General features: G+C 43.6%; 31 protein-coding genes. 16 read left to right on the forward strand and 15 right to left on the reverse strand.

All coding sequences use genetic code 11. The annotated features are described in order from the left end of the window. Window positions 1-2217, reverse strand: a 2217-nt coding sequence (locus AC6RV6_RS24365) for a hypothetical protein (RefSeq protein WP_500243484.1), incomplete at its 3' end; no start/stop codon positions are given. Window positions 2218-2342: 125 nt separating this feature from the next. On the opposite strand from AC6RV6_RS24365, the gene AC6RV6_RS24370 reads away from it, so the two are divergent. The 6 genes from AC6RV6_RS24370 to AC6RV6_RS24395 all read left to right on the forward strand — a co-directional run bounded on the left by AC6RV6_RS24370 (window position 2343) and on the right by AC6RV6_RS24395 (window position 7534). Then, window positions 2343-3479, forward strand: coding sequence for a CIA30 family protein (locus AC6RV6_RS24370; RefSeq protein ID WP_500243485.1), 1137 nt, complete (start codon window positions 2343-2345; stop codon window positions 3477-3479). 74 nt (window positions 3480-3553) lie between these two features. Beyond that, entirely contained in the window at window positions 3554-4540 is a 987-nt protein-coding gene (locus AC6RV6_RS24375) for an SDR family oxidoreductase (protein WP_500243486.1), read from the forward strand. 65 nt (window positions 4541-4605) lie between these two features. Beyond that, window positions 4606-5523, forward strand: a complete 918-nt coding sequence (locus AC6RV6_RS24380; protein ID WP_500243487.1) for an NAD(+) kinase — start codon at window positions 4606-4608, stop codon at window positions 5521-5523. Window positions 5524-5643: 120 nt separating this feature from the next. Next, complete coding sequence (gene nblR / locus AC6RV6_RS24385; RefSeq protein WP_500243488.1) at window positions 5644-6339, forward strand: response regulator transcription factor NblR; 696 nt, start codon at window positions 5644-5646, stop codon at window positions 6337-6339. A 27-nt stretch (window positions 6340-6366) separates the two neighbouring features. Beyond that, complete coding sequence (locus AC6RV6_RS24390) at window positions 6367-6864, forward strand: DUF192 domain-containing protein (RefSeq protein WP_500243489.1); 498 nt, start codon at window positions 6367-6369, stop codon at window positions 6862-6864. 457 nt (window positions 6865-7321) lie between these two features. Beyond that, complete coding sequence (locus AC6RV6_RS24395) at window positions 7322-7534, forward strand: DUF2949 domain-containing protein (RefSeq protein ID WP_500243490.1); 213 nt, start codon at window positions 7322-7324, stop codon at window positions 7532-7534. A gap of 78 nt (window positions 7535-7612) precedes the next feature. On the opposite strand, the gene AC6RV6_RS24400 is transcribed toward AC6RV6_RS24395, so the two are convergent. Next, the gene (locus AC6RV6_RS24400) at window positions 7613-8236 is read right to left on the reverse strand and encodes an ImmA/IrrE family metallo-endopeptidase (RefSeq protein WP_500243491.1); all 624 of its coding nucleotides are present in this window, start codon (window positions 8234-8236) and stop codon (window positions 7613-7615) included. After that, on the reverse strand, window positions 8237-8581 hold the full coding sequence (locus AC6RV6_RS24405) for a helix-turn-helix domain-containing protein (RefSeq protein ID WP_500243492.1): 345 nt from the start codon (window positions 8579-8581) through the stop codon (window positions 8237-8239). It lies immediately after the preceding gene. 221 nt (window positions 8582-8802) lie between these two features. Between AC6RV6_RS24405 and AC6RV6_RS24410 the strand changes: the two genes are divergently transcribed. The 3 genes from AC6RV6_RS24410 to AC6RV6_RS24420 all read left to right on the forward strand — a co-directional run bounded on the left by AC6RV6_RS24410 (window position 8803) and on the right by AC6RV6_RS24420 (window position 12089). After that, window positions 8803-9795 (forward strand): hypothetical protein, encoded by a 993-nt coding sequence (locus AC6RV6_RS24410; protein ID WP_500243493.1) that lies wholly within the window; start codon window positions 8803-8805, stop codon window positions 9793-9795. A 74-nt stretch (window positions 9796-9869) separates the two neighbouring features. Next, on the forward strand, window positions 9870-10979 hold the full coding sequence (locus AC6RV6_RS24415; RefSeq protein ID WP_500243494.1) for a hypothetical protein: 1110 nt from the start codon (window positions 9870-9872) through the stop codon (window positions 10977-10979). 327 nt (window positions 10980-11306) lie between these two features. Next, on the forward strand, window positions 11307-12089 hold the full coding sequence (locus tag AC6RV6_RS24420; protein WP_500243495.1) for a hypothetical protein: 783 nt from the start codon (window positions 11307-11309) through the stop codon (window positions 12087-12089). A 1-nt stretch (window position 12090) separates the two neighbouring features. On the opposite strand, the gene AC6RV6_RS24425 is transcribed toward AC6RV6_RS24420, so the two are convergent. Continuing rightward, the gene (locus tag AC6RV6_RS24425; protein ID WP_500243496.1) at window positions 12091-13617 is read right to left on the reverse strand and encodes a phosphomannomutase/phosphoglucomutase; all 1527 of its coding nucleotides are present in this window, start codon (window positions 13615-13617) and stop codon (window positions 12091-12093) included. A gap of 197 nt (window positions 13618-13814) precedes the next feature. Here AC6RV6_RS24425 and hydA point away from each other — a divergent pair, with 197 nt between their 5' ends. Continuing rightward, window positions 13815-15227 (forward strand): dihydropyrimidinase, encoded by a 1413-nt coding sequence (gene hydA, locus AC6RV6_RS24430; protein ID WP_500243497.1) that lies wholly within the window; start codon window positions 13815-13817, stop codon window positions 15225-15227. Here the strand turns inward: hydA and AC6RV6_RS24435 are convergent. The 7 genes from AC6RV6_RS24435 to AC6RV6_RS24465 all read right to left on the reverse strand — a co-directional run bounded on the left by AC6RV6_RS24435 (window position 15224) and on the right by AC6RV6_RS24465 (window position 29424). Next, window positions 15224-15514: a DUF2288 domain-containing protein gene (locus tag AC6RV6_RS24435; RefSeq protein ID WP_500243498.1), complete on the reverse strand. Its 291-nt coding sequence runs from the start codon at window positions 15512-15514 to the stop codon at window positions 15224-15226. The genes hydA and AC6RV6_RS24435 overlap by 4 nt on opposite strands. Before the next feature lie 251 nt (window positions 15515-15765). Continuing rightward, entirely contained in the window at window positions 15766-17055 is a 1290-nt protein-coding gene (locus tag AC6RV6_RS24440) for a dihydrolipoamide acetyltransferase family protein (protein WP_500243499.1), read from the reverse strand. 180 nt (window positions 17056-17235) lie between these two features. Further along, window positions 17236-18999, reverse strand: a complete 1764-nt coding sequence (locus AC6RV6_RS24445; RefSeq protein ID WP_500243500.1) for an AAA-like domain-containing protein — start codon at window positions 18997-18999, stop codon at window positions 17236-17238. A gap of 127 nt (window positions 19000-19126) precedes the next feature. Next, complete coding sequence (locus AC6RV6_RS24450; RefSeq protein WP_500243501.1) at window positions 19127-20692, reverse strand: AAA-like domain-containing protein; 1566 nt, start codon at window positions 20690-20692, stop codon at window positions 19127-19129. Window positions 20693-20862: 170 nt separating this feature from the next. Then, entirely contained in the window at window positions 20863-24357 is a 3495-nt protein-coding gene (locus AC6RV6_RS24455) for an AAA-like domain-containing protein (RefSeq protein ID WP_500243502.1), read from the reverse strand. Between the two features lie 15 nt (window positions 24358-24372). After that, a complete protein-coding gene (locus AC6RV6_RS24460; protein WP_500243503.1) occupies window positions 24373-27867 on the reverse strand; it encodes an AAA-like domain-containing protein in 3495 nt (1164 codons plus the stop codon). A gap of 357 nt (window positions 27868-28224) precedes the next feature. After that, a complete protein-coding gene (locus AC6RV6_RS24465) occupies window positions 28225-29424 on the reverse strand; it encodes a 1-acyl-sn-glycerol-3-phosphate acyltransferase (RefSeq protein WP_500243504.1) in 1200 nt (399 codons plus the stop codon). Between the two features lie 105 nt (window positions 29425-29529). Between AC6RV6_RS24465 and ribD the strand changes: the two genes are divergently transcribed. The 3 genes from ribD (at window position 29530) to AC6RV6_RS24480 (ending at window position 33788) form a co-directional block, all read left to right on the forward strand. Further along, window positions 29530-30642 (forward strand): bifunctional diaminohydroxyphosphoribosylaminopyrimidine deaminase/5-amino-6-(5-phosphoribosylamino)uracil reductase RibD, encoded by a 1113-nt coding sequence (gene ribD, locus AC6RV6_RS24470; protein ID WP_500243505.1) that lies wholly within the window; start codon window positions 29530-29532, stop codon window positions 30640-30642. Continuing rightward, a complete protein-coding gene (locus tag AC6RV6_RS24475) occupies window positions 30639-31982 on the forward strand; it encodes an AAA-like domain-containing protein (RefSeq protein WP_500243506.1) in 1344 nt (447 codons plus the stop codon). The genes ribD and AC6RV6_RS24475 overlap by 4 nt, the downstream gene beginning before the upstream one ends. A gap of 180 nt (window positions 31983-32162) precedes the next feature. Next, window positions 32163-33788, forward strand: a complete 1626-nt coding sequence (locus AC6RV6_RS24480; RefSeq protein WP_500243507.1) for a hypothetical protein — start codon at window positions 32163-32165, stop codon at window positions 33786-33788. A gap of 762 nt (window positions 33789-34550) precedes the next feature. On the opposite strand, the gene AC6RV6_RS24485 is transcribed toward AC6RV6_RS24480, so the two are convergent. After that, entirely contained in the window at window positions 34551-34964 is a 414-nt protein-coding gene (locus AC6RV6_RS24485; RefSeq protein ID WP_500243508.1) for a YHS domain-containing (seleno)protein, read from the reverse strand. A gap of 385 nt (window positions 34965-35349) precedes the next feature. Here AC6RV6_RS24485 and AC6RV6_RS24490 point away from each other — a divergent pair, with 385 nt between their 5' ends. Then, window positions 35350-36606 (forward strand): M20 metallopeptidase family protein, encoded by a 1257-nt coding sequence (locus AC6RV6_RS24490; RefSeq protein WP_500243509.1) that lies wholly within the window; start codon window positions 35350-35352, stop codon window positions 36604-36606. 3 nt (window positions 36607-36609) lie between these two features. On the opposite strand, the gene AC6RV6_RS24495 is transcribed toward AC6RV6_RS24490, so the two are convergent. The 3 genes from AC6RV6_RS24495 to AC6RV6_RS24505 form a co-directional block, all read right to left on the reverse strand. Next, a complete protein-coding gene (locus tag AC6RV6_RS24495; RefSeq protein ID WP_500243510.1) occupies window positions 36610-37668 on the reverse strand; it encodes a GGDEF domain-containing protein in 1059 nt (352 codons plus the stop codon). A 277-nt stretch (window positions 37669-37945) separates the two neighbouring features. Continuing rightward, complete coding sequence (locus tag AC6RV6_RS24500) at window positions 37946-38143, reverse strand: heavy-metal-associated domain-containing protein (protein ID WP_500243511.1); 198 nt, start codon at window positions 38141-38143, stop codon at window positions 37946-37948. Between the two features lie 226 nt (window positions 38144-38369). Continuing rightward, window positions 38370-38627 (reverse strand): NDH complex assembly factor CRR9, encoded by a 258-nt coding sequence (locus tag AC6RV6_RS24505; RefSeq protein WP_500243512.1) that lies wholly within the window; start codon window positions 38625-38627, stop codon window positions 38370-38372. Window positions 38628-38772: 145 nt separating this feature from the next. Between AC6RV6_RS24505 and AC6RV6_RS24510 the strand changes: the two genes are divergently transcribed. Both AC6RV6_RS24510 and AC6RV6_RS24515 read left to right on the forward strand, forming a co-directional pair. Next, window positions 38773-39132 (forward strand): VOC family protein, encoded by a 360-nt coding sequence (locus tag AC6RV6_RS24510; RefSeq protein WP_500243513.1) that lies wholly within the window; start codon window positions 38773-38775, stop codon window positions 39130-39132. 308 nt (window positions 39133-39440) lie between these two features. Beyond that, complete coding sequence (locus AC6RV6_RS24515) at window positions 39441-44867, forward strand: trifunctional serine/threonine-protein kinase/ATP-binding protein/sensor histidine kinase (protein WP_500243514.1); 5427 nt, start codon at window positions 39441-39443, stop codon at window positions 44865-44867. Window positions 44868-45142: the final 275 nt, after the last annotated feature.

Raw genomic sequence — 45142 nt, forward strand, 5'->3', positions numbered from 1 at the left:
ACTGGTGACTGGTGACTGGTGACTGGTGACTGGTGACTGGTGACTGGTGACTGGGTAACTGGTGACTGGGTAACTGGAAAATTCTTCTTGTAAGACTGTCGGATCGATACCGCGTAATGCTCGAGAACTGCCGACAATCAAAATATCTGGCGCTCCCCATCGCTTCACTCGCTCTCGATATAGAGCAAGTTTTTCATCCAAAAGCGTATTGTTAAAAGATAAACTTGCTGGTAGTCTCGCTACGGCAAGCATGGCCGCTTTTTGTGCTTCTTTTTCTTGCCATACATCTGTTTCTGCCTCTGTTTGACTCTCTGCTTCGAAGTCGGTTTGGTTTTCCTCCTGCCAAATTTCAGTTGTGAGGGATAAATCGCGATCGCCTGCGATTTCCAGATTACCGGTTAACTCAGAAATTGTTTCTTGTCCTGCCAACCATCGCGTTAAACTGCCATCAACTTGTACGGTGAGAAAACACCCGATCGCCAGCCAGATCGCAGCAGCAGGGAAGGATATACGAGACTGTTGGAGATGAGATGATGAGTTTTGAGGGAGGGAAGTTGTTTGTTTTCGGGGGGAAATTGGGGTAAAAAGTTGCGTTACTTTTAAAAGTGTTTGCAAGCGTTGTTGCCATACCGGCCATGTTTGCGGCACAGTGGCAGCATGAGGAGAGAGATCGGCAGAGACGGAAGAGAGATCGGCAGCCGGAGAGATGGGAAAAAATAATTTTGGTTTTTCTGGGTCTGGCGATCGCTTTTGCTCGCTTAATTGGGCATTGCCCTCGAAATCGATGCCGTAACTCCACAACGGAGAAGATTGACCCGATCTCCGTCCGTAAATTCTCGCTCCAGCGAGATCCTCAATCTGTAACTCATTCAACAAGTTCTCAATTTTTTTGGCCACCAGAGTTTGACGGGGACAAACTACGGCTTCAGTCATCACGTGAAGTAAGCGATCTTTAACGCAGAGTTTGACGCGAATGCCTCCCGTGGCCAAGCGTCCTTCCATATCGGGATTGAGCAAGCGTTGCAGGAGAAAGGTCAAGGCTTCAGAATGCTTTTGACGGGCAAGAGTAAAGACGGAGAGAGCTAAGTTTGCATCTCGGGCGGCGGGCAATTCTAACTCATGTACCCATATGGGTGTCGGTTGAGCCTGGTCAAAAGTGCGATCGCCGAGTTGCTCTAATGCCGAGGAGAATCCGCCGAGTGCCAGCATTTCGGACTCTGTTTTCAGCCCATAAATTTTTGCCGTTGCGATCCCTTGAGGGGCTAGATCGTTCAGAATGGGTGCGATCGCGCCGACGACTTCTTCTCGCGAGGGGGCTGGGTTGCGATGGCGATCGATATCGGTTTCTAAGGTCAGGCTTTCTTCGTGCCAACTGGCAAAAATATGTAAAGTTTTGTCTTTAAGAGCCGTTTCGAGCTTAATATTTCGCTGTTTGAAACCGCTTTCCAGCAAGCACTGAATCGATTTTACATCTCCCCATCGTCCCCACTCTCGCAGCATCACCGAGCGACGAGTGAGATCGACTTGCAACATCCAATCGGGGGTTTCTTCTCCTCGAACTTGAGCGCGAATAATTGCTTCTTTAAAGCCCTCTAGTTCTAAATCTCGCAACTGTTGAGCGATGGGTTCGGCGATCAAAGAAGCATCGGGGCTGTAATGACAGCTACAAATGACCCAAAGGCGCTTGAGAGGCAAGCGATCGTCACGATCGGGGAGTTTTTGGATTAAGACCTTAACGGCAACCCCCAGATGAGACAAAGATTCGCTCAAATAACGCGCGATCGCTTCGGGAGTCCCAGTGCGAGCTAAGTTTTCATTGGAAATAGGTAACGCGGGGGGTTGAGGGTTGGCGGTTGAGTTTTGAGGAGCAGTATCGAGGGGAGGTGGAGGAGTTTGCACCCGATCTAACACAATGGACTCGATCCAATCCGGGCGCTGTTTGCCCATTGTTCGACCGTAGAGAATAATTTTATAGATAGGATCTTCTGTATTGCGGAAAAAACGCTGAAAGCTGACGGCTTTGGTTTTCAGGGCGCTGACGAGGCGAGGGAGCAAGCGATCGATTTCTGGGGTTTGGGAGCCTTCGCACAGGACGTGAAGATTATTTCCGCGCAGTCGAATCCGCAAACGAACCCCCGGCTCTTGAATTGCTTGATAGAGCCACTGGGAAAGGGAGGAAGGTTGTGATGTACTTTGGCCCCGTTCGATGTCGAGCATTGGCAAAGGAGAGATGGAGAAAGAGAAAAGTTGAAAGCGGAAATCCTGCGAATCTTATAATCCTGATCATCACGATCGCTAAACGATTGTTACGATAACAAAAAATGGGAAATGGAGGAAGAGAGATGGGTCAGAGAGAAAGTTGGGATTTTGGTCGGTTTGTGCAAACGATCGCTTACTTTGATGCTATACCTTTTCTTGATTGTTTTCCGTGGCTGAGAAATAAGCTCTTGAATATGGATTCTGCTCCCGTTTCCCCCGCTATTGACGATCGCCTTCCTCCCATTCTCATTATGGGTGCAAAAGAAAGCCTGGCAAGACATCTCGTCGATCGCTTGCTCTCGGGAAATTATCCCGTGCGGGTATTGGTGGAAGATATTTCTCGCACCAAATTTTCAAATCGAGAGCGGGCGATCGTGTTGAGCGATCGCATCACTCCAGAATTATTGGCTGGAGTCGGGACGATCGTGGGGTGTTGGGATAAAGAGGGGTGCGATCGTTCTTGGCCAGAAAAATTACAGGCAGTAATGGCACTAATAACAGAAAGAGAGGGCGAACAAACAAAAACTTTATTTGATTTTAGCCAACCTTCTGAGGATTTGCGAGCAAGTTGGGGGGCGGTGGATGATGTGGTCATGGGAGGAGTGAGTGAAAGTGGTATTGCTCTCGGAAATAGCTTTGCGGTCTTTTCCGGAACGGTTTCTACGGCGAATTCTGGTGGTTTTGCTTCTGTGCGCCATCGCAATTTTCAGCCCCCATTAGATTTATCTTCTTACGAGGGCATTCAACTACAGGTTAAAGGGGACGGGAAGCGCTATAAATTTATTGCCCGTTGCGAAGGGAATTGGGATGGGGTGAGTTATTGCTATTCTTTCGATACCGTTGCTAATGAATGGATCTCTCCGCGCATTCCCTTTAATGACCTCATTCCCGTATTTCGCGCCAAAACCTTAAAAGATGCGGGTTCTTTCGATCCGAGTCGGACTTACTCTGTGCAGTTAATGTTGAGTAAATTTGAGTACGATCGCGCTCTCAATCCGACTTTTACCCCCGGTGCATTTTCCCTACAAGTGTGCAAAATTGAGGCTTATGGCGGCCAAAATCTCCCGCAACTCATTTGGATCGGTTCGGAAACACCCGCAAATTCTCTCTCTACCGTCCACATCGATCCCACTCAATTTGCCGAAGATGAGAAAGCGATCGCTCATCACTGTTTCACCCGCCTCCAAATATTTCTAGGCGGATTGACTCATAGCAAATAGCAAATAACCTGCAACAAATGACCACATTCTGATAAAATCTTATAGAAACTTTACAAAAGCGTTTAATATTTTAAATGGAAGTACTGGTGGTCGGTGCCACGGGCACCCTAGGAAGGCAAGTCGCTCGTCGCGCCCTTGATGCAGGTCATCAGGTTCGTTGCTTAGTGAGAAAACCGAGAAAAGCGGCATTTTTGAAAGAATGGGGAGCAGAACTCATTCAAGGGGATATTTGCCAGCCGGAAACTTTAGAGGAAGCCCTAGAAGGAATTGAAATTGTCATTGATGCAGCAACCGCAAAAGCGACAGATTCTTTAAGTATTAAACAAGTAGACTGGGACGGAAAAATCGCTTTAATTCAAGCCGCGAAAAAAGCAAAAATCAAACGTTACATCTTCTTTTCAATTTTAGATTCCGAAAAGTTTCCTCGCGTTCCTTTGATGGAAATTAAGCATTGTACGGAATTATTTTTAGCGGAGTCCGGACTTAATTATACAATTTTCAAGCCCTGCGGTTTTATGCAGGGATTAATTGGGCAGTTTGCCATTCCCATTCTTGATAATCAAGTGGTTTGGATAACGGGAAAAGGTGCAGCGATCGCTTACTTGGATACCCTCGATATTGCTAAATTTACCATTCGCGCCCTCGAAGTTCCCGAAACGGAAAATCGCACCTTTCCTCTCGTTGGTACCCGTGCGTGGGGAACTGACGAAATTATCCAATTGTGTGAGCGCCTATCGGGAAAGGTGGCAAAAACCTCTAAACTAGAGTTGCCTGTTTTGCGCTTCATTCGTCGCATTCTCCGATTTTTCCAGTGGGGTGGGAATATTGCCGATCGCCTGACTTTTGCGGAAGTGCTGGCCAGCGATCGTCCTCTGGATGCGTCAATGGATGAAGTTTATGCTACCCTCAGACTCGATCCTCAAGAAACCACCACCCTTGAAGAATATCTGCAAGAGTATTTTGCACGAATTATGAAAAAATTAAAAGAAATTGGCTACGAAAAAGAAAAAGAAAAGGAGCGCAAAAAGAAAAAACGTTCTCCGTTTAAAAACAAATCATAATGCTTGCGATCGTCTTTAATGGTTCTCGTGTTAAAAACTGTTGTTAAAAAACTGGATTGTTGACCGTGCCAAAAGTAGGCATTCTTTATAACGATATCAAACCCACTGCTTGTCGTATTGCCAGTGAAATTCACGATCGCTTGCGCGATCGCGGTTGCGAAGTCATCTTGACTTCGAGTTATGGCGGCATTCTCGGCTTTTCTAAAGTCGATAGTCCCCAATGTCATACTCCCATCGAACATTTAGTCCCGCCAGAGTTCGACGAGAGTGTTGATTTTGGCATTGTTTTTGGAGGAGATGGCACCGTCTTGGCAGCATTTCGTCAAGTTGCCCCTTTAGGCATTCCTTTACTAGGGGTTAATACCGGACATATGGGATTTCTCACAGAAACCTATACCAATCAACTCTCCCAAGCGATCGAAAAAGCGATCGTGGGAGAGTATGAAATTGAAGAGCGCACCATGCTAGCCGTGCGAATCTTCAGAAAAGAGAGTCTCCTCTGGGAAGCCTTATGCTTGAATGAAATGGTTCTGCACCGAGAACCCCTAACCAGTATGTGTCATTTCGAGATCCAAATCGGCCGTCACGCCCCTATTGATATTGCTGCGGATGGGATCATTGTTTCGACTCCCACGGGATCGACGGCTTATTCTCTCAGTGCAGGAGGTCCAGTCGTTGCTCCCGGTCTGCCTGCACTCCAACTGATTCCGATTTGTCCCCATTCTCTAGCCTCTCGCGCCCTCGTTTTTTCCAATCAAGAGGTTGTGAAAATTTTTCCAGCCAATCCTAACCCAATGGTCATGGTTGTTGATGGTAATGGCGGTTGCGCTATTTTACCGCAAGATCGGGTACAGATTGAAAAATCTCAATACTCAGCCAAATTTATGCGCCTGCAACCCCCAGAGTTTTTCCGCATTCTCCGAGAAAAACTCGGTTGGGGACTTCCTCACATTGCGAAGCCGACATCGGTAGAACTGCCGTAATCAGTTAATATTCACCAGTTAAGAGGGAATGGGGAACAAATAACTAGAAATTACCAACCAATAACTGATAAGCATGTTATAAATGGGAAAATTGATAAGCATTTATACTCAAAGTTTTTTATGGTAACAGCAGTTTTAACGCATTCTCCTTGTATTCTCTTGGTTAGACCGGAAGAAGATTTTACACGACAGATCTATCGAGATTTGACAGAGGCGGGTTATGATATCGCGATCTCTTCGGATGTCGATCGCTCTCTTCAACAAGCTAACGATCTACAGCCGGCAATGGTACTGGTCGATCGCACTCAAGCAGGAGAGGCCGGATTTCAATTTTGCCGCCAACTGCGAGAGATTGGGAGTCGAACTCCCGTACTGATGTTGATGTCTACGGATACTGTCAGCGATCGCATTGCCTGTTTGGAAGCCGGGGCAGATGATTACATTCTCAAACCCTATCGCCCGGAAACCTTGTTACAATTGGTCAGTCTCTATCTAGAGGTGCCAAAGAATAGCTCCGAACAATTGCGCTTTGGGGATTTAATTTTAGATTTAACCACCCGTCGGGCAATTCGCAAGGGTCGGGAATTCGATCTGACGATGAAAGAATACGAACTCCTGAAATATTTAATGTCCCATCCTCGCGAGGTGGTGACCCGGGAACAAATTCTCGAAAATGTTTGGGGTTACGATTTTATGGGTGCCTCGAATGTGATTGAGGTTTATATTCGCTATTTACGCTTGAAAATCGAGGATGAAGGCGAAAAACGACTCATTCAAACCGTGCGCGGTGTTGGCTATGTTTTGCGCGAACCCTAAGAAAAGATGAAGGAGAAAAGATGAAACATGAAAAGTTTTAAACTGGGTTGGGTTTTTTTGTTCTGTCTATTTTTTCTCGGCTGTTCTCCGGCCGCGACTTCAGAGGATACCCATTCGATCGCTGGGGAAAGTTTGGGTCAAATGTTACCAATTCGCGCAACGGCTGTGATGGGAGGAAAAGTCATTCAACTCGAAGTGACGGAAACTCCCGAACAACAGGCTATCGGTCTGATGTTTCGCGATCGCTTAGCCGACGATCGCGGCATGCTATTTTCTTTCGATCCTCCTCGTCCCGTCGGTTTTTGGATGAAAAATGTCCGCATTTCCCTCGATATGATATTTTTACGAGATGGCGAAATTCTCTCGATCGCTGCGAATGTTCCTCCCTGTAATCAGCCGGCTGCTCAATGTCCGGCTTACGGACCTCCCGATGCGATCGATCGCGTGATTGAATTGCGAGGGGGACGTGCCGCAGAATTGGGACTCAAAGTGGGCGATCGCGTGACGATTGAATTTTTAAATTAAGATATTTCTTAATCAATTCTATTTTTAGCTTGCCATTGTCTAAATTTTTGTTATAATGTTTTTCTCTTGTCGGGTACTATGATTTAATTCAATTAAAATCAAGTTCAAAATTATTCTTTTCCGAACAATTGCAAAAACTGAGTATTCAATTATTTTTGGTGTGAGAATCTTTGTTCAGTCAAAACAATGCAGTATAGGGAATTTGTAAGCAAGAACTTTCAGAAAACTCTTTTAAGAGAATTGATTCCGTAACAGAAATCTGGTTCTAGTTGCTTGTAGCAGTCAGAATTAGCAGACAAAATAAAATATTGCTGTCCTCGATCGTGCGATTGCCAACGCAGTTTTATTTTTTCTAACAAGATCCTGTTTGATTTGTGACAGATTGATTTCTGTCTACTTTAATCTCATTTTAATAAACCTTGAAGGATAAAATCTTTTTTAATCAGGAGGTGGGGAAATGCAGCCCGTTACTTATGCTCGGTTTATTCGTTTTCTACAAGAAGAATTAGCGTTACCCAAAGAGGCGATCGCGATCGCTCAACGGTATTTTGAACGAGATTCTGGGTCTTTTCCCATGATTCTCTGGCAATACGGTCTGATTAGTCTCGAACAATTAGAACGCATTTTTGACTGGCTGGAAGAATCTCCTAATGAAACCGCCCCCAGTTAAACCAGAGTTCTCGAAAAATTTCCCCCAAAAGAAAGAGGTGTTAGAAGATTTCTAACACCTCTACAAGTTCTTAAAAACTTAACAGCGCACGAGTTCTTTTGAACCTTCTTTGAGATACACCCACCCCAAGTCCTTGAGACGGTGCAGCAAGTTGGAAATCGTGACCCCAAAATCTGCCGCGATCGCATACAAATCCGGCCATTGTGTTAGATCTCGACCTTGGATATATTCCTCTAACAAATGACGGGGCATTAACAGACAACTGGCAAAATACTGCGCCTGCCATTCGATCCCTTGGATTTGCGAATCATTGCGACAGAGTAAGGGATTCACTTGAACGCCAACCCCTTTTTGCCGCAATTTTAAAACGCGATCGACCGCCTGATGGTCGATATGCAATACCCAATGTCCTATCTCATGAGCAATAGTAGACTCACTAAAACCCTCTTTTAAATCCAAGATAGTCTCATTAATTTCGATCAGTCGTTCTAACGGTAAAATCCGCGCCGCAATTTCTCCTTCATCGTCCTCGGGTAGGACATCCCACACCACATCTAAGCCTAAAAATTCGGCGACACGGCTGGAATCAAGGGGAAATATCGGGGCATGGCGATCGCTTGCTCGCATTGCCTCTAAAACATCGAGGGCGCGACATTCGATTTCGTGCTTGTCAATAAAGCGAAAGGGTTTGAGGACGCTCATTTACTTTAGGGTGTCTTGACTGGCTTCTTGGAACACTTTTTCGGCAAATTCCGGGCTTTCCCGCAAGCGACGAAACAATGCAGGCAAAGATTTATGATGCTGTCTGAGCAGATCCTCTTCCTTTTGGGGAATGCGCCCCGCCATAAAGATTAACTCCTCCGCATCCAAATCCAATTCCCGCGCCAAGCCTCGGATCACGTCCTCTTTCGGGGCGTATTCGGCTCGGTTGTTCTCCAGTTTTGAGAGGTAGGTGAAATCCAGCCCGAGTAATTTGGCGAGATCTCGTTGACTGTAACTCTTTTCTTTCCGCGCTTGGCGGATAGTTTGTCCAAACTCTTTGTTCACGGTTCTTATCTCCTTACAAAATTTATTCTACATTGTCTTGACTTAGAATTCAACATAAGGTTATTATAGCTATAGAGTTGATTAGAAAGTCAATCCAAGATTTTCACCTCCCCAAATCATGTCTGCATCATACAGGCGAGATGAATAAATGAAACTTTATTCATCATAACGTTTCGTGCGAACGAACGATCTATTTTATTGTCTTTAATTGAGGATTTACCATGACTCAAACACCGCAACAGGACAACACCCCAAACAGCAAGGGGCAAATTTTATCAGCTTTTCGCCAACTGTTGGCGCAACGACAGGCGATCGCGTCAAAAGTGGCAACGAAAGAAGAGGAAGCGGAAAAAGCCAAAAATCAAGAATTGCTGGAGACGGCTGCAAGCTATACGGTTGACAGTATCGTTAACGGTATGGCTGCATTGCAATTAGATTTTAGCGGCATTGTCACCAATTTGGCAGAACGGCTGACGAATGAATCAGAAAAACTGGAAGAATTAAAACGCGCGATCGCCGTCGAACGGGACAATTTAGACCAGTTACAGAAGGTTCGCATTGTTGCCGATGCGCTCTATATTTTACGACAAGAGCATCAAGAAAAGTTAACAGTGTTGGAGACGAATACCCATCGTCAAACGGAAACGATTGAAAAGGAAATGGCGCAAACGCGCAAAGTTTGGACAAAGGAACAGGCAGAATTTACAACCAATATTGAAGAACGAGAAGCCTTAGCGATTAAAGAACGAGAAGAAGAATCCGGCGATTATGATTATGAGATTGAGCGATCGCGTCAGATGGAAATGGATGAATATGAGGAGAAAAAGCGACTTCAAGAACGGGGTTTGCAAGAAGAGAGTCAAGAGAAGGAAAAAGATTGGGCGGAACGAGAAATAATCTTGACGGATAATCAAACAGAATTTGAGGAGAATCAAGTCAAAATTGAGGGATTTGAAGAGGAATTAAAAGAGGCATTTAAAGCGGCGAAAAATAAAGCGATTGAAGAGTGCGATCGCGATGCCAACGTTAAAGCTAATTTGGTGGCGAAAGAATGGGAAGCAGAACACCAAGGTTATGAATTACGAATTGCAGCTTTAGAGGCTTCTATTCAGCGCCAAAGCGAACAAATTTCCGAAATCACCACCCAACTTCAAGCAGCAACCAATCAAGCACAAAGTTTGGCGATGCGAGCTTTTCAAAGTTCTGCAACTTAATTATTTTGCCCTCTAATCTTCAATTTTAGAGGGTGAAGTTTACAAATTTCACCAATATTTTGAGGTTACAAATCATGGCTAAAAATGTCGGTCCTCGTAACACGAAAGCCGAAATTCTCGAAGCATTGAACGAATTGAAAAAGGAAAAATCCGAGCTGCAATCTCAACTGAAAAAAGCTGCTAATGGCTCAAAAAAAGAAGACTCTGCTCAAACTTCTCCTATTGTTAAAATTGCTCCCCCTGAAAAGAAAACCGAGAAAAAAATGATGACTCAAAACCAAAGTTCTCAATACAATATCGAAAAAATTCTTACCAGTTTGGCACAGTTGCAAGTTGGTTTTGGGGGTGCAACGAGCAATCTTTCCGAACAATTGATTGCAGAAGCCTCAGCGCTGGAAGATTTGCAAACATCGGTGAATGAAGAAGCCGAACAATTACAAGAACTACATGAATTGGAAGCAATTGAGGATAATACTCTCGATACTTTGGTTGAGTCTTATGAAGAGAGTTCTAAGACATTTGAGGATGAGTTAAGCGAACGTCAAGAAATGCTAGAACAGCAGCTTCAGGACTTACAAAAAGCGTGGCAAAAAGAACGAGAAACACATCAGCGTGAAATTAAAGAACGGAATGAAAATCATCAAAAAACACAACAGCGCAGCTTAGAAGAGTATCGTTATCGTTTAGATTTAACACGGAATTTAAGCGATGAGGAGTACGAACAACGGAAGAAGGAATTATACAAAGAATTGTTGGAGACTAAGACGGAACAAGAAAAAGCATGGAAGGAACATGAGGAAGAACTTGCTAAGCATGAAAAAGAATATGCAGAGGCAAAACAGAAAGTTGAAGAACATGAGACTGAGTTGGAGAAAAACAAGAAGGAAGGGAAAGAAAAGGGTCAGCGTATCGGTCATTATAATGCTAAGGTTGCTTCGGATCTTCGTTCTAAGGAAATTGAAGGGGAACGTCGCAATTATCAATTACGAATTGAGGCATTAGATCAAACGATTCAAACTCAAAATACTCGTATTGATAAGCTGTCACAGCAATTGGATGCAGCCCTCAAACAAGTTCAAGATTTGGCGGTTAAAGCGATTGAAGGGACGGCAAATCGCAATGCTTTTGATGCGGTTAAGGAAATTGCTAACGATCTGGCAAAGAATCAACAAAAAAATAAGTAATTTCTGAATCAATTAATTTTGGAGGGTTAAATCTAACCCTCTTTTTTGGATTTTCTCTCTTATTATGCTTTTGGCAATTGGAAATTGAAACCCATTTTTTATAAAGTAATAGCTTTAATACCAATTTCAAGTGAGGTCGCATTCCTACAATGCCTTTATAGATTGAGTCTTTCAAAAAGTAATTCGCGATCGCGTGATGAGTTTGAGGATTGAGATTTTCACTTTTTAACAGAAATTCCCTGATTCAATCGCTACGATAGATTTAGAAGAGTACGATCCATCAACTACAGGGTGCATTGAGACTTAACAAAAATTGAGGATCTCGCGATGAATGCAAGAGAAATTAGAAATTTTGGTTGGTTTACTGTCATTTTAAGCCTGTTCATTCTCGTCACTTTTGGGATGCTGAAATGGTTGGGAATTTCGACGGGCAGTTTTATCGACTGGATTGTCGGGGCGGCAAGTGTTTGGTGGTTAATTGCGATTGTTACGATTCCTTGGAACGTTCATTTTGGTGCAAAAGAAGTTCTCGTGGATGCCGAACGGTCTCGAGAACAAGAGGTTTCCGTCGATATCGAACAGCTGCGTTATGTCCGCCTCGTCATGCAGCGATCGCTATGGGTTGCGATCGGTTTGCACTTCGTTTCGGCACTGGGATTATACATTCTCGCGCTAACGGGAGTCAGTCGCATTGGTTATGTGAGTTCGGCGGCCATGCTTTTGTTTACGGGCTTGCGTCCGGCAGTGTCGTTTTATCAATATCTTGCCTATCGTTTGCACTCGATCCGTCGCGAGTTCAAATATCCCCGTGAAGATATTGTCGAAGTGCGAAATCGTTTAACCCAAACCGAAGAATTAGTCAAAGAATTACAAAAACAACTCAACTTGGAAAACGCCGATTCTGTTGTTTCTTCTCAACAGCGTCAAGTTGAGGCCATTCGTCAAGATTTAACCCGTTTGGCTAGTGCTTACGAAAGCTTGAAAGCACAAAACCAAGCGGAACACGATCGCCTTGCCCGAGAAGCAAAAAATGCGATCGCGCAATTGAGCGAAGATAGCGAATTTCTCGATCGCGTTCGGGAAATTATCCGTTTTTTCAAACAAGCATAAACTATTTTTTTAACGGCGATAAATCGAGGTCTGTAAAAGGTGGAAAAAACTCTAAAAGTTGAGTGACAATATTTTCAACGCCTCCAGCAACATTAGACTCGATATTCAAAGGAATAACGGGATCGTGAAGGGATAATCGCAATAAAAACCAGCCATTTTCATCGGCAGATTGGCAAGAGACTCGCACGCCTTCGTAATTATTAGGAACAATCTGCCAACCTTCTCGGATTGTTGCAAATTCTTGCAATTTTTCAATGACGGTATTGCCGTAATCTTTAAAATCTGCTGCACTAATTTTTAAACGAAATTCTTTACTTTCTTCGGGTTCTTTTAAATTCGCCAGCAAATCCGATAAGGATTTCCCTTCTAACTTAGATTTTGCTAACTCAATTAAGAGTTTGGTTACGAGATAAGCCCCATCATCGAGAAAATGATTCTCTTTCATTGCGCCATGACCCGATGTTTCGATCGCCAACCAAGATTCTTGCCCGTCTTGGTTCAAACGGATAGACTCATTAATGACATTCTTATAACCTCGTTTAAAGCGATGGTGTTTTCCGTTTAATTCTTGCTCAATAAATTGGCTTAAACCATCAGAAGTAATCGAATCCGTGACAATGGTAGAACCCGGATGCTCTTTTAAAACAATAGCAGAAATCAGTGCAATTAAACGATTGCGATTGAGTTCTTTCCCCGTACCATCCACCGCAGCCCCGCGATCGACATCTGTATCAAAAATAATGCCAAAGTCTGCTTTATTTTCCAAAACCGCTTGACAAATAGCCGCCATTGCCTCCTTATTTTCTGGGTTGGGAATATGATTGGGAAATGTGCCATCGGGTTCGAGAAATTGGCTTCCTGTTGTCTCTGCACCCAAAGGCTGGAGAACGCGATCGCAATAAAATCCGCCGGCACCATTCCCGGCATCAAGCACAATTTTTAAACCTTGTAAAGGCTGCTGAAAATGTTCGGGATGATTCACGCTTTCACGAACTTTTTCAACTAAGCCAGCCGCATAAACCGAGATAAAATCGTATTGAGAAATCGTTCCGACTGAGGCAGCATTAACAAAACTATTGTTTTCAGCCAGTGTTAAAATAGCGCTAATATCTTTTTTGTCTAAGCCGCCACAATTTGTGAAAAACTTTAAGCCATTGCGATTAAAAGGGAGATGACTTGCCGTGAGCATAATTGCACCATCACAGTTCAACTCCGGCGCGATCGTACTCATAAACATTGCTGGAGTTGAAGCAATACCAAAATCGTAAATATCACAGCCTAACTCGCTCATTCCTGTCATAACAGACTGCATTAACTGGGGACCCGATAGGCGACTATCTCGACCGACAGAAATTTTTAATTCGGGAAGATTTTTGCCGATTTTTTGCTTTAACCAAGTGACAAAGGCTTTCCCTAATCGATCGATAACCTCTGGCGTTAAATTTACTTTTTCCTCGGCAACCCCTTCTAGGGCAACTCCACGAATATCAGAACCATTTTGGAGTTTTTTCCAGTTAAAATTTTGCATGATAATTAATTATTGGGGTTTATTTTAGGAGAGCGAGTATTATCTCTAAAAGAGGTAAACTCATATTAATCAAAATATACCGATCGCTCTCAAATTGTAATTACAGAAATCTAAAGAAAATCATATTTTTTGGCGATCGCGCCTCCATTGCTCCGATACTAAACTCCCATAGAGAATTTTAATGGGGAAGGCTGGCCATGAGCGAGATTTTAATTAAAGGAGGAAGAATCGTCACCGCCGTTGATGATTATACTGCCGATATTTTCGTAAAAGATGGCGAGATCGCAACCATTGGCAAAGAATTAGACATTCCCAACGCCCAACACCATGATGCCTCGGGTTTATTGGTTTTACCGGGGGGAATTGACGTTCATACCCACATGGAAGGAATGCAAGGCATTGCGATGAACTGCGATACCTACGAAACAGGAACCATTGCGGCAGCCTTTGGCGGTACCACAACGATTATCGATTTTGCCTACCAAAAAAAAGGTGAAAGTGCTAAGAAAACCCTCGACGATCGCCTTGCTTTGGCAGAACCGCAAGTTTGTATTGACTTTAGTTTTCACTTAATTCTTGTCGATGTCAATCCAGATGTTTTGGCAGAACTTCCCAGCCTCATTGAAGTGGATGGCATCTCGAGTTTTAAAATGTACATGGCTTATCCAGAAATTTTGATGGTGGATGATGCCTCAATCTTTCGGACGATGCGGAAAGTGGGCGATCGCGGCGGTATGGTCAATCTCCACGCTGAAAACGGGCAGGTAATTCAAGTGCTAATTGAGGAAGCCTTAGAACAAGGTAACACTTCTCCCAAATATCACGCCCTCACTCGCCCTCGCTTAATGGAAGCCGAAGCCACCCATCGCGCCATTCGCCTCGCAGAATTGGCCGAAGTTCCCGTCTATATCGTTCATTTATCCGCCCCAGAAGCCTTAGAAACGGTCGTTGAGGCCCGCGATCGCGGTATTCCTGCCTTTGCTGAAACCTGTCCTCATTATTTATTTTTAGATGCCAACGAATACGATCGCCCCGGCTTTGAAGCAGCAAAATACGTCATGACTCCTCCTTTGCGAGAACATCATTGTCAACACCATCTTTGGCGAGGATTGCGTTTTGATGACTTGCAAATTGTTGCTACGGATCATTGTCCTTTTTGTCTTAACGAACAACCGTTAGGGATGAATTATTCCAAACAACTCGGACGGGACAATTTTGCTAAAATTCCTAACGGCGCACCGGGAGTAGAATTGCGTTTGGCGTTATTATTTGATGGGGGAGTAAAAGCCCAGAAAATCAACCTCAATCGCTTTGTACAGCTTGTTTCAACTGCCCCGGCTAAGATGTTTGGACTCTTCCCACAAAAAGGAACGATCGCCCCCGGTAGCGATGCAGATTTAGTGTTATTCGACCCCAATAAAAAACAAACAATTAGTGCAGCAACCCATCATTCTCGGGTCGATTACAGTATGTTTGAAGGGCGAGAAGTTACCGGTAAAGTAGAAAAAGTATTCTTACGTGGAGAACTGATTGTTGATGGCGATCGCTGGTTGGGAAAAGCGGGAAAAGGGAAATTTTTAAAGCGATCGGCATCAGGCAGAATCATTTAAACTGCACAGATCAAAACGAAAGGTTGTACAATTAAAGCCTTAAACATCTTCTCGGGCTGTGTGTTCCAATGACCCAAATCCTCCACAGAAGGTTTTTTCAATAGTTGTTCGTCGATCCAATGTTCTACAGATTGTTTATTATCTTCTGCGATCGCAATTCCCACTTCCACTAAATCTAACAATGGATTGACGATAATAATTGTATCTCGACTGGCATGAGGTTTTAATGTATTCCAATCTACCTCAGCGAGTTCCTCTTGCAGTTGTGTTTGTAAATTTTCTGTCATTATCTTTAATTATTTTCGTTGATTTTGCCAAGGCCATTTCGTTCCCATTTCTGTCAGTCCAGAAAAAAGTAAATAGAGAAGCAAAATTAAAATTCCGCCAATTAGCCAGAATGGATCTGAATTATTCATTTCCTTTGCTTGTTTAAGTCGCTAGTTATCGGTCTAGCTTGATTCAACGTCTCTAAAATCCCCCTTAAAAAGGGGGACTCTCTTAAAAAAGGAGACTTTGACATCTCTCTTTTTGTTGCTTTTTACATCGTTAAGGATTGAACGTCAGTTTCGATTAACTTCGCCAAATCTTGTAAGAATGCGGCAGCATCGGCACCGTAAATGACGCGGTGATCGCAAGTTAAATTCACCTGCATCTGACGTTTAACGCCTAACAAACCGTCCGAGGTTGCCACCACTTGGGGACGAGAAGCACCGATCGCTAAAATTGCCCCTTGTCCCGCAGGAAGAATGGCATCAAAGCGATCGACTCCAAACATTCCCAAGTTAGAAAGGGTAAAGGTGCCGCTATTGTATTCATCCGGTTGTAACTGTTTGGCGCGGGCGCGATCGACTAACCCTTTCCAATTGCGAGAAAGGGAATAAATATCCTGTTTGTCCGCATCTTTTAAAACAGGGGTAATGAGTCCGCCATCTGGCATGGCAACCGCAACGGAAATATTAATCCCACTGGGATACGCGATCGCGTCTTGGGTATAAGCCGCATTGACAATGGGGTGTTTTTTCAGTGCCATTGCAACCGCTTTGGCCAGCAAGGCCGTCATGGTCACACCCTTGGGTTTAATTTTTTTATAGAGTTTATCCAACTCATCCGTCGTAATGGTATAGCCCACGTGAAAATCGGGAACCCCCACACTCGCCAGCATATTTTTCACCACCGCCTTTTGCAGAGTATTCATGGGTTTGGTTTCCCCGGGGGTTGTTGCTGCCGGAACATGAACGGGTTGCGGAGAAGGGGGGGGAGCTTTGGCCACAGTCGTTACGGCGGGGGTGGTGACTAAAGCCGTGGTGGGGGTTTGACCCGTTGCTATCTCTACATCTTCGGCGGTGATGCGTCCGTAGGGACCGCTTCCTTGCAGGGTTGCCAAATCGACTTTCAGGGTTTTGGCTAATTTGCGGGCGCGAGGAGAGGCGACAATTCTACCATTGCGGCTACTGACTGCCGGTGCCGGCGCTTCGCTAACTTGCGGCTGAGGAACGCTTTGAGGGGCAACTGGGGCGGGTTGGGATGGCGGGTTGGGGGAGGGACTCGAAGCAGCCGGAACATTTTGCTTAGCTTGTTCGATCTCGGCTTCAGTTTCCGCGAGGAGGGCGATCGCGCTACCCACGGGGGCTTCTTGTCCGGCTTCGACTAAGATGGTGGCCAGATAACCCGAATAGAACGATTCCACGTCCATATCTGCTTTATCCGACTCCACCACGACAACGGTTTCCCCTTTTTCTACCTTATCCCCGGGGGATTTGACCCAAGAGACGATTTTCCCTTCGGTCATGGTGGAACTCAGTGCGGGCATGAAAATGTCGTGAATCATTCTTCTTTGTTCATTTTTCGATTACCAATTCTCAATTATCGATTATCGATGTCCCCATTATCAAGATGTTGGCATCCTTTTTCAGGGCGATCGCCGACACGAAGCTAGGTTTTTGAGAGAATTCTTATCTCTTTTATTGTTGAGTTCAAATATACGATTCAAGATTTTTAGCGATTGAATCTACTCCTCATTATCAAAACAAAAATTCAATGTAGAACTCAGAGAAATGCAATCGCCTCCATTACGTTTGGATTGAAATAAGGCTTCGCTGGCAGCGTTAATTAAGGTCGAGGCCGGGATTTCTTCATTCGGAATCGTACTGGCAATTCCGAGGCTCACTGTCACGATATCTTTAGCAAAACCGCCATATTTATCAGTATCAATCGAAATACCTAACATTTCAATTTGCTGTTGCATTTGTTCGGCAAATACCAAGGCTAAACTCCCATCAGTTTGAGGGAGGAGGACAATAAACTCATCGCCACTATAACGAGCGATCGCGGTTGCGGGAAGGTCAATTCCTGCCTCCAAGACTCCGGCAATTAATTGCAAGCACTTATCGCCCTCGGTAAGACCGTGGACATCATTAAAAATCTTAAAACAGTCAATATTACAAATAATAATCGTGAGGGGTATTCCCGTGTTAAGCAGTTGCTGCCATTCTGCTGCCAATCGCTCTTCAAAACTGCGTCGATTGAGCAATCCTGTCAATTCATCGAGATTTTGTAACTTTTGTAGCTTTTGGTTTTGCTGTTCGAGTTCGAGTAAGCGATCGCTGTTAGTTGCCAGAGAAAGAGAATTATTCTCTTCTGCTTCAGCCAATTGCTGGCGAAAATAACGGCGATACAGTTCGTAGCGGATGCTAATTTTATTGCCTTGGAGCATGACCAGCCCCAAGCTCTCTAACTTATAAGCCAGAATGGGTTTGAGGGGAATGGGAGAGTCTGTGGCGATCGCCGAAGCGATGGCACGGGTTAACTCCTGATTCTCTTGCAAACTCAACCAATGTCGCCGCAAATGTTCGCGGTAAATCCCTCCTTCGGTGGCACTCTCTTCTAAAAGCTGCTCTAAATTTTTCGGACTCGAGGGATTCTGACAGGCGAGATGGTAGAGTGCCAAGCGAATGAGGAGGGGATGCCCTCTCACCAGTGCCATGAGTCTTTCAGTTTGACCGGCATGCCAATCTAAACCGTGTAGGCTGGCGAGAGCTTCTACTTGTTCGACGGTAAATTCTGGGACGGTTAAGGGCAAGCCAACATTAAACGGAGATTGATTGATATTGAGAGGGACGTAAACCTCAGTCGAATAAACCACCACTAAGCGTAATTTTTGCCAGACTCCTAACTGTTTGGCTTCCTCATGCCACGATCGCAATAAGGGTAAAAATTCCCCTGCAAGTTGAGGGTATTCAAAGAGCGAATTGACTTCATTTAATGCTAAAACAACAGGGCGATCGAGATTATCGAGCAAATACCATTGAAAATAACAAGTGCAGTTGACCTTACTACCGAGGTCTTCATCCCAATATTCGTCTAAGTTCGGTTTGAAATTTAATCCCCGACTGACTTGAGTGCAAAAACCCCGTAAAAATTTATTGAGATCGCTGCCATCGATTTGTCGAAAATTAACGCTGACTTTGTAATATCCCAAAGCCTCAGCACGAGCGAGAATTCGATTTAAAAGGGAGGATTTTCCCATCTCTTTCGGTGCTTTAATCCGCAGCACGCAACCCGGTTTGAGAATCTCATGATATGCCTGTTCTTCTAAAGGAGGGCGAGGTATATAAAAGAGAGAGTCGAGAGGGACGGGTCCGTTCGGGTATTCTAGAGCAGGAGGATTGGAGAGAGAATGGGCAGATGGTGTGAGAGAAGATGGTGTTTTCATCGCTTCACCTGCAATAGATTCACTGCGAGCAGCATCAATTGGAGATTGGAAATCGGGCATGGCGATCGCTCTGAAACAGTTTGAGAAGATGCTGGGCTTAAATAGTTATCTTACTACTTTTGAACTCGGGATCGTAATCCTATTTTCTCTTTAGTAATTCATTTTTTGCAGAAATTTATAGTTTGAATTAAGGATTCACGCGATAGAGATGCACGGGTTGACTAATTCCTTTTAATCCTTGCGCTCCCATGTCTTGCACTTGTAAACTCAAGCGATCTTTAACCACATCATAAACAGTTTGAGACAGACAAATTCCCCCCGGATCGGCCTTACTTTGCAAACGAGCAGCGATATTTACTCCCAACCCCAACACGTCCTCACCACTAAAACACACATCCCCTAAATGAATGCCAATGCGGTGATAAAGAACTTCATCGGGGGCTAAGCGATCGCTTGCTTCTCGTAAGGATTTTTGCATAGCGATCGCGCAAGCAACGGCATTAACGGCACTGGCAAAATAGATTAATAAACCATCTCCCATCGATTTTAAAACTTTACCATCGTATTCCCGACAAACATCTCGCATGAGTTGGAAATCTCGTTGAATGAGGTTTAATAAATGGGTTTGATCGGCAACCATTTTTTCGGTAGAACCGACAACATCGGTAAAAATAATTGCCGCTAAATTACTGTCGGGAATATCATAATCTCCGTACAATCCCAATTGGGCGCTAAAATATAAGCGATAAAGTTTGCACGAACAATGACATTCACTTCCTTCCAAGGCAATTAAACCCATACTGTAGAGCTTGTAGGCGGCGATCGATTCCAAACGCACGCGACCGGGAGTGGAAACCACTTTCTCATAAGCCTCTGCTAATTGAGATTCTCTTTGGAGCGTCCCCCACAATTCTCTTAAATGTCCTCTATAAATTCCAGCTTCTGTTGGCGCTTCCCGTAATAACTTTTCTAGGGTTGCGGTTTCTCGGCGAAGATGGTAAAACGCCAGTTGAATCAGATAGGGATGACCGCCAATGGTTTCCATCAGGGTTAGCAAGTTTTGCTTTCCCGTTTCCGACCCCGCCCACTCCAATTCATAGAGTAAAGCTAAATCTTGTACCTGATCGAGGGTAAATTGCGGAACCTGAATAGGTAAGCCCACATTAAAAGGAGATTGATTGAGATTTAAGGGAACGTAAATTTCTGTGGAGTGAACGACGACTAATCGGAGTTTTTCAAATGCCGTTCCTTGCTTGGCCTGTTCGTGCCACGAGCGTAATAGGGGCAGAAAATCTCGGGCGATGGAGGGATGCTCGAAAACGCGATTGACTTCATTGAGCGCAATCACAATTGGTGTTTCGATTTCCTCGAGCAAATAGCCCTCAAAATAAAGCGTACAACTAACTTTACTGCCAATATCTTCATCCCAAAATTCATCCAAGAGGGATTCAAGCTTTAATTGGCGAGTAATGATTTTACAAAACCAGCGCAAAAAGCGATCGATGGAGGTAAAAATTGACTCATCGGTTTGCTGAAAATCGATGTTAATGGTATGAAACCCTTCTGTTCTGGCGCGATCGAGAATTCTCGCCAGTAAAGAACTTTTTCCCATTCTCCTCGGAGCCTTAATGCGAGTGACACTACCGGGTTTGAGAATTTCCCGACAGGCGAGTTCTTCAATAGGAGGTCGCTCGATATAAAAATGAGAATGGGGAGAGAGGGGCGTGCCGGGAAATTCCAAATCGAAGGTCATGGAAATTTGAAGATGAAAGGACGAGGATGTAAGGACGAGGATGTAATGAAAACGAGACGGACAAAATGGAATTCAATATTTTGCTAATTCTAACATCTTAAACTTGACATACTCTCACCGCTAAGCGCTTGAGCGTTCTAGCAGGAGATTCTTGAACTCACATTCAAGATTTATCGCTCGGCGCGATCGCACAACTGCCGATCTTCTGCCTTCAACTCAGTATTGGTTCGCAGATAGTCTTGTATCCAATTGCAAGCATAAGTAAATTCATCTAAATTCAGGATGCGTTCTAAATCCCAAAGAATGGCGGTATTGTCCCAACTGGCAGTGGCCAACGTCCTGCCATCGGGAGAAAACTCTACGCCGACGACGGCAGCCTCATGACCGGTGAGGGTCGTCAGGAGTTGACCTTCTCGGTTCCAGAGTTTAACCGTTCCATCCACACTCACTGTTGCAAGGGTTTTGCCATTCGGGGTAAAAGCAGTCCCGGCAATGCCTCCATCGTGTCCGGTGAGGGTGGCCAACAATTTTCCCTGCAAATTCCAGAGCTTGGCAATACTATCTTCTCCACCCGTAATCAAGACTTGACTATCCGGGGCAAAAGCAACAGTAGAAGTACCGAGCTCGTCAGCGATCCAAGAATTCAGTAATTCTCCTTCTAAATTCCAGAGTTTTACGGTACTGTCCCAACTGGCTGTCGCTACGGTTTGGCTATCGGGAGAAACTGCCAGTTCTAAAATGGTTGCCTCGTGACCGAGGAGAGTGGTTAGCAATTCTCCCTGCAAATTCCAGAGCTTGGCCGTTTTATCGGCACCAGAAGTCGCTAAAATCCGACCGTTGGCGGCAAAACTGACCCCCCAAACATCATTACTGTGACCGATCGCTGTTGCTATTGTCTCTCCCTCCAGCCACAATTGAGCCGTTTTATTGCCGCCGACCGTGGCGATAAAACGGCTGTCGGGAGAAACAGCGACTCCAAATATCGTGCCATCGCGTCCGACGAGGGTTTGCTTCAATTTTCCCTCTCGCGTCCAAATTTTGGCGGTTCCGTCATCGCTACCGGTAACCAAGGTTTTCCCGTCGGGAACAAAAGCAACATCCCAGACTCCCGCCTCGTGTCCCGTCAGTACTCTCAAAAACATTTCCTGTAAGTTCCAAAATTTCGCTGTTTTGTCATCGCTGACTGTTACTAAAGTTTTTCCATCGGGAGCAAAAGCAACATCCCAGACCCCCGCTTCATGTCCCGTGAGAGTAGCGAGCAGTTGTCCCTCTCGCGTCCAAAGCTTAATCGTATTGTCCTCGCTAGAAGTCGCTAAGGTTTGATTGTCTGGGGAGAAAGCAACGCCTAGGACTCTAGATTCGTGACCTTTGAGGGTCACTTGTAACTCTCCTTCTAAGCTCCAGAGTTTGGTAGTTTTATCCGAACTGACCGTTGCTAAAATTTCACCGTCGGGGGAAAAAGTTACGCCCCAAATCTGAGCATCATGGGCAATGAAGCTCTTCAGCAGTTTTCCCTCTAAATTCCAGAGTTTGGTGGTTTTGTCCGAACTGACCGTTGCAACAATCTTACTGTCAGGGGAAAAAGTTACGCCCCAAACCGAAGAAGTATGGTTGCTTAAGGTCTGCAGTAATTTTCCTTCTCGCGTCCAGAGCTTGACGATACCATCTTCTGCTGCGGTGGCGATCGCTTCTCCGTCGGGAGAAAAGGCAACATCTAACACGGCGGCCTGATGTCCGGTTAAGGTCTGCAGCAATTGTCCTTCTCGCGTCCAAAGTTTGGCGGTATTATCTTCGCTGGCCGTGGCGATCGCTTGACCATCGGGGGCAAAGGCAATTTCCAAAACTGGAGCGATGTGGCTGCTAAAAGTTGTCAACAATTGTCCGGTCTTGCTCCACAGCTTAGCTGTCGTATCTTTGCTGGCGGTGGCGATCGCTTCGCCGTCGGGAGCATAAGCCACTCCCCAAAGGCCGGAATCGTGACCCAAAAGGCGATTGTATTCTTTGGTTCGATAAATCGCTTGGCGCAGGGCATTTTTCACTTGTTGTTTCGTTTGCGGATCTACTGTCGCGATCGCTTGCACTCTTTGCGTGGCTTTGATCGCTTCGAGCAGCGAATCAAACTTTTTCTGAGAGGCAAAAAGGGCATTGGCAGAAGAAACAAGGGCTTGAATTTCGCTAATTCTGGCACTGCTTTCGCTCTCGATCGCTTTGCGATACTGTAAAAAAGCGGTAATGCCTAAAATCGAGGCTCCGAAGAGAGCAATACTTGTTGCCCCTAGCAATAATCTTTGTATTTTGGCTGTTTTGCGATCGCGGATTAATTGTGCCTCAATGACCCGGGCGCGTTCGGCAGCTCGCCGGATTTCCATTTCTTGGCGATCGAAAGCTTGGCTCGCTTTCAAAAACTGATAATCTACATCACTCAAACTTTTTCCTTGAGACCAGTCGAGGGCATTTTTCAAAGCTGTTCCGCGCAATAATCTCGATTCATCGCTTTGTTTTGAAGCGTTCCATGCTTGTAGAACTTCTGAATAAGGGCGCAATTTTTCCAGTTGTTTTTCAACCCAATCTAAGTTAAAAACTTCTTGATAAATTCTATTTTTAATTTTTAATTTTCCTGCCGATTTAACCACTAAACCCGATAAGAGTAATTCAATATGCTCTCGGCTGTCATCGGCTTTAATGTCGCGTCCCTGTAAAATTTGTTGGCACATTCCCAATAATCGGGCGCTATAAACTTCATTGTGCTTGATGCGATCGCGGATCGTTCGCAGATGTTCGGGTTCGTCGTGGGATTCCCATTTTTCAATGATTCTCGATTTGACCAAACTTTCCACCCAAAAATTTTCCGCTCCTGGGGGAATCATGAGAACTTCACCGCTTTCATTATGACTGACTTCAATCGCGATCTGGCATAATTTTTGCGTTAAAAAAGGCTGCCCGGATGTCCAGTTTAAAATTTCTGCGAGGATCTTTTTTTCGTTGCCATTTCTTGTCGTCAATCCTGCTATCAGAGGATCGATTTCGTCGCGCTTAAAACCTTGTAGTTCAATCGCTTTACCAATATTAAATGGCGTTCTCTTTCGATCTGAAATTAAATCTGAGGGGGTCGCCACTCCAAAAATCGCAAAAACAATGCGTTTGTAGCGCGGATCGTGGGATCTTTGATTATAGCAAAAGCGAATTAAGGCAAAAAAGTCATCAATGGGAAAATTAAGGCTGAGAATACTATCAATTTCATCGACAAAAATAAATATTTTTTCCTCAGTCAATTCTTGCAAAAGAACTTCAGAGATAAATTGACTCAATTTCTGCACGAGAGAAATATCTTCTTGTTCTGCCCACCAAGTCTTTAATCTGATGTGTCTTAAGAGTCGAAATCCCCGCCACAATTCAACAGCGATGCCTTTATACCATTGAGTCGGAGTAATATTTTCACTACCAATTGTGGTCATGTCAATACTGGCACATCTAAATCCTTCTCGTTCTAGGCGATAGCGGGTTCGAACTAATAGAGAAGATTTCCCGACTTGTCTGGAGTTGAGAACGTAGCAAAATTCTCCTTGTTTGAGAGCCTCATATAATTCTGTATCGGCACGTCGCTCCACATAACTTGGCGCATTGTCAAGGAGGCTTCCTCCGACTTGATAATGATAGTTACTCATTCAATTCTCCCTTGTTCATTGATAAGCGCGATCGCACAACTGCCGAGTTTCTGCTTTTAACTCAGTATTGGTTCGCAGATAGTCTCGTATCCAATTGCAAGCATAAGTAAATTCATCTAAATTGAGAATACGTTCTAAATTCCACAGAATGGCGGTATTGTCCCGGCTGGCAGTGGCCAAGAGCTTGCCATCGGCAGAAAAAGCCACCCCCGATATTGTGGCACTGTGACCGATGAGCGTGGCAATCGTCTTTCCTTCTCGACTCCATAATTTAGCCGTGTTGTCTAAACTGACCGTCGCGATCGCCGGACTGTTAGGGGCAAAGGCAACTCCCATGACTGCCCCATGATGTCCAACGAACTCCGCTAACAACTCCCCGGACGGGCTCCACAGTTTGGCGATATTGTCTTCTCCTCCAGTGACCAATGACTTCCCGTCAGAGGCAAAGGCAAGCGAATCTATGCCGAGTTCGTGAGCAATCCAAGAAGCCAGCAATTCTCCCTTGAGATTCCAAAGTTTTACCATACCGTCCCAACCACTGGTCGCCAAAGTTTGACCATCTGGAGCAAAGGCAAGGGCTAAAACTGAGGCATCGTGGGCGCTCCAAGAAGCCAGTAAATTTCCCTTGACAGTCCAGAGTTTGACAATTTTATCAACGCTAGAAGTGGCGATAATCTCACCATTCGGAGAAAAAGCAATTCCCCAAACTGCTGCATCATGTCCGAGCAGAGTCAGGATCGCGTCGTCTCCTTGCCACAATTTGATGCTTTTATCGCCACTGGACGTGGCGATCGTCTGGCTGTCAGGGGACACGGCGATGCCTAGAATTCCTTCATCGTGGCCGATAAGGGTGTTCAACAAGCGTCCCTTCCGATTCCACACTTTGGCCGTGCTATCTTCACTTCCCGTCACCAACGTTTTACCGTCTGGAGCAAAGGCAACCTTCCGCACTCCTGTTTTGTGTCCTATTAGCGTTGTCAAAAAATAGTTCTCTAAATTCCAGAGTTTGGCAGTACGATCGTCACTAACTGTCACTAAAGTTTTCCCATCGGGAGCAAAAATAAGATCCCAAACAGCCGCCTCGTGTCCTGTCAATGTTTCTAATAATTGTCCCGATCGCGTCCAGAGTTTGATGGTACTATCTTCACTGGCCGTCGCGATGATTTGACCGTTTGGCGAAAAGGCGGCGCTTAAAATTCGTGCTTTGTGGCCGGTGAAGGTGGTCAGGATCTCTCCTTGCAAGTTCCACAGTTGGGCGGTTTGATCCGCACTGGTCGTCACTAAAGTTTTTCCATCGGGGGAAAAAGCGACACCCCACAAAGAAGCATCGCGACCGAGGAAAGAATCGAGAAGTTCTCCTTCTCGATTCCAGAGTTTGACGGTTTTATCGACGCTGGCTGTCGCTAAAATTTGACCATCTGGAGAAAAGGCCACATCCCAAACAGCAGATGTATGTTCGCTTAAGGTCTGCAACAATTGTCCTTCTCGCGTCCAGAGTTTAACGAGAGCATCTTCTCCTGCGGTGGCGATCGCTTCTCCATCTGGGGAAAAGGCCACATCTAAAACCGCAGCCCGATGTCCGGTTAAGGTCTGTAGCAATTGTCCTTCTCGCGTCCAGAGTTTGGCGGTATTATCCTCGCTAGCTGTGGCGATCGCTTGACCATCGGGGGCAAAGGCAACCCCTAAAACCGGGGCTTTATGAGTCTTTAAGGTCGTTAGTAATTGTCCTTCTGTATTCCATAATTTAGCAGTTGTATCTTTACTGACCGTGACGATCGCTTCGCCGTCGGAGGAGTAGGCTACCCCCCAAATTCCAGCCTCGTGACCCGAGAGGCGATTATATTCTTTGGTTTGATAAATTGCTTGGCGCAGGACATTTTGGACTTGCTCCTCGGTTTGGGAATCCGCACCGCCGATAGCTTGCAATCTTTGACTGGCTTTGGTGGCTTCAATGAGGGCATCAAATTTTCTCTCGGTCGCAACCAAGGCTTTTGATGAGGAGACAAGGGCTTGAATTTCACTAATTTTGGTCTTATTTTCGCTCTCGATCGCTTTACGGTATTGCCAAAAGGCGGTAATTCCCAAGATCGAGGCAATGAAGAAGGCCATGCTAGTCACTCCCAGTAGCAGTCTTTGGATTTTGGCTGTTTTGCGATCGCGGATTAATTGTGCCTCAATGACTCGGGTGCGATCGGCTTCCAATCGTGTTTTCATTTCTTGTTGATCGAGTTCTTGGCTCGCTTTCAAGAACTGATAATCTACATCGCTCAAACTTTTTTCTTGAGACCAGTCGAGGGCGTTTTTCAAGGCTTTTCCGCGCAATAATCTCGATTCATCGCTTTGTTTTGAGGCGATCCATGCCTTAAAACCTTCCGAATAAGGGCGCAACTTTTCCAGTTGTTTCTCAACCCAGTCTAAGTTAAATATTTCTTGATAAATTCGATTTTTGACTTTTAATATTCCTTCTGATTTAACCACTAAACCCGATAAGAGTAACTCAATATGCTCTCGGCTATCATCGACTTTAATTTCGCGTCCCTGTAAAATTTGTTGATAAATACCCAGTAAACGAGAACTACTGGTTTCATTGCGCCTAATGCGATCGCGAATCGTTTTCATGTGTTCGGGTTCATCTTGGGATTCCCATTTTTGAATGATTCTCGATTTGACCAAACTTTCCACCCAGAAGGTTTCTGCTCCAGGAGGAATCGTAAGATATTTGCCATTTTTATCGCAACTGACTTCAACCACAATCTGGCATAACTTTTGCGTTAAAAAGGGTTGTCCGGATGTCCAGCGCAAAATTTCTTCAACAATAATTTTTCCTTGATCGGGATTGTTGGTTAGTCCTGCAACCAAAGAGCCAATCTCATCGATCCGAAAACCCTGTAACTCGATCGCTCTGCCAATATTAAACGGCGTTCTCTTTTTATCGGCAATCAGATCCGATGGCGTGGCGACTCCAAAAATGGCAAAACTCAAACGCTTGTAGCGCGGATCGTGCGTTCTTTGATTGTAGCAGAAACGAATTAAGGCAAAAAAGTCATCAATGGGAAAATTCAAACTGAGAATACTATCAATTTCATCGACAAAAATAAACAATTTTTCTTCGGTCAATTCTTCGAGCAAGACTTCAGAAATAAATTGACTCAATTTCTGCACCACGGAAATCCCTTCTTGCTCTGCCCACCATGTTTTAAATTTAACTTTTCTTAAGAGTTTAAATCCTCGCCATAATTCAACGGCGATACCTTTATACCATTGAGGCGGAGTAATCGTTTCACTGCCGATATTGGTCATATCCAGACTGGCACATTTAAATCCTTCTCGTTCGAGGCGATAGCGGGTATGCACCAAAAGAGAAGATTTCCCGACTTGTCTGGAGTTGAGAATGTAGCAAAATTCTCCTTGTTTGAGGGCTTCGTAGAGTTCCTTATCGGCATGCCGCTTGACGTAACTGGGAGAATTATCGCTCAGACTTCCTCCCACGTGATAGTGATAACTTCTCATTTAATTATCCTGCAAGATTTTCAACACAATGTGGCAGATATAACTAATGCACTTCAAACAAAAAAAACTTAAAATAGGTATTCTAATGAAATATAGTTGCAAAAAAATAACCTAAAATTCAGTAATAGCAGAGGAGAGAAACATTTTTATATAAGAGTATAAGTGATTTCAGGTCAAAAAATGCCAAAATCGTCATCATTCTGAAAAAATTGGCAATTCTGTAAAGGTAAGATACTCCTGAAAACCGAGAAATACAGTAGACATAAGGGTAGTACCTGCTTGAAGGCAAGAATGATAAAATATTGGCTAACTTGCTTATTTTATCGAGAAGCTAAGGACTTGACGATTCTAACAAATTTACTTTTCTAAAGGAGCATTCCATTTTTGAACGATTGTGTTTAAATTTTCTTGGACGGCTTGTTGGATCTGTCGAGTGAGTTGTGCGATGGTTTCGCTGCGGTCTTGTTTATAAGCGTGTAAATAATCTTTAAGATTGACAGGAGCGCCAATTTTCAGCCAAGCGTGGCGATGGCCTTTGGGTTGGGGGCGATCGATCGCAAAAACTTCCCGTTCCAAGCGAGTCAATGTATCTAAAAAGCGTTCAGGGGTGGGGGCTGCAGCCACATAACCGTCGTACATGGCATCAAAGTTGAGCAAGCGTACTGTTGCTTTATAGATTGTTTCTGAATCTGGAAAAGGTTCGCTTTGGGAGTCGAGGAGAAACTGAATTTTATAAACTCGCTCTCGCAGGGGCAGATGGGAAGTGGCAGTAATCTCTAGCTTTTGTTCGCAATGAGTCAGAACATAAGTTTTGATGTTTTCGATACGCTGGTTGAGGGAGAATTCGGTTGAGTTCGGCGCGGCGATCGCGTATTCTCGTTCGAGGTTGGTGACGACTCGCAACCCGATCGCCCGCAAGCGCGAATAAAAATTCTCGGTTTGGGGAATGATTTCTAAGGCAGTTTCTAAGTCATGGAGACTCACAGCGATCGCCCTCGTCATGGAGTCGCGATAGCGATATTTGATACTAATGGGAACGAGAAAGAAATTGGGGACTTGCGGGGAATTTTTGGCGAGTTTTTGGAGAACTTGCAGGGGCATTTGTACGGCTCCTGGACGAAAAGGCATAACAGTATCGTTTTGATAAGAACAACCGCCCTCGGGAAAAATCACGAGTTTGGTGGTACTTTGGCGCAGGAGATCGAGAGTATAGGCAATACTGGCGCGATCGCCGACTCCTCGTTTGATAGAATGACACCCCATGCGCTGCAAAAATTTCCCTTGCCAACCGCTAAAGTTATCATAGGCGACGAGGTAGTTAAACAACTGACCGAGGCGCGTCGAGAGGAGATGGAGGACGACGGCATCATTAAAAGAGGGATGGTTGGGCATAAGGATGGCGCGATCGCCTTCGATCGCTTTTAATTTATCCAGATCGCGATCGGCAACCTGCAAGTTCAAGCGATAAGCAGTATGGGCAACCCCATAGGAAAAACTTTGGATAATACGAACGAAAAGCGGCGTTAATTTGGCAGGATAAAAGTCAGCAGATTTCACAACAATGAATGTCAATGTAACAATAAAACTCATATTTTAAGCCTAAGCGAAGGATTTGCCCGCGCCGCAACTGGCTATGACACTTTTCTCGATGAGCAATGACCCATGATTCTCACGCAAACCTTTTCGCCGTTTGATTCCAACATGATGCAACGATGTTTGCATCTCGCCCGTCGTGGCGCGGGATATACTTCTCCCAACCCTCTCGTTGGCTGCGTTATCGTGCGTCAGGGTGAAATTATTGGGGAAGGGTATCATCCTCAAGCGGGACAGCCTCACGCGGAAATTTTTGCCCTGCGTCAAGCGAGAGATTTAGCGACAGGGGCAACCCTTTATGTGAATTTAGAGCCATGCAATCATTACGGACGCACTCCGCCTTGTAGTGAAGCGCTCATTAAAGCCAACATTGCTAAGGTGTTTGTGGGGATGGTCGATCCCGATCCGCGCGTTGCGGGAGGTGGGATCGATCGCCTGCGTCAAGGGGGAATTGAGACGATCGTGGGGCTAGAGGAATCAGACTGTCGCCAGTTGAATGAAGCGTTTAGCCATCGCATTCTCTACCAACGTCCTTGGGGCATTTTGAAATACGCCATGACTCTTGATGGGAAAATTGCGGCGACAACGGGACATAGTGCTTGGGTGACCAGTCCACGATCGCGCCACCGCGTCCACCAAGAAAGAGCGATCGCCGATGCGGTTATCGTGGGAGGAAATACTGTGCGGCGAGACAATCCTCATTTAACAACTCATGGGATATCTTCGCGCAACCCGTTACGAGTGGTCATGAGTCGTACCCTCGATCTGCCTCGAGAGGCTAATCTTTGGCAGGTTGAGGAAAATCCTACTTTGGTATTAACTGAAGAACAGAGCAATCCTTTGATGGGAGAATATTTACAAGCTCAAGGCGTTGAGGTTGTAAAATTGCCCGAGTTAACCCCTGATTCAACCATGCAGCATTTATACGATCGCGGTTGTTCTCGAGTATTGTGGGAGTGCGGGGGAGTTTTAGCGGCTCGGGCGATCGCAGAAGGGACGGTACAAAAAATCATGGCCTTCATTGCCCCTAAAATTATTGGCGGGAGTGGTGCGCCTTCTCCCGTCGGCAATTTGGGACTCGAGAAAATGACTGAGGCTCTACGATTAGAAAATATAACAGTTGCGCAGATTGATACCGATTTTTTAATTGAAGGATATCTTTCTACATTATCAAAGCAATGAGCGATCCCATTCCCGCAGAAGAAGCATTAAATATTTTAGATTGCGTCCTTCCCGATACGCCTTTGAATAATCTGCAAGAAATGGTTTTTTGTCAAGTCTGGGAAGGCAAAACTTATGCAGAAATTGCCGAGCATTGCAACTACGAATACAGTTATATTCGCGATGTCGGTTTTAAACTCTGGCAGCATCTCTCGACGGTTCTCGATCGCAAGGTTTCTAAAAGTAATATTCGGGCGGTACTCGGATATTACGCGCGATCGCATCAATTCAATGAAAAACCCAAAAGCGAAGGATCGCCAGCCTCAGATTGGGAATGTCCGAATGGTCCGGTTCCCCTCAATTCTAAATTTTACATCGAACGCCCGCCCATTGAAGCACAAGCCTATCGAGAAGTTTTAAAACCCGGCAGCCTCATTCGCATTAAAGCCCCCCAGCATATGGGAAAAACCTCTTTATTACGAAGGATTTTAGCCCATGCTCATGCTCATCAAGTTCAACCCCTTAATTTAAGTTTGCACCGCGCCGATCGCGAAGTTTTTTCCAGTTTGGATCGCTTCTTACGCTGGTTTTGTGCGAATGTGAGCCGACAATTGGGAATTGAACCCAAAATCGAAGAATTTTGGGATATTAATATTGGTAGTAAGGTCAGTTGTACGGCTTATTTTGAAGAGTATTTACTTGAAAATACCGATCGACCTTTAGCGATCGCTCTCGATGAAGTCAATCAATTATTTGCCTATCCTCATTTATCAGGAGAGTTCTTACCTTTATTGCGGACGTGGTATGAGGATGGGAAAGAGTTTGCCAATTGGCAACAAATTCGCTGGATTATTGCTCATGCGACTGATGTTTACGTGCCACTAAAATTGAGTCAATCTCCGTTTAATATTGGTTTATCGCTTAAATTACCGGAATTTACCCGGGAGCAAGTCCGAGATTTAGCGCTCCGTCATGGGTTAACATGGGCTAGAGGAGAAGCTGGGATGAACAAATTATTGCCTTTGCTCACTCAAATTAGCTGTCATCCAGAAATGGTTCGCTTGGCGTTATATCATTTAGCTTGCCAAGATTTGAGTTTAGAACGATTAATTGCTGAAGCGCCAACTCAAGGGGGAATTTATAGCGATCGCTTGCGAGAATTTTTAGCAGCATTGCATCCTCATCGGGATCTACAAATTGCCTTGAAACAAGTGGTTGACAGTCCAGATCCCGTACAACTCGATCCAATTGTGGCCTATCGCTTAGAAAGTATTGGTTTGGTGAAATTACGTGGCGATCGCGCCATTCCCAGTTGTGAATTATATCGACAGTATTTTGCCAATTTCCTCGCGATCGCCTAAAATCTCAGAATCCAGCAAGGTAAATTCATCTTAAATTGTACTAATCGCTACAGACATATAGCAATCCTGAATGATACATAAATGTGAAGCAGACAACAACCCTTGTTGTTGCTCGATCTCTATAATTCTATTGATAAAACAATAACTAAGTTTATTTTACTAGCTCATTGCTTATTAGCTATGACAACTCAATTCCAGTTGAAATCTGAAGCATACCAGATTAAAACCAATATCTCCCCTAAACTTCTAATCCCTGAATTAAAAGATTCTGCCATTCAATCCATACTAAGTGGATTAAGAAGAGGTGATAATAACTTAGCAAAAATTCTTAACCTATTAACGGCAGAACCTGCTCAATTTGAACAATTAAATATATCTTTGACTAAAACAGAAAATTTTGATAATTTTTTCGATCTTTTGTTAAATAAAATTAGGTGTAAATGTTATAAAAATCTAGAGAAAAAACTTGCCAAATACATGAATTCAATTGGAGGTTTGTTAGGTTATTATGCCTCTATTCTATCAGCCTTAGAACCTATATTGGGTTTAGATTTGCAGCTACCAGAAGAGATAAAAGTAGGAATCAAAGCTATTTTATTTCAAAATATTTTTGAAATCATAGGATTTGACATTCTAGAAGAAAGTCTACAGCTTACTTTGGAAGATTCTGAAACTCAAAGGAAAGAGAAAAGAAAAAAATTCTTACTATCTCTCTGCGATAAGCATGCTCAAGCCTTTTCTAAACTTAATCACCTTGAAGATTTTTTTGTTATTAACAGTGATTATGGTAACCGTAAGGTATTTGTCGAACATGAAGGAAGAAAGCCATGTCTTTTTAGACTGCTACAAAAAACACCAATCTTAAATTCGATTGCCTTGAACGACTTGGCTTTAGTACACAATGAAGCCAATATGAGAATTTTAAACTTAGTTGAAGAAATTGAAACTTCTTACTCAGACTTTACTGAATATGTTCGTGAAGTATGGCAAGAGAGATATATCGGAGTCAAAGAAATGGCTTCCGGATACAGAACAATGAGTTGGGAAAAAGCCTTGGAAGTTAGAAGCAAAACAGCTTTTGCAGAAGCAACTTTCATTATCATCGTTTTACAGATGTTAAAAATCAAAACAGATAATCTAGATATTCTAGAAATTCAAAGTTTCTTAGCTACACCTGATGGAGTGAATCAATTTCATGAAGTGGCAGATATGATAGATGAATATGCAGGTCTAATTAGTGATATTGGTCCTATTGTTACGAGGCTGCCAAGCGAAATTGATGAGTTAGTAAAACTTATTAGAATTAATAATCCCCAGCTTTCTCCTAGACAAGCTTTTGCCCCTGAAATTTTGAGTTTAGAATATATTAAGGGTAAATTCTCTACAGATGAGATTGGTAAGAATAGAGCTAAATATTCTGGAGGGATAGATCGAAATACTGGTAAAGCAATAATAGGTCAAGAATGGACGCAAATATTAAATGATGCTGTAGCTGGTGATTCTAATCTAATCTTGGATTGGCTACCCAATAAAAACGAAAAGGATATGACTCTCGATTGTCAGTGGAATATATTGATAGATAACATCACAAATGTTCAGAACTACATTCAGCTAAAAGAAGCGAGAATCAAGGCTTTGCTGAGATGTTTGCCAAGAATGCTAGCTGAAATGTCAGGTAGAGGGTGGATGTTCAACAAAGAACAATATACTTCTGGAGAAATTCTTTATGGTACAAGTAATCTAAATATACTTGAAGGTGATTGGAAGGCTTGCGATCGAGAATTAACTCATCCACATAATTTTTGATCTATCAACTTTATCTATAAAAATTGATAGATTGTTACAACTTAGAAGATTCTGGGATAATGCCTAAAAAATGGATTTAGCGCGATCGCTCAACCCATTTTTTATGGCTAATTTATGGCTAATTTATGGCCAATTTACCGTGAATTTACGGTTAGAACAAACAATAATTTTGCTAAACTCGCTTGCGAGTTAACTGAGTTCTTGCAAGTATTAACAAACCGTAAATTGCTAATATATAAGCCGCCGCTTCTGCAAAAATGAGCAGTGCCAAATAGACTTCATTCATTACACTTATCTCCTATCTCGTTATTGTACTCGATTCTCAAAACTCTTTTAATTATCCGCGTGCTTAATTTAAGAGTTTTTTGCTTATTCTGCCTTTTTTACCGCAGGCAGAATAATCTATCGCATCTCTGCACTTCCATTGTGCCATAAAAATAAGATAAAGAAAAGAGCTATTTTCACCCAAATCGGATATAGAGCGGCAAATCTCAAATTGAGTTGTTAATCTGCTAAGGCAAAGGAGATAAGTAAATACACTAATACGATATTAAATAGGGTAAGTACTTTTTGTGGATTTAATAGCGAGCTAACTATTGTGTACAGAAATTTTAAACTTTTGCTTGGAGCAAACGAGATAGAAAGTTAGTGATGGTATTATAGTTTTATGGTAATTTTGCATAATTGTTGAGTGTCGCGATCGCTGGGGTAGCAAGTATTAAGATGCGCTACCCCTAATAAAAAATTCGCTCTGATTGAGATTTAGTAATCCAGAGAAGGATAAATAACGACCAAATCATCATTTTGCCAGTGCTTGTCGGCATTCTCTCGACGAGTTTGCTCGGCTTCCTCCCATTGAGGCTGGGTATTGCCCAATTTACCGTTGTAGAAGAGGTAAAGTTTGCCATCCGTTACCTTATAGGTATTGGGTTGAATGGGGAAAGTTTTGCCTTCCGATACGGCAACCGCACAAAAACCACCATACTGAGGAATATATTGCTGCGGGTTGGTATCGAACTGAGCTTTATTGTCGGCATTGATAAAATAATACACCGCTCCTTCGTAAGTAGAAGTAATTTCAGAATTGCCAGCTTGAGGTTGACCGGAAAAATAAGCGACAGGATCGTATCCTTGAATAGCTACGCCAGCTTCGTTCAAATTTAATAAATGAGCCACGATAAAATCTCCCGATTACTTTAAGGATGACAGAAGGCGAACCGTTTCATACCGTCTCTCCTCATCTGTCTAATTAAAAATTGTAAGAAAATTGGTAGGTATCGTAAACATGAAAAAATCGTAAGATCGCGATCGTATTTTATCGGTTGAGTTTACCCGGCGGAGGAAGTTAGTGCGATCGCAACTTGTCTATTGTTTGTAAAACACCTTCAATTAGAGATTTCCAAGATTCTTATGAGCGAGATTTCCAAGGGATTTTTGCTATATTTACTGATGAAGATTAATGTTTCTCTCCTATTATAAGTTTTACAGAGAAGGTATAATAATTTTGTCAAGATAAAAATAAATTTTTGTCAGAAAAGTAAACATAAAATCATAGCTCAAAATGGTTTCTACATTTCCGACTGCGAACTCCGATCGCTTATCACAAATTCGTTGGCAGATTCGCACCTTACATCCTCAATTGGTCGAGTGGCGACGACATTTACATCAATTTCCCGAATTGGGTTTTCAAGAATATAAGACGGCTGAATTCATCGTCAAAAAACTACGAGAATGGGGCATTGAATACCAAACAGGAATCGCAAAAACGGGAATTACGGCCACGATCGCGGGGAAAAATTCCGGTCGAGTCTTAGCCCTTCGTGCCGATATGGATGCCTTACCCATTCAAGAAGAAAACGAGGTAAATTACCGGTCTCAACATGAGGGGATCATGCACGCCTGCGGTCACGACGGACATACTGCGATCGCTTTGGGAACTGCCTTTTATCTCTCTCAACATCGCGAGGATTTTAACGGGACGGTAAAAATTATCTTTCAACCGGCCGAGGAGTCTCCCGGTGGGGCAAAACCCATGATTGATGCAGGAGTGCTGAAAAACCCCGAGGTGGAAAGTATTATTGGTTTGCATCTGTGGAATAGTTTGCCTTGGGGGACCATCGGCGTGCGATCGGGGGCATTAATGGCAGCTTCAGAACTCTTTAGCTGTACCATTCTCGGCCAAGGCGGACACGGTGCCATTCCCCAAGAAACCATTGATGCTATTGTGGTCAGCGCTCAAATTGTCACGGCACTGCAAACCATTGTCGCACGCAATGTCAGCCCCCTTGAATCCGCCGTGGTAACTGTAGGAGAACTACATGCAGGAACGGCAAAAAATGCGATCGCGGATACCGCACGCCTCACGGGTACAGTGAGATATTTTAACCCCGATCTCGCCGCCTTTCTTCCTCGGCGAATTGAAGAGATTATTGCCGGTATTTGTCAGAGTTACGGGGCGGCTTACGAGTTTAACTATACGAGATTATATCCTCCCACGATCAATGATGCAAAAATTGCCGATTTAGTTCGTTCTGTGGCCTTTGAAGTGTTAGAAACTCCGGTAGGAGTCGTGCCAGAATGTCAAACAATGGCATCCGAAGATATGTCTTATTTTTTGCAAGAAGTACCGGGCTGTTATTTCTTTCTCGGGTCGGCAAACCCGGCTAAAGGTCTCGCTTTTCCTCATCATCATCCTCGATTTAATTTTGATGAAAGCGTGTTGTGTTTGGGAGTAGAAATGTTTGTACGCTGCATCGAAAAGTTCTGCCAAAATCCTGTCAAAGTTTTGCCAATGCAGGATGAATCCGATAGAACCTAATATTTAATGAATAATTTGGTTTCTGCCGGCTGATTTTGCTTGCAGAAGATTATAATCGGCACGTTTGAGAAGGTTGATGCCGAGGGGATCATCTTCATCTTGCAATAAGGATAGCCCGATACTGACTGTCAGAGAAAGGGTTAAATTGCCATCGATCTCAAACGGAGTCTCGCGAATAATTTGGCACAATCTACCCGCGATCGCAATAGCCGTCTCGGTATCAGTTTGTTGGAGGAGAATGACAAATTCTTCGCCACCATAGCGAAAGATAGTATCTTGTATCCGGATATTATTTTTTAAGCGAGTGGCGAAGAGTTTCAAAACGCGATCGCCAACGAGATGACCGTGATTATCATTGACGGATTTAAAATGATCCACATCTAAAATTACCAAACTGAAAGGAATATTGCGGTTTCTTGCTTTTTGGATCTGTCTGGGTAAATCCCAATCGAGGGCGCGACGATTGCTTAAGTCTGTGAGGGCATCAGCGAGAGCAAGAGAAGAGAGAAAATCATTCGTTTTCAGAAGTTCTCGATATTTCTGCACTTGACGATAAGCAGTTTGAAGATAAGCCTGTAACAATCGCTGTTCTACCTCAAGGCAAGACTTTTCAGAAGTGGCGAAACCTGACATTTTTAGATAAGTATCGGCATGATTTTCAATGGCTTTAGCCCTGTCGAGAAGATGTTGAGAAGATTCTAGAGAAAAGGGATTGACAGCAGTACAAAATTCGATCGCGACACAATAAACGCCGCCGAATGAATTGGCTTTTTTGATCTCGCAACACAATCCCGGAATGTTAAGAAGATCGGCTTCGAGTAAAACGATATCCGGCTGGTATTGGCCGACACAAGCAAGAATCTTCGCTTTAGATGTTGCTTCTGCGACTGCCGCGATCGGGGTCTCGTATCGTTCGAGAAAAATGGTTGTAAAATGCTTACTGCCAATGAGTAAGACAGTGGCGACATTCATGCCAGTCTGTCGGTCTAAAAGATCGCGTTTTTGGGGAGATGGAGAAGGGCTTTTTAACGTTTTCTGATTTTTATAGGTTGTAATCATCATTCGTTTCCTACTCTAAATGGTTGTACAGAAGAGGAAACACTTTTTTTTGACATAAATATGAAATCGGCCTGAATCTTTACATAAACTTTAAAAAACAGACTGATTGTTTAAAGTTTTAGCAAATCTTGCAACCCAATAGACCGACAATCGCAACTCATGTCATGACCCGAGTTGAATATCTCATTATTTTTGGTTTCCTCTAGATTTTTATGTTCTTACAGCAGTCTTTTCTTTTGTTGGGTGGAAATAAATTATCCCTAAGACTGCTTGAAGCACCCTAATTTTCAGTTTCGTGACCGGCGGCTGCGATCATTTCTGCGATCGCGGTTTTTGAAGCTGTTGTATCCACTGTAACAATTTTACGATCCAAATCGGCCTCGATTTTTGCTTTGGGCAAATGAGATTGAATTTCGGTCGAGATCGCCTTGACACAACCATCACACATCATACTGGGAACTTTAATTTGAATGCTCATAATTTATATGACCTCATTTTATATTAGGATTAACGCGATCGCAGGAGAAAGGAAGCAAAATTCTGCTATCCTCTCGAATGACAAAGAAGGCGATCGCGAATTACTTGTATTGAGAGCGAAGTGCTAATTCTATCTTAAAAATTGACATTTTATCGAACTCACTGAAACGATCGGTAAATCTACGCAGTATGGATTCTAAGATGAAGAAAGGTTGAATGGCTGGGTCCTACCATTTTAAAACGGCTGCGTCTTTCCCTTGTTCTTGGCGAATTTTGCTATCTTTTTCAAACCATTGAACAATTTGTTGATGTGTCAATTCCTCTGGCGAAATATTATAATCTGTAGCAATAACTTTTAACAATCTCAGAGAAGAAATGGTGAGGCGAGTCAGGAATTTCTCGGAGGAAGAGAGCAAAGCCGCATCTACATCTGCGGATTCTTCGGATGTCAAAAATTGGATTTCAGATTGTTGAGGAATAGTCATTTCAGTTATCAGTTATCAGTGAATCGTTATCAGTTCTGACCGTTAAAGTGAGAGGCTTGAGACCAAAATAATTAGGGTCTCCCCAAGCCAATTATAAACACGATCGCTTTGCTTGTATAGTGGTAAGGAAAGCAGGGATCGCAGCATGAATGAGCATGAAAAAATAAACTACGTTGAGTTTCCAGCCCGAGATATCCCGGCAACTCAGCGTTTCTTCACTCAGGTTTTTGGCTGGTCTTTTCAAAACTTTGGTGCTGAATATACGGCTTTTTCGCACCAAGGCCTTGATGGGGGTTTCTTTCAGTCTGATTTAGCCTCATCCACCGATCGCGGTGCTGCTCTAATTGTCTTTTACAGTCAGAATTTGGAGGCTACCCAAGCTAAAATCGAACAAGCGGGGGGTGCGATCGTCAAACCGATTTTTCCCTTTCCGGGAGGTCGCCGTTTTCATTTCTCCGAACCTAGTGGTAACGAGTTTGCCGTCTGGTCAGATATTAGCTCGTGAATTAACGAGATCGCTATGCTATCAGTTCAGGCAGAAAAGGACATTTTTCCTTTTTGGTTCGCGATTCTCTAATGAAAAATTTACTCTTGAGAATAAGTGATTCTTATGTGAAGTTTTATAGGATTCTATAAAGTTTTTTGATAATGAAGAAATTGCGATCGCCATCGCATCAAAGTTAGATCCCGATCGCACTGGATTTCTTATTTCCTAAATAAAATTGAGCGCATTGGAGAGCTTAAATTTCAAGGGTGTTGCCAACTTGAAAACTGCGATCGTATGCTGTAATTCATACAGAGAAAGGAATCCAAATGCCAGCAGAACTAAATATTACTGGAGAGCAGCTACTTTACGAAAGCGGGCGGACTTTTATTTATCGTAGCGTCCTTAATGGGCAACCTGTTATTCTCAAAACCTTAAAAGCCGATTATACCGATGCTGAAAATGTGGCTTGGTTTCGACGAGAATACGAGATTACACGCAGTCTTGACGGAGCCGGAGCAATTAAAGCGTATGATTTTTGGGACGATCGCTTGACCATCGTCATAGAGGATTTTGGTGGGGAATCTCTCGTACAATTGGCGTTGGCAGGAAAATTAAAGATTGCAGAATTTCTCGAACTTGCGATTGCGATCGCAGATTGTCTCGGTCAAATTCACGGGGCGGGTATCATTCACAAAGATATCAATCCCAGCAATATTGTTCTCAATACCGAGACCAAACAGGCTAAAATCATTGATTTTGGCATTTCTACCGCGAGATCGCGAGAGGTTACGACCTTTAGCAATGCCAATACTCTCGAAGGGACTCTTGCTTATATTTCTCCGGAACAAACTGGACGCATGAACCGAGCGATCGACGATCGCAGCGATTTCTATTCCCTTGGCGTAACATTTTACGAACTTTTAACAGGACGATTGCCGTTTGCCAATCCCGATCCGGTGGAACTCATTCACTGTCATATTGCCAAAATGCCTCCAGTTTTACAGGGATCTGTTAACAACAAGCCAGTAGCAGAGAGAAGAGGAAAGATTCCCCCCACGGTAGAGGAAATCATTCTCAAATTGATGGCGAAAAATGCAGAAGATCGCTATCAATCGGCTTATGGATTAAAGGCAGATCTCGAACGATGCTGGCAACAATGGGATCGAGACAAACAGATCGAACCGTTTGAACTCGGTCACAACGATCGCGGCGATCGCTTGCAAATTCCGCAAAAACTTTACGGACGCGATCGCGAAATTGCTACGTTACTGATGGCTTTCAAGGAGGGACTTTATCGCCAACAACCCGTACTTTGTCTAGTCAAAGGTTATTCGGGAATTGGAAAATCTGCTTTAATCGCCGAAATCTATAAACCCATTACCGTCAAGCATGGTTTCTTCGTTTCGGGGAAATTCGACCAATTTCAGCGCGAGATCCCTTATTCAGCAATTGCTCATGCTTTGAGTGGTTTGATACGACAACTTTTAGCAGAACCGGAAACAGAATTGCAACAATGGCGAGAACGCCTGCAACAAGCTCTGGGGAATAATGGGCGAGCGATCGTAGAGATTGTCCCCGATCTAGAACTAATTATCGGGAAACAACCACAAATCCCTCAACTGGGTGCAAAGGAAAGCCAACATCGTTTTAATCTAACCCTGCAAAGTTTTATCCGCGTTTTTACCTGCATCGATCGTCCTCTCACGATCTTCCTCGACGATTTGCAATGGGCAGATTCTGCATCCTTGCAATTGCTGCATTTATTAATGACTGCACCCGATATGGGGTATTTCTTGGCGATCGGAGCTTACCGCGATAATGAAGTTGATGCAGCACATCCGTTAATACTGACATTGAATGATATTGCCGAAGGAGGTATCGAAATTTCCGAAATTTCTCTCACATCGTTACCCTTAACAGAAATTGAGAGATTTGTTATTGATGCTCTGTCATGTTCTCCTGTTATCGCGCAACCTCTGGCAGCATTGTTACAAAAAAAAACAGGCGGGAATCCTTTTTTCCTCAATGAATTTCTCAAAGCACTTTATACAGAAAAATTATTGCATTTTGATTCCCAACAACAGAAATGGCTTTGGGATATTACTCAAATTCACAAACAAGAAATTACGGCAAATGTTGTAGAGTTACTGGCGGGAAAAATAGAGAAACTCTCCACGGAAGTCCGGCAAATGATACAACTCGCTGCTTGTATTGGCAATAAGTTTGACTTATCGACCTTGATGGGGATTGCTCGATCGTCATCTTTGGAAGTAGCGATCGCATTACAAGAAGCGATCGATCGCGGAATTATTCTACCTTTAAACAAAAGCTACAAGCTACTTGAAGCAAAGATTAAAATCGACACAAAATTACAGTTCAAATTCGCTCACGATCGCATTCAACAAGCCGCCTATTCTCGCATTTCCGATCGTGAAAAACAACAATTTCATCTACTACTCGGACGGCAATTATTAGTAGAAATACCAAGGGATAAACGAGAGAAAAAAATTTTTGATATTGTCAATCAATTGAATTTAGCGCGTGCCTATATCGTCAAACAATCGGAAAAGAGTATGTTAGCAGAATTGAACTTAAAAGCAGGAAAAAAAGCTAATCGATCGGCAGCACGGCGATCGGCACTGACCTATTTAAAAATAGGAATTGAGCTATTATCCAATCGCAGTTGGCAAGATTACTATGAATTAACTTTCGCATTACACGAGGAAGCCGTGGAAGCCGCTTATCTTTGTGGCGAGTTCGAGTTAATGGAGCAATGGATCGAATTGGTTTTGCAACACGCACGAACCGTTCTCGATAAAGTTGGTGTTTACGAGGCTCGAATTCTGAGTTATGTTGCGAAAAGTCAACCCAAACGAGCCCTAAACGCAGCCTTAGATATCTTAGCCTTATTAGGGGTTAAATTTCCTCAAAAGCCGAATAAGTTACACCTACTCTTGGCACTAAGTAAAATTAATCTTGCTCTCATTAACAAGCGACCTAAAGATTTGATTCGTCTTCCCGAAATGAAAGAGCCAAGAAAGCTCGCGGCTCTACGAATTTTAGCAGGTGTTTTGCCGGCTGCTTATTTTACCAGTCCTGAATTTTTTGGACTTATTGCTTTAAAGCAAGTGAGCCTATCGCTCAAATATGGTAATGCCCCTTTATCGGCTTATGCTTATTGCAATTATGGTTTGATTCTTTGTGGGATTTTAAGTCTTTTTCAAACCGGATATCAATTCGGTGTATTGGGTAGGGAATTATTGGTTGAATTGAAGGCAAAAGAACTGAGAGCTAAGGTTTTTATGATCTTCAATACCTTTATTCTTCATTGGCAAGAACACTTGAAAAAAACATTAAAACCTTTACTTGAAGGTTATAAAAGTGGACTAGAAACTGGAGATATCGAATTTGCAGCCTATTGTTTGGGGATTTACAATAATAGTTTATTTTTTACAGGAAAAAATCTTAACAGTATCCAACAAGAAATTAATAACTATTGTAAAAAGATCGAAAAACTCAAACAAAAACAAGCGCTTTATAGAGTTCGACACCTTCAGCACATTATTATCAAGCTGATCGATGAAACAGAGGATTCTCCCGGTATCGAAGGAAATTCTTACAATGAAAGCGTATTCCTGACTCTTCATCAACAAGAGAAAGATCTCGGCGCTCTGGGTTATTTTTACATTCTTAAATTGCAGTTTTTCTATTGGTTTGCATCCTACCGGGAAGCAGAAATCAATCACCTTCAAGCTGAAAAATATCTTGATAGCATTCGTGGCGGTTATGTTTCTGCTCTTTTTTATTTCTATGCTGCTCTCATTTGTTTGGCAATTTATCCCGATCGCTCCCAGACCCAACAAAAACAATTACTTGCTAAAGTTAGAGCATACCAGAAAAAAATGAGGAAATGGAAGCATTCTGCTCCCATGAATTTTTTGCATAAATACAATCTGGTTGAAGCTGAACGCTATCGCATTTTTGGTCGATATGAAATGGCTTCTGATTTTTACGATGGTGCAATTCAAGGTGCAAAAAAATATGGATACTTGCAAGAAGAAGCCCTCGCCAACGAACTTGCGGGAAAATTCTACCTCGCTCGCAAAAAAGAAGCGATCGCCCGCACCTACTTGCAACAAGCCTATCTCTGTTACGATCGCTGGGGAGCAAAAGCCAAAACTCGACACCTGCTGCAAACCTACCCGCAATTTTTCAGTACTCCGGTACGAGAAGCCTTTCTTTCTCACATTCGCACCACAATTGCCAATACTCGCACCCAAAATTCTACAGATACTATTGATTTCGCCAGCATTCTCAAAGCCTCTCGAGCGATCGGGAGCGAAATTGTTCTCGATCGCCTCCTCACGCGAATGATGCAAATTATTCTCGAAAATGCTGCTGCTCAACGAGGGGTATTGATTCTCGATCGCGAAGGAATTTGGCAAGTCGAAGCAGAGATTACCCTCGAACCCGATCGCATCCGAGTTTTGCAATCTCAACCTCTCGAGGATTTGCCGGCTTTCACTCTTCCTCAATCCATTCTCACTTATACAATTCGCACTCGCGAAGCCATCATTCTCGACAATAATATCGCTCAAAGCGACTTTGCTCGGGATGAATACTTTACGATTACCAGCCCTCAATCTCTCCTCTGTCTGCCTTTGTTACATCAAGGGAATCTCATTGGACTACTTTATCTCGAACACGCATCGAGTGGCGGCGTATTCAGCCCCGATCGCCTCGAAGTCTTGCAACTTTTGACAGCACAAGCTGCGATCGCCCTTGAAAATTCCCTTTTGTATGCCAATTTAGCGATCGCTAACCAACAACTCGCTCAAGCTAACGCGACCCTCGAGCAAAAAGTCCAACGACGCACGGAACAATTGCAAGAGAAAAACCTCGACCTCGAAAAAACCCTGACAAACCTCAAACAAACCCAAGCACAACTGATCCAAGCTGAAAAAATGTCGGGGATCGGGCAGATGGTGGCAGGAGTTGCTCACGAAATCAACAACCCCATTAGCTTTATTTATAGCAATCTCACTCCGGCTCGTACTTATATTCAAGATTTGTTTCACCTACTCGAACTTTATCGTCAAGATCATTCGCAACCTTCTGAGGAAATTCAAGAAACCGAGGTAGAAATCGATCTCGAATTTGTCGCGCAGGATCTACCCAAACTCCTCGACTCGATGCACGTTGGAGCCAAGCGCATCGAGAGTATTGTCAAAGAGTTGCGCGTTTTCTCTCGCCTTGATGAAGCAGAATATAAAACTGTTGACCTCCATGAAAATATTGACAGTACCCTCATGCTTTTGCAGCATCACTTGCGAAATACCACGGAATATCCCGCAATCGCTATTCTGAAAGAATACGGGCAACTTCCTCTCGTGACCTGTTATGCCAGCCAACTCAATCAAGTTTTCTTCAATCTCCTCGCGAATGCGATCGATGCGTTGAGGACGAGCGATCGCAACACCTCAGAGTCGCCAACGATTCGCATTCGGACCGAAACTCTAGGGGAAAACCGCGTCAGAATTGCGATCGCGGATAATGGGACGGGAATGGACGAAGCGACGCGCCAACGGGTTTTTGAGCCATTTTTTACCACAAAGCCCGTGGGAAGCGGGACGGGACTGGGATTATCCACGGGGTATAAAATTATCGTCGAACACCACAAAGGCGCGATCGCTTGTCAATCCCAACTCGGAGAGGGAACTGAGTTTATCATCGAAATTCCCGTGCAGAGATAGAAACAAGGAGAAAAGCGATCGCGCTCAACCTACAAATATTCTGTATTATTAACCCCAAATATATTCCACCTTTTTCGTTTTTTCTGAACCACTATAGTTGTCTGAATCTGAGTAGAATTGGAAGTATTGACTTAGATTATTAGTAGCAATAGCATTTTGTTTCGGGCCAATATTTTGCTTTATTTCCGTTTTCACACTATGCCTTTCAATATCAAAAATATGGGTCTACCGAAGTTATTGTGTAAAGAAAATATAAATAGTACAGTAAAAAGAAT

This window comes from Spirulina sp. LEGE 11439 (assembly GCF_059821285.1).

Bases quoted from the DNA above. Each gene is read 5' to 3' on its own strand.
- AC6RV6_RS24370 (WP_500243485.1), top strand. From the start codon at position 2,343: ATGGGTCAGAGAGAAAGTTGGGATTTTGGTCGGTTTGTGCAAACGATC.
- AC6RV6_RS24375 (WP_500243486.1), top strand. From the start codon at position 3,554: ATGGAAGTACTGGTGGTCGGTGCCACGGGCACCCTAGGAAGGCAAGTC.
- nblR (WP_500243488.1), top strand. From the start codon at position 5,644: ATGGTAACAGCAGTTTTAACGCATTCTCCTTGTATTCTCTTGGTTAGA.
- AC6RV6_RS24390 (WP_500243489.1), top strand. From the start codon at position 6,367: ATGAAAAGTTTTAAACTGGGTTGGGTTTTTTTGTTCTGTCTATTTTTT.
- AC6RV6_RS24395 (WP_500243490.1), top strand. From the start codon at position 7,322: ATGCAGCCCGTTACTTATGCTCGGTTTATTCGTTTTCTACAAGAAGAA.
- AC6RV6_RS24400 (WP_500243491.1), bottom strand. From the start codon at position 8,236: ATGAGCGTCCTCAAACCCTTTCGCTTTATTGACAAGCACGAAATCGAA.
- AC6RV6_RS24410 (WP_500243493.1), top strand. From the start codon at position 8,803: ATGACTCAAACACCGCAACAGGACAACACCCCAAACAGCAAGGGGCAA.
- AC6RV6_RS24415 (WP_500243494.1), top strand. From the start codon at position 9,870: ATGGCTAAAAATGTCGGTCCTCGTAACACGAAAGCCGAAATTCTCGAA.
- AC6RV6_RS24420 (WP_500243495.1), top strand. From the start codon at position 11,307: ATGAATGCAAGAGAAATTAGAAATTTTGGTTGGTTTACTGTCATTTTA.
- AC6RV6_RS24425 (WP_500243496.1), bottom strand. From the start codon at position 13,617: ATGCAAAATTTTAACTGGAAAAAACTCCAAAATGGTTCTGATATTCGT.
- hydA (WP_500243497.1), top strand. From the start codon at position 13,815: ATGAGCGAGATTTTAATTAAAGGAGGAAGAATCGTCACCGCCGTTGAT.
- AC6RV6_RS24435 (WP_500243498.1), bottom strand. From the start codon at position 15,514: ATGACAGAAAATTTACAAACACAACTGCAAGAGGAACTCGCTGAGGTA.
- AC6RV6_RS24440 (WP_500243499.1), bottom strand. From the start codon at position 17,055: ATGATTCACGACATTTTCATGCCCGCACTGAGTTCCACCATGACCGAA.
- AC6RV6_RS24445 (WP_500243500.1), bottom strand. From the start codon at position 18,999: ATGCCCGATTTCCAATCTCCAATTGATGCTGCTCGCAGTGAATCTATT.
- AC6RV6_RS24450 (WP_500243501.1), bottom strand. From the start codon at position 20,692: ATGACCTTCGATTTGGAATTTCCCGGCACGCCCCTCTCTCCCCATTCT.
- AC6RV6_RS24455 (WP_500243502.1), bottom strand. From the start codon at position 24,357: ATGAGTAACTATCATTATCAAGTCGGAGGAAGCCTCCTTGACAATGCG.
- AC6RV6_RS24460 (WP_500243503.1), bottom strand. From the start codon at position 27,867: ATGAGAAGTTATCACTATCACGTGGGAGGAAGTCTGAGCGATAATTCT.
- ribD (WP_500243505.1), top strand. From the start codon at position 29,530: ATGATTCTCACGCAAACCTTTTCGCCGTTTGATTCCAACATGATGCAA.
- AC6RV6_RS24475 (WP_500243506.1), top strand. From the start codon at position 30,639: ATGAGCGATCCCATTCCCGCAGAAGAAGCATTAAATATTTTAGATTGC.
- AC6RV6_RS24480 (WP_500243507.1), top strand. From the start codon at position 32,163: ATGACAACTCAATTCCAGTTGAAATCTGAAGCATACCAGATTAAAACC.
- AC6RV6_RS24490 (WP_500243509.1), top strand. From the start codon at position 35,350: ATGGTTTCTACATTTCCGACTGCGAACTCCGATCGCTTATCACAAATT.
- AC6RV6_RS24495 (WP_500243510.1), bottom strand. From the start codon at position 37,668: ATGATGATTACAACCTATAAAAATCAGAAAACGTTAAAAAGCCCTTCT.
- AC6RV6_RS24500 (WP_500243511.1), bottom strand. From the start codon at position 38,143: ATGAGCATTCAAATTAAAGTTCCCAGTATGATGTGTGATGGTTGTGTC.
- AC6RV6_RS24505 (WP_500243512.1), bottom strand. From the start codon at position 38,627: ATGACTATTCCTCAACAATCTGAAATCCAATTTTTGACATCCGAAGAA.
- AC6RV6_RS24510 (WP_500243513.1), top strand. From the start codon at position 38,773: ATGAATGAGCATGAAAAAATAAACTACGTTGAGTTTCCAGCCCGAGAT.
- AC6RV6_RS24515 (WP_500243514.1), top strand. From the start codon at position 39,441: ATGCCAGCAGAACTAAATATTACTGGAGAGCAGCTACTTTACGAAAGC.